We start from the raw sequence: 44617 nt of genomic DNA, 5'->3' as shown, positions 1-44617 counted from the left end.
GCGTAGGAGCGAGCGCAGCTCGCGATGCGCCGCGCGGGCGGCGCTCGATCTAACAGGCGCTAAAGAAATTTCGGCCAGCGCCTAAATCACTTACCCGTCCACTCCTTCACACGGTCAGGGTGCTTGGCAACCCAGTCCTTGGCAGCGGCTTCAGGCTTGGCACCTTCCTGGATAGCCAGCATGACTTCGCCGATCTCATCCTTGGACTGCCAGCTGAACTTCTTCAGGAAGTCGGCCACTTCAGGGGCCTTGGTGGCCAGTTCCTTGCTGCCGATGCTGTTCACGGTTTCAGCAGCACCATAGACGCCTTTCGGGTCTTCGAGGAACTTCAGTTTCCATTTGGCGAACATCCAGTGCGGCACCCAGCCGGTCACTGCGATGGACTGCTGCTTGGCATACGCGCGGCCCAGTTCGGCCGTCATCGCCGCACCGGAACTTGCCTGCAGTTTGTAACCGGTCAGGTCGTAATCCTTGATGGCCTGCTCAGTCTTGATCATCACACCCGAGCCGGCATCGATGCCGACGATTTTCTGCTTGAAGGTGTCATCGGTCTTGAGGTCACCGATGCTGACTGCCTTGACGTACTCAGGCACGATCAGGCCAATCTTGGCATCCTTGAAGTTGGCGCCGTAGTCGACCACGTTGTCCTTGTTTTTGGCCCAGTACTCACCATGGGTGACGGGCAGCCAGGCAGACAACATGGCGTCGAGCTTGCCGGTGGCCACGCCCTGCCACATGATGCCCGTGGCCACGGCCTGCAGCTTCACGTCATAGCCGAGCTTTTGCTTGATTACTTCGGCTGCCACGTTGGTGGTGGCCACGCTGTCAGCCCAACCATCCACGTAGCCAATGCTTACTTCTTTGGCCATGGCCTGTGTACCGCTCATGGCCAGTGCCAAGGCGGCGCCTACACCCAGGACACGTCGCATTTTTGTTAGAGTAGCCATCAAAGCATTCCCTCGTCAGGTCTTGGAGATTCCATCATCTGCCTGCATGGCAGCCGGACCTGATCCACCTGCGACCCCCAGGCGCCCATCCGCGACAGCACTGTGCCATTAGCGGCATGGGTGTGCTGCTGCCTGCGCGATACTTGCATGCCAAAGTGTTGGCGCCGGGCTACTATCCTCCCTTTTGCACCCGACATGGACTGCCCGATGCCCAGTACCGCCCGCTTGCTGATGCCACTTTACCTGCTCGCCTGCCTGCTGGGCCTGGTCGGGCTGGGCGGGCTCTGGTACGGGCTGGGCAAGCCTGTGCAGTTACCTGACGCTGCCGGCCCTGCGCACAAGTTGCAGTGCGCCTCCTATACCCCGTTCGACAAAGACCAGTCGCCTTACGACCAGCCGTTTCGCCTGCGCCCGGCACGCATGGATGCGGACCTGGCGCTGCTGGCTGAGCGTTTTCAGTGCATCCGCACCTATTCCATGAGCGGTCTTGAAGCCATCCCGGCGCTGGCGCGCAAGCATGGGCTGAAGGTGATGCTGGGTGCCTGGGTCAACGCCCACCCCGCCGACACGGACAAGGAGATCGCACTGCTGATCGCCGCCGCCAATGCCAACCCGGATGTGGTGAGCGCGGTGATCGTGGGCAACGAGACCCTGCTGCGCAAGGAGATCACCGGCACACGGCTGGCAGTGTTGATCACCCGGGTAAAAAGCCGGGTGCAGGTGCCTGTTACCTATGCCGATGTCTGGGATTTCTGGTTACAGCACCCTGAAGTGGCACCGGTGGTGGACTTTCTTACCATTCACCTGCTGCCCTATTGGGAAGATAACCCCCGTGGCATTGATGATGCCTTGGCCCATGTGGCCGACGTACGCCGGCAATTTGGCCTGCGCTTCGCGCCCAAGGGCATCCTGATTGGTGAAACCGGCTGGCCCAGCGAGGGGCGCCAGCGCGAAACAGCAGTACCCAGCCGGGTCAACGAGGCCCGTTTCATTCGCGGGTTCGTTGCCATGGCCGAGCAAAACGGCTGGCGCTACAACCTGATCGAAGCGTTCGATCAGCCCTGGAAGCGCGCCAACGAAGGCGCTGTTGGTGGCTACTGGGGGCTGTATGACGCCAACCGCCTGGACAAGGGCGTGCTGGAGGGGCCAGTCAGCAACCTGCCCGATTGGCCCCAATGGTGGGTGGCCAGCGCCGTACTGATGGGGCTGATGTTGCTGCTGGCCGGGCGGCCCAGCGGCACGCAGGCCGCCTTCGCGCTGCCGTTGCTGGCCGCATTTGGCGCGGGTTGCCTGGGGCTGTGGGGTGAGCTGATGCGCACCCATGCGCGGTTCGCTTCGGAATGGGTGTGGGCCGCGCTGCTGGGGGGGCTGAACCTTGTGGTGCTGGCCCACGGGGCCCTGGCACTGGCGCAACGGGCCGGCTGGCGCCAGCGGCTGTTCGCCGGGTTTCAGGCGCAGGCAGGCAGGGTGCTGCTGGCGGCCGGCGTTGCGGCAGCGGTGAGCATGCTGGCGATGGTGTTCGACCCGCGCTACCGCAGCTTCCCCAGCGCCGCACTGGCGCTGCCGGCGCTGGTTTATGTGCTGCGGCCGGTGCCGGTGCGGCGCCGCGAAGTGACGCTGCTGGCGTGCATCGTCGGTGCCGGGGTAGTGCCACAACTGCTTATCGAGGGCACTCACAACCAGCAAGCCTGGGTTTGGGCGGCCGTGAGCGTGCTGATGACGGCGGCCCTGTGGCGCAGCCTGCGTATCGCCCGGTAATAGCCCAGGCTCGCTAACGTACCAACCGCAACCCCGCCATCACCAACGCGAACACCGCAATGCTGGCGGTATACAGCACCAACGCCGGCACCGCGAACACCAGGGCCAAGCCGGCCAGCCAGGCGCCAGCACGCCCGCGCACCATCAGCCCCAGCAGCGCCAACGCCAACCCACCCCAGGCCAGTACCTGATAGTGAATGCCCAACCCCAGCAACGCGCGCACCTCACATTGCCAGTACGCCGCAGGCTGCGTGCACAGGCCCACCCACTGCCCGTCCTCCATCAGCCCGTAGCGCACGCCATAGCTGGCCGCAAGCCACAGCCCGACAAACAACACCGTCAATACAGCCGGCCATGTACGCGTCATCCATCTCTCCAGCAGTGGTCATAGAAAACGCGCATGATGGCGCAGGGCCCATTTCAAGGCAAAATGCCAGGCCTGCAGCTATGTTGCAGATAACAGGTACACCAAAGGCCATCACGCCCGGCAACTTTGCCTGGGGCGCCGTGGTCCTAGCCTGCACACGCGCCACCTTGCGTTCTTTTGGGGGATTACATGCTTCGATTTATGCGCCTCGCTGCCGTTCTCGGCAGCTTGCTCATGGCTGTGGCCGCTTCTGCGCGGGATATCGACGCCGCGAGCTATGGCTACCCCTTGACCAACCCGTTCGAGGCGACCATCGCCACCACGCCGCCAGACCAGCGCCCGATGCTGCCCAGCGACGATGAAATCGACCAGTCGGACTACAGCCTCACCCTGCGCCCAGAGCGCGAATTCACCCTGCCCGACAACTTCTGGGCGGTGAAAAAGCTCAAATACCGCCTGGCTCGCCAGGACCACGCCGCGCCGTTGATTTTCATCATCGCCGGCACCGGGGCATCCTACAGCAGCAGCATCAACGAATACCTCAAGAAGCTGTTCTACCAGGCCGGTTTCCACGTGGTGCAGTTGTCGTCGCCCACCAGCTTCGACTTCATCAGCGCTGCCTCGCGCTTCGCCACCCCCGGCATCAGCCAGGATGATGCCCAGGACATGTACCGCGTGATGCAGGCGGTTCGGGCCCAGCATGCACGGCTGCCGGTCACCGACTTCTACCTCACCGGGTACAGCCTCGGTGCGCTGGATGCCGCGTTCGTCAGCCACCTGGACGAAACCCGCCGCAGCTTCAACTTCAAGCGCGTGCTGCTGCTGAACCCGCCGGTCAACCTGTACACGTCCATCAACAACCTGGACAAACTGGTGCAGACCCAGGTGAAAGGCATTGACCGCAGCACCACCTTCTACGAGCTGATGCTGGAAAAACTTACCCGTTACTTCCAGGAAAAAGGCTATATCGACCTCAACGAGGCCTTGCTGTACGACTTCCAGCAGTCCCGTCAGCACCTGTCCAACGAACAGATGGCCATGTTGATCGGTACTTCGTTCCGCTTCTCGGCGGCCGACATCGCCTTTACCTCCGACCTGATCAACCGCCGCGGCCTGATCATCCCGCCCAAGCAGCCGATCACCGAAGGCACCAGCCTCACGCCCTATTTCAAGCGGGCCCTGCAGTGTGACTTCGACTGCTACATGACCGAGCAGGTCATCCCCATGTGGCGGGCGCGCACCGGTGGCGGCACCATTCTGGAACTGACCAACCAGGTGAGCCTGTACGCGCTCAAGGACTACCTGCAAAACAGCAAGAAGATCGCCGTGATGCACAACGCCGATGACGTCATTCTGGGCCCAGGCGACATCGGCTTCCTGCGCAAGGTGTTCGGCGACCGCCTGACCCTCTACCCCCATGGCGGCCATTGCGGCAACCTCAACTATCGCGTCAACAGTGACGCCATGCTGGAGTTCTTCCGTGGTTAACAAACTCCTCTTTGCCGCGGCGCTGCTGGCCGCAGGCCATACCCTGGCCGCAGAAACCGCCCCACGGGCCAGCGTGGTCGAGGGCGACCCGCAGGTGATCGGCACCGCGCCCCTCGCCCCAGAGGCAGACGGCTTTCTCGACCCGCTGCGCGAGCTGAAATTCAACCCGGGGCTGGACCAGCGCGAGTTCGAGCGCTCCACCCTGGAGGCATTGAACGTGTACGACCCGCTGGAGTCGGTGAACCGGCGCGTGTACCACTTCAACTACCGGCTGGACCAATGGGTGCTGCTGCCGCTGGTCAACGGTTACCAGTACATCACCCCGCGCTTCGTGCGCAGTGGCGTGACCAACTTCTTCAACAACTTGGGCGATGTGCCCAACCTGTTCAACAGCGTGCTGCAGTTGAAGGCCAAGCGCTCGGCAGAAATCACTGCCCGCCTGATGTTCAACACCATCATTGGCGTGGGCGGGCTGTGGGACCCGGCCACCCGCATGGGGCTGCCGCGCCAGAGTGAAGACTTTGGCCAGACGCTGGGCTTCTACGGCGTGCCGGAAGGCCCGTACCTGGTGCTGCCATTGCTGGGCCCGTCCAACCTGCGGGATACCACCGGGCTGGTGGTGGACTATGCCGGCGAACAGGCCGTCAACTACCTGGACGTGGCCGATACCAGCAAGAAGCACCCGGAAATCTTCGCCCTGCGTGTGGTGGACAAGCGCTACACCACCAACTTCCGCTATGGCCAGCTGAACTCGCCGTTCGAATACGAGAAAGTGCGCTACGTGTATACCCAGTCGCGCAAGCTGCAGATCGCCGACTGAAACCGCTGCGCCACTGCCACCCGCTGGGCAGTGGCGCAACACCGGTCAACGGCTTTTCTTGTCGTACAGCCGGGGCGCCCCTTCCGGGCGTGACTTGAACCGGCGGTGTGCCCACAGGTACTGCTCCGGGCACTCGCGCAACACACCCTCCACCCACTGGTTGATGCGCAGGCAGTCGGCCTCTTCGCTTTCACCCGGGAAGCCCGCCAGCGGCGGGTGGATCACCAGGCGGTAACCACTGCCGTCCTCCAGGCGTTTTTGCGTGAACGGAATCACCTGCGCCCGGCCCAGGCGGGCGAACTTGGTGGTGGCGGTCACCGTGGCGGCCGGGATGCCGAACAGCGGCACGAAAACACTTTGCTTGGCGCCATAGTCCTGGTCAGGTGCGTACCAGATGGCGCGGCCTGCCCGCAGCAGTTTGAGCATGCCGCGCACGTCTTCGCGCTCAACGGCCAGCGAATCGAGGTTGTGGCGCTCACGGCCGCTGCGCTGGATGAAGTCGAACAGCGCATTGCCGTGCTCGCGGTACATGCCATCGATGGTGTGCTGCTGGCCCAGCAACGCCGCGCCGATTTCCAGGGTGGTGAAATGCACCGCCATCAGGATGGCGCCCTGCCCGGCCTGTTGCGCCGCCTGCAAGTGCTCAAGGCCCTCGACGTGGGCCAGGCGCGCCAGCCGGGCCTTGGGCCACCACCAGCTCATGGCCATTTCGAAGAAGGCAATGCCGGTGGAGGCGAAGTTGGCCTTGAGCAGGCGCTGCCGTTCGTCAGCCGACAGCTCGGGGAAGCACAGCTCCAGGTTGCGCGCGGCAATGCGGCGGCGCTCGCCGGCAAAGCGATACATGACCGCCCCCAGCGCGGCACCCAGCTTGAGCAGCACCTTGTACGGCAACTGAACCACCAGCCACAACAGGCCCAGGCCCAGCCACAGGCCCCAGAACTTGGGGTGAAGGAAATAGGGGCGAAAACGCGGGCGTTCCATTGAAGCTTCCGGTAAGACAAAGGCCGCGCATTCTACAACGGATCAGCACAAGTTGCGGGCAACCGGTCTTATCGTTATAAGTCAGGGCACTTTTTCCGCAACAAGCCGTCTATGCAGACCATGAGCCAAAACCACACACCCGACACCGCCTCCGTGTTCCAGCTCAAGGGCAGCATGCTCGCCATCACCGTACTGGAACTGGCGCGCAATGACCTTGAAGCCCTTGACCGCCAACTGGCAGCCAAGGTCGCCCAGGCACCCAACTTCTTCAGCAACACGCCGCTGGTGCTGGCGCTGGACAAGCTGCCGGCTGGCGAAGGCGCAATCGACCTGCCCGGCTTGATGCGAATCTGCCGTCATCACGGCCTGCGTACCTTGGCCATCCGCGCCAATCGCATCGAGGACATTGCGGCCGCCATTGCCATCGACCTGCCGGTGCTGCCGCCGTCTGGTGCCCGCGAACGGCCACTGGAGCCTGAGCCGGAAGTGCGCAAGCCAGAGCCTGCGCCCACCCCGCCACCGGTGGTGGAGCCTGAGGTGCGGCCCACCCGCATCATCACCTCGCCGGTGCGCGGCGGCCAGCAGATCTACGCCCAGGGCGGCGACCTGGTGGTGACCACTTCGGTCAGCCCGGGTGCGGAACTTCTGGCCGATGGCAACATCCATGTGTACGGCGCCATGCGCGGCCGGGCCCTGGCCGGTATCAAGGGCAATACCAAGGCGCGTATCTTCTGCCAGCAAATGACCGCCGAGATGGTTTCCATCGCCGGCCAGTACAAAGTCTGCGAAGACTTGCGTCGCGACCCGCTGTGGGGCACCGGCGTGCAAATCAGCCTGTCTGGCGACGTGTTGAACATCACCCGTCTTTAACGGATACTTGCCAGCATTTTTAGCGCAACTTTTTTACCGTTGCCGTTACTTCAGTTATTTGCAGGGACTTGCGTCCCGATCATTTTAGGGGTGAAACACCTTGGCCAAAATTCTCGTGGTTACTTCCGGCAAAGGGGGTGTGGGCAAGACCACCACCAGCGCCGCCATTGGTACCGGCCTCGCACTGCGTGGCCACAAGACCGTCATCGTCGACTTCGACGTGGGGCTGCGTAACCTCGACCTGATCATGGGCTGTGAACGCCGTGTGGTGTACGACTTCGTCAACGTCGTCAACGGCGAAGCCAACCTGCAGCAAGCCCTGATCAAGGACAAGCGCCTGGAGAACCTGTACGTGCTGGCCGCCAGCCAGACGCGTGACAAGGACGCCCTCACCCAGGAAGGCGTTGAAAAGGTACTGATGGAACTGAAAGAACAGTTCGAGTACGTGATCTGCGATTCGCCGGCCGGCATCGAGAAAGGTGCCCACCTGGCCATGTACTTCGCCGATGAAGCCATTGTGGTCACCAACCCTGAGGTGTCCTCGGTACGTGACTCCGACCGCATGCTGGGCATTCTGTCGAGCAAGTCGCGCCGCTCCGAAAAGGGCGAAGAGCCGATCAAGGAACACCTGCTGATCACCCGTTACCACCCAGAACGCGTGGTAAAGGGCGAGATGCTGAGCGTGGCCGACGTCGAAGAAATCCTGTCGATCAAGCTCAAGGGCGTGATCCCGGAATCGCAGGCGGTGCTCAAGGCATCCAACCAAGGTATCCCGGTCATTCTCGACGACCAGAGCGATGCCGGCCAGGCCTACAGCGACGCGGTAGACCGCCTGCTGGGCAAAGAGAAGCCGATGCGCTTCATCGATGTACAGAAGAAGGGATTCTTCGAGCGCATTTTCGGGAGCAAATAAACCATGAACCTTTTTGACTTCTTTCGTGGCAGACAAAAACAGACCAGCGCGTCGGTGGCGAAAGAGCGTCTACAGATCATCGTGGCGCACGAGCGCGGCCAACGCAGCGAACCGGACTACCTGCCGGAGTTGCAAAGAGAACTGCTGGAAGTCATTCGCAAGTACGTGAACATCGGCAACGATGACGTGCACATCGAATTGGAAAACCAGGGAAGTTGCTCGATTCTGGAGCTGAACATCACCCTGCCTGATCGCTGATACTGCGAGCAGGAGTGGGTTATTGGGGCTGCTTTGCAGCCCGTCGCCGGCAAACCGGCCCTTACAGGTGATGCACATGCCTGTGGGGCTCGGTTTGCCGGCGATGGGCAGCAGAGCGGCCCCACTGCTTTTCACCGATTCAACCGAGACCACGCAATGCCGCTGTCCACTATCCAGATCTTGCACGAAGACGCCGCCATCCTGGTGATCAACAAACCCACCTTGCTGCTGTCCGTGCCCGGCCGGGCGGATGACAACAAGGACTGCCTGATTACCCGCCTGCAGGAAAACGGCTACCCCGATGCGCTGATCGTGCACCGCCTGGACTGGGAAACCTCCGGCATCATCCTGCTGGCCCGCGATGCTGACAGCCACCGCGAGCTGTCGCGTCAGTTCCATGACCGGGAAACCGAAAAAGCCTACACCGCACTGTGCTGGGGCCAGCCGACACTGGACAGCGGCAGCATCGACCTGCCGCTGCGCTACGACCCGCCTACCAAGCCCCGCCACGTGGTTGACCATGAGCAGGGCAAGCATGCCCTGACGTTCTGGCGCATCCTCGAACGCTGCGGCGACCACTGCCGTGTGGAACTGACGCCCATCACCGGCCGCTCCCACCAGTTGCGGGTGCATATGTTGTCTATCGGCCACCCGCTGCTGGGCGACCGCCTGTACGCCAACCCCGAAGCCCTGGCAGCCCACCCGCGGCTATGCCTGCACGCCTCGATGCTGAGCTTTACCCACCCGGTATCCGGGCAGCGGTTGAAGTTCGAGTGCCCCGCCCCTTTCTGAACGGCCGGTGAACACACAGGCAGGCCGCCTGGGGCTTGCCCCTGAGCGGGTTTTTATTGAAGCTTGCAGCTTGCTGCCAGCCGCTTGACCCGGAGTAAGCCATGCGCGATGTACTGAACTCAGGCCTTATCGACTTTCTGAAGGCCTCCCCTACCCCATTCCATGCCACTGCCAGCCTGGCCCAGCGCCTCGAGGCGGGCGGCTATCAGCGCCTGGATGAGCGCGACAGCTGGGCGGTGGTACCCGGTGGGCGCTACTACGTCACCCGCAACGACTCGTCGATCATCGCCATCCAGCTGGGTAAACAGCCGCCGCTGCTCAACGGTATCCGCATGGTCGGCGCCCACACCGACAGCCCCTGCCTGCGGGTAAAGCCGCAGCCAGAGCTGCAACGCCAGGGCTTTTTGCAACTGGGCGTGGAGGTGTACGGCGGTGCCCTGCTGGCGCCGTGGTTCGACCGCGACCTGTCGCTGGCCGGGCGCGTTACCTATCGCCGTGACGGCAAGGTCGAAAGCCAGCTGATCGACTTCGCGCTGCCGATTGCGGTGATCCCCAACCTGGCCATTCACCTGAACCGTGGGGCCAACGAAGGCTGGGCCATCAACCCGCAGAACGAGCTGCCACCGATCCTGGCCCAGGTGGCCGGCGATGAGCGCCTCGATTTCCGCGCCGTGCTCACCGAGCAACTGGCCCGCGAACACCAACTGAACGCGGATGTGGTGCTGGACTACGAGCTGAGCTTCTACGACACCCAGGCCGCTGCCCAAGTGGGGTTGCAGGGTGATTTCATTGCCGGCGCACGGCTGGACAACCTGTTGTCGTGCTACGCCGGGCTACAGGCGCTGCTGGCCGCCGACAGCGATGAAACCTGCGTGCTGGTGTGCAACGACCACGAAGAAGTGGGCAGCAGCTCGGCCTGTGGCGCCGACGGCCCGATGCTGGAGCAGACCCTGCAGCGCCTGCTGCCCGATGGCGACGCCTATGTGCGCACCATCCAGCGCTCGCTGATGGTGTCGGCCGACAACGCCCATGGCGTACACCCCAACTACGCCGACAAGCACGACGGCAATCACGGTCCCAAGCTGAACGCCGGGCCGGTGATCAAGGTGAACAACAACCAGCGCTACGCCACCAACAGCGAAACCGCCGGGTTCTTCCGCCACCTGTGCATGGCCGAGGAAGTGCCGGTGCAAAGCTTCGTGGTGCGCAGCGACATGGGCTGCGGCTCCACCATCGGGCCGATTGCAGCCAGCCACCTGGGCGTGCGCACGGTGGACATCGGCCTGCCGACCTTTGCCATGCACTCGATCAGGGAACTGTGCGGCAGCCACGACCTGGCGCACCTGGTGAAAGTACTCACAGCGTTCTACCGCAGCCGCGAACTGCCTTGACCTGCACTGGGCGTGCCCGGGCTTCTGGCTTGGGCATGCCCGGGGTCAACCCGCCTGGGCGGTAACGCGCTATGCTTGCTTCAAGGTTTCACTGCACAAGGATCGTCGCCCATGTCCCCGTTTCTGTCCCTCTTCCTGCCTGTCTGTGTTTTTCTGCTGTTGCTCACCCTCGGCTTCGGCATGCGCGAGCGTAACGTCGGCGTGCTGATGATGTGGCTGGGCACACTGGGCATCTTTGGCCTGACCTGCTGGAAGATCCTGGAGAAACTGCCGACATAAACCTCTACACTCGGTCAACCGTTTGACCTGAGGTAGATTTGCCAGTGCCTGCCCTTCTGCGTTACCTGCTGCTGTTGCTTCTGCTGTCTTTCACCCCGGCGCACGCCGCGGGCCTGCCCGGCCTGCTCGGCGGCAGCGCCCCTGCGCAACCCCAGGCCACGGAGCCTCTGGGCAAGTCGCTGGACGAGGTGATCAAGAGCCTTGAAAACGACCAGCAGCGGGCCAAGCTGCTGGCCGACCTGAAAAAGCTGCGCGACGCCACACGGCAATCCCAGCCCAGTGTCGAGCAAGGGGTGCTCGGCCTGATCGGGGGCGTCCTGCATGATTTCGAGGCGCAGTTCAGCGGCGATGCTAGCCCGCTCCAGCGCTGGGGCCTGGAGATCGAGCAGGCCAAGGCAGAGCTGGCCGAACTGGTGGTGCCGGTGCACCAATGGCCGGCCATTCTGTTCGGCTTCGCTGCGGTGATTGCGGTGTGGAGCGTGCTCGCCTTCGCCTTCAACTGGGTGGGCCACCGGGTTCGCCTGCGCTTTGGGCTGAGCGAGGAACTGCCACAGCACCCACGCACCTGGGACCTGGTGCGCTTTGCCCTGCGCAAGCTTGGCCCGTGGCTGGTGGCACTGGTATTCACCGTGTACCTGAGCTTCGTGCTGCCACCGTCACTGGGCAAGTCGCTGGCCATGGTGCTGGCCTATGCCTTGGTGGTGGGTACCTGCTTCTCGGCGATCTGCGTGATCGCGTTCTCGCTGCTGGATGGCCCACACCGTCACCGTGCCCTGCACATCCTGCGCCACCGCGCCTTCCGCCCCTTGTGGATGATCGGCAGCTTTGCCGCCTTCGGCGAGGCCATGGGCGACCCACGGCTCACGGCAGCACTGGGCACGCACCTGGCCCATGGCGTGGCCACGCTGGCCAACGTGGTGGCAGCGGTATGCACCGGCTTGTTCATCCTGCGTTTCCGCCGGCCTATCGCTCACCTGATCCGCAACCAGCCACTGTCGCGCCGCCTTACCCGGCGCACCCTCAGCGACACCATCGAGATTCTGGGCAGCTTCTGGTTCGTGCCCGCGCTGATTCTGGTGGCCATCTCGCTGTTCGCCACCTTCGTGTCGGCGGGCGACACCAGCACCGCATTGCGCCAGTCGCTGATGTGTACGGTGCTGGTGGTGGTGTGCATGGTGCTCAACGGCCTGGTACGCCGGCATGCCGCCAACCCCAAGCGTGCCAGCAAGCGCCAGGCGGTGTATGCCGAGCGCCTGCGCAACTTTGGTTACCTGCTGTTGCACTTGTTCATCTGGCTGGTGTTCATCGAGCTGGGCCTGCGGGTGTGGGGCCTGTCGATGCTCAGCTTCGCCGAAGGTGACGGCCATGACATCAGCCTGCGCCTGCTGGGCCTGGCGACCACGCTGATCGTGGCCTGGCTGGTGTGGATCCTGGCGGACACGGCCTTGCACCATGCACTGGTGCGCTCGCGCCGTGGCCTGGCAAACGCCCGCGCGCAAACCATGATGCCGCTGATCCGCAACGTGATGTTCGTGTTCATCTTCATCATCGCGGTAATCGTGGCCCTTGCCAACATGGGCATGAACGTGACGCCGCTGCTGGCCGGTGCCGGTGTGATCGGCCTGGCGATCGGTTTTGGCGCCCAGTCGCTGGTCGCGGACCTGATCACAGGGCTGTTCATCATCATCGAGGACTCCCTGGCCATCGACGACTACGTGGATGTAGGCGGCCACCTGGGCACGGTGGAAGGCCTTACCATCCGTACCGTGCGCCTACGGGACATCGATGGCATCGTGCACACCATCCCGTTCAGTGAAATCAAGAGCATCAAGAACTACTCCCGCGAGTTCGGCTACGCCATCTTCCGCGTGGCCATCCCGCACAGCATGAACATCGACCAGGCCATCACGCTGATCCGCGAAGTGGGGCAAAAACTGCGCAGCGACCCGCTGATGCGCCGCAACATCTGGTCACCGCTGGAATTGCAGGGCGTGGAGAGTTTCGAGTCGGGGTCGGCGATCTTGCGAGCGCGCTTCAAGACCGCGCCAATCAAGCAATGGGAAGTGTCCCGGGCCTTCAACCTGGCGCTCAAGCGCCAGCTGGATGAGGCGGGGCTGGACCTGGCAACGCCACGGTTGTCGGTGCAGGTGGTGACGGCCGGTGGCGGTGCCATGGCTGACACGGCGGCGTCCAGCTAGGGTACTGCCGCCGGCAAGCGCATGGGTCAGCCGGCTTGGGCACGGATGCGGATTGCATCGTGCCGCCAGTACTCGAGGTCGCAGTCGATCAAGTGACCGTGCTGGTCGCTGTTGACCCGGGTGATGTGCAAGCCCGGGCTACCCACGGAAACTTTCAACGCACCGGCCGCCTCGGTGGGCAAGGCGGTTGGCAGAATCTCGAAGCACACCTGCCCGTAGCGCAGCCCGTAGACCCGCTCGTAGAGCTCGGTTAGCGAACGCCCCAGGTCCTGCTGCAGCACATCAGGGAAATACTGCGGGTTGAGGTAGTGCTCGGCATACAGTACCGCCCTGCCATCGATCCGCCTTAGCCGGCAAATGCGTACCACACTGGACAACGGCGGCAGCTGCAGGCGCGCACAGATGGTGGCCGAAGCCGGTTGCAGCCGCGCAGACAGCAGCTCGGTGCTGGCCACCCGCCCCTGTTCACGCACCATGGCGTGAAAATGGCTGCGCTCGATCAAGTCGTAGGTCAGGCGTTGGGGGGCGACGAACCAGCCGCGGCGTTCTTCACGGTAGATCAGCCCTCGGGCCTCCAACTGCACCAGGGCCTCGCGCAGGGTGATGCGGGTGGTGGCAAACACCTCACTCAGGCGGCGCTCTGCCGGCAGCTTGCCGCCGGGCATCAGCAGGCCATGCTCGATCTGCTCTTGCAGGGCGTGGCAGATAGCTGTTACCGCCCGTGGTGGCATCGGCTGCATCAAAGGTTACCTATCTGGACTAGGCCAGCCCCACAACGGGGCATCTGGCACGTGCTGCAAGCCTATGCAGGGCGGATGAACATCCTGTGACAGGCTGTGCGCCGACGCTGCCAGAATCGGGCCAGGGCCGCCCGGACGCCGGCAGGAACTGGTCTACGCTGTAGTGCCAGGGGTTCGCCGCAAAACACCCAGCCCGGGCCCTACATCAAATTGTCACGCAAGCGGCCTACCTTGGCTCAAGGTTTGCTGACCTAGACCAAAGGCTGCAGACAACGGCTTCACTCATAACAACGTTCGGTTGCAGGCACCCACCCAAGGAGCTACGGATGAAAAAGTTGTTCATGGCGTCACTGCTCGGTTCGGCCATCGCATTCTGCACCACGGCCATGGCCGCAGAAGACCTCAAGGCACTGGAAGAAGCCGCCCGCAAGGAAGGCACCGTCAACAGCGTGGGCATGCCCGATGCCTGGGCCAACTGGAAAGGCACCTGGCAGGACCTGGCCAGCAAGTACGGGCTCAAGCACAGCGACACCGACATGAGTTCGGCGCAGGAAATTGCCAAGTTTGAAGCCGAGAAGGACAACGCCAGTGCCGATATCGGCGATGTTGGCGCCGCCTTCGGCCCCATCGCCATCGCCAAGGGCGTGAGCCAGCCGTACAAGCCCAGCACCTGGGACCAGATCCCGGAGTGGGCCCGTGACAAGGACGGCCATTGGGCGCTGGCCTATACCGGCACCATCGCCTTCATCATCAACAAGGACCTGGTGAAGGACGGTGATCGCCCCACCACCTGGCATGACCTGGAAAAAGGCAAGTACAAGGTCGCCATCGGGGACGTCGGTACGGCCGCCCAGGCTGCCAACGGCGTGCTGGCGGCCGCTATTGCCTACAAGGGCGACGAAAGCAACGTAGCGCCTGGCCTGCAACTGTTCACCAAGCTGGCCCAGCAGAAGCGCCTGTCGCTGGCCAACCCGACCATCCAGACCCTGGAGAAGGGTGAAGTGGAAGTGGGCGTGGTATGGGACTTCAACGGCCTGAGCTACCGTGACCAGATCGACCCCAAGCGCTTTGAAGTGCTGATCCCTGCGGATGGCTCGATCACCTCGGGCTACACCACCATCATCAACAAGTACGCCAAGCACCCGAATGCGGCCAAGCTGACCCGTGAGTACATCTTCAGCGACGCCGGGCAGATCAACCTGGCCAGCGGCTACGCCCGGCCGATCCGCGCCGAGCACCTGAAGCTGCCGGCTGAGGTGCAGGCCAAGCTGCTGCCTAACGAGCAGTACGGGGCTGCGCAACCGATCAAGAATGCTGATGCCTGGGAGGCCACTTCCAAGAAGCTGCCGCAGCTGTGGCAGGAGCAGGTCATCATCGAGATGGAGTGAGGGGCTGGGCTATCTGGCGCCTGAACGGGCCCTTTCGCGGGTAAACCCGCTCCCACAGGGCCAGCACAAGGCTAATGCCTGTGCTGCTTAGCAGGATCAACGCAGGGCTGGAGGCCGGTGTCGATCCTGTGGGAGCGGGTTCACCCGCGAAGAGGCCAACGCGGTTCACCTTTGGAGTCACCATGCAACGCAACGTCATCCTGGTCCTGCTCGACGGCCTGAACTTCCAGGTCGCCCGCCATGCCATGGGGCACCTGCACGCCTACGTTGAGGCCGACCGTGCGGCGCTCTATCGGGTGGAGTGCGAGCTGCCGTCGCTGTCCCGGCCGCTGTACGAGTGCATCCTTACCGGCGTGCCCCCCATCGACAGCGGCATCGTGCACAACAACGTCAACCGGCTGTCCAACCAGCGCAGCGTGTTCCACTACGCCCGCGAAGCCAACCTGGGCACTGCGGCGGCGGCGTATCACTGGATGAGCGAACTGTACAACCGCTCACCTTTCGATCCCCAGCGCGACCGCCATACCCACGCACCCAAGCTGCCGATCCAGCATGGCCTGTTCTACTGGGACGACCGCTACCCCGATTCGCACCTGCTGGCCGACGGTGAATACCTGCGCCGCCGCCACGCCCCCAACTTTCTGCTGGTACACCCGATGAGCATCGACGATGTCGGCCACCATCACGGCCTGGACAGCAGCCAGTACCGTAACGCAGCCCGCAGCGTCGACATTCTGCTGGCTGACTACTTGCCTGGCTGGCTCGAAGAGGGTTACCAGGTGGTGGTTACCGCCGACCATGGCATGAACAACGACCGCTCGCACAATGGGTTGCTGACCGAAGAGCGCGAGGTCCCGCTGTTCGTGTTCGGTGACGCCTTCAGCCTTGACCCGGCAGCCAAACCGCTGCAGACCGAACTGTGCGGGACCATCTGCGAGCTGCTTGGCGCCGCTCACGACAAACCTGTGTGCCGGGAGCTGCTCAAGTGAACAATGGCACCCGTGGCCGCTACCTCGCCCTGCTCTGCCTGCTGCCCTTCGCCATTGTCTTCGTCATTTTCCAGATTGCCCCGCTGGCCTGGGTGGCGATCGGCAGCCTGCAGTCGGATGCAGGCTGTGGCCTGGACAACTTCAGCAAGGTGTTTGCCTCCAAGTTCTACTTGCAGGCCCTGCAGCGCAGCCTGGAAATCAGCTTCTGGTCGAGCCTGTTCGGCATCGTCATCGCCACTTTGGGCGCTTACTCACTGCGCCAGGTGGACTCCAGGCTGCGGGATTTCGTCAGCGCCTTCGCCAACATGACCAGCAACTTCGCCGGCGTGCCGCTGGCGTTCGCCTTCATCATCCTGCTGGGCTTCAATGGCGCGCTCACCTTGCTGCTGAAACAGGCCGGGCTGCTGGAGGACTTCAGCATCTATTCCAAGGGCGGGTTGATTCTGGTGTACACCTACTTCCAGATCCCCCTCGGTGTACTGCTGCTGTACCCGGCCTTCGACGCGCTGCGTGAAGACTGGCGCGAGTCGGCGGCGCTGCTGGGTGCCAGCCACTGGCAGTACTGGCGGCATATCGGCCTGCCGGTGCTTACCCCGGCACTGCTGGGCACCTTCGTGATCCTGCTGGCCAATGCCCTGGGCGCCTACGCTACCGTCTACGCCCTGACCACCGGCAACTTCAACGTACTGCCCATCCGCATTGCCGGTTTGGTGGCCGGTGACATCAGCCTGGACCCCAACCTGGCCAGCGCCCTGGCGATGGTGCTGGTGGGGCTGATGACCGTGGTCACGGTGGTGCACCAATGGCTGTTGAAACGGAGCTACCATGCGCGCTGAAGCCAACAACGCCGGGTGGTACCACCGCGCGGTGGTCTACCTGCTGTTCCTCATCCTGCTGCTGCCCCTGGCCGGCACCCTGCTCTACTCGCTGGCCACCAGTTGGTCAGCCACGTTGCTGCCCAGCGGCCTCACCTTCAAATGGTACGTGGCATTGTGGAGCGAACCGCGGTTTCTGGCAGCATTCGGCCAGTCGCTGCTGGTGTGCGTGGGCGCGCTGGTGCTCTCGGTGGTGGTCATCCTGCCGCTGCTGTTCGTGGTGCACTACCACTTCCCCCGGCTTGATGCGCTGATGAACGTGCTTATCCTGCTGCCCTTCGCGGTACCGCCCGTGGTGTCATCCGTGGGGCTGCTGAACCTGTACGGCAGCGGGCCGATGGCCATGGTGGGCACGCCGTGGATCCTGATTGGCTGCTACTTCACCATCGCCCTGCCCTTCATGTACCGAGCCATTACCAACAACCTGCAGGCCATCAACCTGCGCGACCTGATGGACGCCGCCCAGTTGCTGGGGGCCAGTACCTGGCAGGCAGCCTTGCTGGTGGTACTGCCCAACTTGCGCAAGGGCCTGATGGTGGCGCTGCTGCTGTCGTTCTCGTTCCTGTTTGGTGAGTTCGTGTTTGCCAACCTGCTGGTGGGTACCCGCTACGAAACCTTGCAGGTGTACCTGAACAACATGCGCAACAGCAGCGGCCATTTCAACAGCGCACTGGTGATCTCGTACTTCGCCTTCGTACTGGTACTCACCTGGGTCGCCAACCGCCTGAACAAGGACAAGACCTGACATGAGCTTCGTCAGCGTACAGAACCTGCAAAAAAGCTATGCCGGCAACCCGGTGTTCAGCAACATCGACTGCCACATCGAGCAGGGTGAGTTCGTCACCCTGCTGGGCCCCTCCGGGTGCGGCAAGTCGACCTTGCTGCGCTGCATCGCCGGCCTGACGCCGGTGGACAGCGGGCAGATTCTGCTCGATGGCACCGATATCGTGCCGTTGAGCCCGCAAAAACGTGGCATCGGCATGGTGTTCCAGAGCTACGCGCTGTTCCCCAACATGACCGTGGAGCAGAACGTGGCATTTGGCTTGCGCATGCAGAAGGTCAAGCCCGATGAGCGCCTGGCGCGGGTGCGTGAGGCGCTGGAGCTGGTAGAGCTGGGCAGTTTTGCCGGGCGCTACCCGCATCAGCTCTCGGGCGGCCAGTGCCAGCGTGTGGCCCTGGCCCGCTCGCTGGTCACCCGCCCGCGCCTGTTGCTCCTGGATGAACCGCTTTCGGCCCTGGATGCGCGCATCCGCAAGCATCTGCGCGAACAGATTCGCGCCATCCAGCGCGAGCTTGGCCTGACCACCATCTTCGTCACCCACGACCAGGAAGAGGCGCTGACCATGTCCGACCGCATCTTCCTGATGAACCAGGGCCGCATCGTCCAGAGCGGCGACGCCGAAACCCTCTACACCGCACCGGTCGACCTGTTTGCCGCAGGCTTTATCGGCAACTACAACCTGCTTGATGCCGACACTGCCAGCCGCCTGCTGCAGCGCCCGGTAGCCAGCCGCCTGGCGATCCGCCCCGAGTCCATCACGCTGGGCCTGCAAGGCGAGCTGGATGCCGAAGTGCGCAGCCATAGCCTGCTGGGCAACGTAATCCGCTATCGTGTGCAGGTGCGCGAGGTGGAACTGGTGGTCGATGTGCTGAACCGCTCACCGGCCGACCTGCACGCGGACGGCCAACGGGTGAGCGTGTCGATCGACCCGACGGCGCTAAGGGAAGTGGCTTAAGGAGATTCATACATGGCATTGGCCATTTTCGATCTGGACGAAACCCTCATCCATGGCGACTGCGCGTCGCTGTGGAGCGAGCAGATGGCCCGCCTGGGCTGGGTGGATGGCGAGGCGTTTCTGCGCCGCGACCAGCAACTGATGGAGGCCTACGGCAAGGGCCACCTGCGGATGGAGGAGTACATGGCATTCAGCCTGGAACCCATCGCCGGGCGCACCCTGGAAGAAGTCGCGCATTTGGTTGAGCCGTGGGTGGAGGACGTCATCGAACCGATCATCTTCGGTGATGCCTGCCGCTGTATTGCCGAGCACCGCCAGCGCGGTGACCGCATATTGATCATTTCGGCCAGCGGCAACCACCTGGTGGGGCCGATTGCGGCGCGCCTGGGAGTGGACGAGTTCCTCGCGATCGACCTGGAGGCGCACAATGGGGTGTACACCGGCAGCACCCACGGTGTGCTGACCTACCGCGAGGGCAAGATCACCCGCCTGATGGCGTGGCTGGACCAGGAGCAGGAAAACCTGGAAGGGGCGAGTTTCTATTCCGATTCGCGCAATGACCTGCCCTTGCTGATGAAGGTGGACCACCCTTATGCCGTAAACCCGGACCCGGCGCTGCGCGAGCATGCCCAGGCCAACGGCTGGCCGGTCCTGGCCTGGAGCTGACCAGCCTCATCGCGGGCAGCCCCGCCCCCGAATGACCGCCCATTTGGGGGGCAGCTCTAATCACCGTGGGGCGGGGGTTTACCCGCGAAGGGCCTGGCCTGCTTAAACCAGGCTCGGGTCTATCACGATCACCAGCTTACCCGACACCTGGTTGCCTTCCAGCTCGGCATACGCCGCCTGGGCGAACTCGACTGCGTAGGTATCCACCAGCAGCGGCGACAAGCGCCCTTCGCTGAACAGTGGCCACACTTGCTGTTGCAGGTCGCGCAGCAGCTCGGCCTTGAACCCGTCATCCCGGTTGCGCAACGTAGACCCGGTAATCTGCGCACGCTTGCCCAGCACCTGCGCCAGGTCCACCTCGAACTTGCGCCCGCCCATGACGCCGATGATCACCCAGCGCCCATCCCGGGCCAGCAGCTTGAGATTGAGCTCGCCGTAGCTGGCGCCCACCGGGTCGAGAATCACGTCGAACGGGCCGAAGCCTTCCAGCTCATCCAGGTTCTGGTTACGCACCACGCCGCCTGCCGCGCCCAGTGCCTGGCAGTGGTTCAAGCGATCCTGCGAGCCAACGCTGACCCACACCGGGTTGCCGAATGCCTTGCACAGCTGGATAGCCGCCGAGCCCACACCACTGGCACCGGCGTGCACCAGCACCTTCTCACCGGCCTTCACGGCCCCCAGCTGGAAGATGTTCAACCAGGCGGTGGCATACACCTCCGGCAGCGCCGCCGCCTCGTGCAGGCTCAGGCCCTCGGGCACCGGCAGCACATGGCGGGCATCCACCACCACTTCTTCGGCCATGGCGCCGCTGGCCAGCAAGGCACACACCCGGTCGCCCACACGCCAGTCGGCGCCAGCGCCCACTTCGGCGACCACGCCAGCGCACTCCAGGCCCATGTAGGGGCTGGCACCCGGCGGTGGCGGGTACAAACCTTTCATTTGCAGCAGATCGGCGCGGTTCAAGCCTGCCGCAGCCACCCAAATGCGTACTTGCCCCGCGTCACAAGCCGGGCGTTCGGCTTCGACCCAGGCCACATGTCCGTCAACGCCTTGCAATGCCTTCACAGTGCCTCCATAGTTGAATCATATGACCGAGCCTGGGCCACCCCGTGCCCAGGCTTTTTGCAGTATGCGCCCGGTTTTTATGGAACCGGCGAACGGAAAAGACGGCCTACTATGCGTGATCAATTGCCCCCACGTCGAATCAGCATGAAGCATTACCTACCTAGCACCGCCCTGGCATTCATGATTGGCCTTGGCAGCCTCGCGCTCGGCGGCAATGCGGCGGCCGCCAACAAATGGGACAGCCTGCAGCCAGACCGCGACGAAATCGTCGCCAGCCTCAACGTGGTCGAGCTGCTCAAGCGCCACCACTACAGCAAGCCGCCGCTGGATGACGCCCGTTCGGTCATCATCTATGACAGTTACATCAAGCTGCTCGACCCGGCACGCAGTTACTTTACGGCCGCAGACATTGCCGAGTTCGACAAGTGGAGGACCCAGTTCGACGACTTCCTGAAAAGCGGCAACCTGGAACCGGGCTTCACCATCTACAAACGTTACCTGGACCGCGTGAAGCAGCGCCTGGACTTCGCCCTGGCCGAGCTGAACAAGGGCGTGGACAAGATCGACTTCACCACCCACGAAACCTTGCTGATCGACCGCAAGGATGCCCCGTGGCTGAAAGACCAGGCCGCGCTCGACGACCTGTGGCGCAAGCGCGTCAAGGACGAAGTGCTGCGCCAGAAGATCGCCGGCAAGGACCCCAAGCAGATTCAGGAAACCCTGATCAAGCGCTACAAGAACCAGCTGGCGCGCCTGGACCAGACCCGTGCCGAGGATATCTTCCAGGCGTACATCAACACCTTCGCCCAGTCCTACGACCCGCACACCAATTACCTGTCGCCGGATAACGCCGAAAACTTCGATATCAACATGAGCCTGTCGCTCGAAGGCATCGGTGCGGTGCTGCAAAGTGACAACGACCAGGTGAAGATCGTGCGCCTGGTGCCCGCAGGCCCCGCCGCCAAGACCAAGCAGGTTGTGCCGGCAGACAAGATCATCGGTGTGGCCCAGGGCAACAAGGAAATGGTCGACGTGGTCGGCTGGCGCCTGGACGAAGTGGTCAAGCTGATCCGTGGCCCCAAAGGGTCGGTGGTGCGGCTGGAAATCATCCCCGCCAGCAATGCGCCCAGCGACCAGACCAGCAAGATCGTGTCGATCACCCGTGAAGCCGTGAAGCTCGAAGAGCAGGCCGCGAAAAAATCGGTGCTCAAGCTGAAGCAGGATGGGCGCGACTACAAGCTTGGCATCATCGAGATCCCGGCGTTCTACCTGGACTTCAAGGCCTACCGTGCCGGGGACCCGGAGTACAAGAGCACCACCCGTGACGTGAAAAAGCTGCTGACCGAGCTGCAGAAGGAAAAGGTCGACGGCGTGGTGATCGATTTGCGCAACAACGGTGGCGGCTCGCTGCAAGAGGCCACCGAACTGACCAGCCTGTTCATCGAGAAAGGCCCGACCGTGCTGGTACGCAACAGCGACGGGCGTGTGGATGTGCTTGAAGACGAAAACCCAGGTGCCTTCTACAAAGGCCCGCTGGCGTTGCTGGTCAACCGTTTGTCCGCCTCGGCATCGGAGATTTTCGCCGGCGCCATGCAGGACTACCACCGCGCCCTGATCATCGGCGGCCAGACCTTCGGCAAAGGCACAGTGCAGACCATCCAGCCGCTCAACCATGGCGAGCTGAAACTGACCCTGGCGAAGTTCTACCGGGTTTCCGGGCAGAGCACCCAGCACCAGGGCGTGCTGCCGGACATCGACTACCCGTCGATCATCGACACCAAGGAAATCGGCGAAAGTGCACTGCCCGAGGCCATGCCGTGGGACACCATTCGCCCGGTGATCAAGCCAGCCGTCGACCCGTTCAAACCTTACCTGGCCCAGCTCAAGGCGCAGCATGAGGCGCGCAGCGACAAGGACGCAGAGTTCACCTACATCCGCGACCGCCTGGCCTTGACTCAACAGCTGATGAACGAAAAAACCGTCAGCCTGAACGAGCAGGAGCGCCGCGCACGCCACGATGAAGTGGAAGCCAAGCAACTGGCGCTGGAAAACATCCGCCGCAAGGCCAAGGGTGAAGAGCCGCTGAAGGAACTGAAAAAGGTGGACGAGGATGCCTTGCCCGCCGAGGACGAAGACACCAAGCCGGAAGATGATGCCTACCTCTCCGAGACCGGTCGTATTCTGATCGACTACCTGAGTGCCAGCACCAACATGGCCAAAAAATAGGGCAAGCCTGAATGATGGCTAAATAAAATCAGCTGTCATCAAACAGTCATCGCGCTGTCGTGAAATATGGGCCGGGCATGTGAATGCCCGGCCCTTCCATTTTCAAGGACACCTCATGACCGTTGCCGAACAGCTCAGTGCCTTGGGTGCCATCCTGGCACACGGCAGTATTCACAGCCTGTTCCAGCCCATCATCTGCTTGAGCGAAGCGCGGGTGTTCGGCCACGAAGCCTTGAGCCGCGGCCCCTCCAACAGCCCGCTGCATGCCCCCCTGAACCTGTTTGCCATTGCCCGCCAGGGCGGCCGGCTGACAGAACTGGAAGCCGCCTGCCGCGAAAGCGCTTGCCGGTGCTTCAGCCAGCAGCAACTGCAGGGCAAGTTGTTCCTCAACGTGTCACCGGAGTCGTTGCTGGAGCCGCACTACCCTTCTGGCCTGACCCTGAAGCTGCTCGAACAGGCCGGCCTGCCGCCAAGCCGGGTGGTGATCGAATTGACCGAACACACCCCCACGGACGACTTCCAGCTGCTGTCCAACGCGCTGCACCACTACCGGGACATGGGTTTTTCCATTGCCCTGGATGACCTGGGCGCGGGCTATTCCAGTTTGCGGCTGTGGTCGGAGCTACGCCCGGAGTACGTGAAGATCGATCGCCACTTTATCGATGGCATCCACCTGGACCCGCTCAAGCGCGAGTTCGTGGGCTCCATCCTGCAGATTGCGCGGGCGTCCAAGGCACAGGTGATTGCCGAAGGGATCGAGCTGATGGAAGAACTGCAGGTGCTGATGGAGATGGGCGTAGACCTGGTACAAGGCTACCTGCTTGGGCGGCCGCAGGCGTTGGGCATACCTGGCGGTTACGCCCTGCCTGTACTGGCCGACGCCCTGTCGGCCGGCCAGCCTACGGTGCGGTTGAATGCCACGGTAGCCCACCTGCTGCAGATGTTTGACCGCCATCAGCACCTGGATGCGATGCAAGTGGTGGATGCCGAGGGCCGCCCCTGCGGGCTGATCCCCCGGCATGCCCTGCCACCGCACCCTGTAGCTTGCCAGGGGCTGCAGGGCAGCCCCCAACTCCTAACTTAACGGTAACGCTCAAGCCAGTGCGCATAAGGCGCCGGTAGCGTCCAGGACGCCTTGTCCACCCCCAGCTCCTTGGCTGCGAAGTACGCCCAGTGTGGGTCTGCCAGGTGCGCGCGACCGACCGAAACCAGGTCCAGATGGTTGGCCTGCAGGGCGCCTTCAGCCAGTTGCGGCGTACCAAAGCCCCAGGCCGACGTCACTGGCAACTGGGCCTCACGGCGCACGCGCTCGGCGATCGGCCCCATGAACGCCGGGCCCCACGGAATGTTGGTGTCAGGGATGGTGAACCCGACACTGACGCTGAGCAGGTCAAGCCCACCGGCCTTGAAGCGGCGCGCCAGTTCGATCGACTCGGCCAGGGTTTGCTCGTCGCGACCGTCATATTCCAACACCCCGAAACGCGCGGTGAGCGGCAGGTGCTCAGGCCACACCTCGCGCACGGCTGCCAGGGTTTCCAGCAGGAAGCGGCTGCGGTTGTCGAAGCTGCCACCGTAGGCGTCGGTGCGCTGGTTGGAATGCTCTGAAAAGAAGCTCTGGCCCAGGTAACCATGGGCGAAATGCAGTTCGATCCACTCAAAACCGGCCTCGCGGGCACGGCGCGCGGCGTCGACGAAGTCCTGTTTGACCCGGGCGATGTCGCCCAGGGTCATGGCCTGGGGCACTTTCGGCAAGTTGGCACCAAAGGCGATGGCCGACGGCGCGATGGTTTGCCAACCCCGGGGGTCGCCTTCGGCGATATGGTCGTCACCCTCCCACGGGCGATTGGCGCTGGCCTTGCGACCGGCGTGGGCAATCTGGATGCCGGGCACCGCGCCTGCGGCCTTGATCGCCTGCACCACCGGGACGAATGCCTGGGCATGGGCGTCGCTCCAGATGCCCGCGCAGCCCGGGGTGATGCGGCCTTCTGGCGATACGGCAGTGGCTTCTACGACCAGCAGGCCAGCACCACCGCGAGCCATGCCCGCCAGGTGCACGTGGTGCCAGTCATTGATGATGCCGTCTTCGGCCATGTATTGGCACATCGGCGGAATGGCAATGCGGTTGCGCAGGGTGATGTCTTTGAGGGTGAAGGGTTCGAACAGCGCGGCCATGGAAAACTCCAGGTTCGTTGAATACGGTAGTTCGATCATAATCGAACTATGGCAATAATGGAAAGCCCCGGTATCATGCAGACCATGCGAGCCTACAAACATCCCACCGCTGATGACCTTATTCTTGAACGCGTGCTGTACGCCTTGAGCGACCCCGTGCGCCTGGGGATCGTGCGCCATCTGGCAGGCGTGGCGGAAGCCAGCTGTGGCGAGCTGGACGGCGGGCGGCCGAAGTCGAGCATGTCCCACCATTTTCGCGTGCTGCGTGACGCAGGGCTGGTGCATACCCGCAATGTGGGTACCACCCACATGAACTCGCTGCGCAGCGAGATGCTGGCCGAGCGCTTCCCTGGTTTGCTGGCCTGCATCCTGCGCCAGCATTGAGCCGCACTCAAAAAAAAAGCCACAGGGTTAACCCCGTGGCTTCTGATCCCAACACCGCGGCTGCTTACAGCGCCATGTCGTTCTCTGGCTTGCTTTCAACCGGCTTGGCTGGCGCCGCAACGCTGGTACCGACGCTTTCGTCGATCACCGGCGGTTTTTCAAGCTGCAGCACTTCGGCGGTGTAGTTCCACTCTTTCTGGGTGGCCGCTGCCGAATCGTTCAGCTTGGTGCCGTAGCTAGGCACGATTTCCTTGATCTTGGCCTGCCACTCTGGTGTAGCGACCTTTTCCTTGAACACGGTTTCCAGCACGTTCAGCATGATTGGCGCTGCAGTGGAAGCACCTGGCGAGGCGCCCAGCAGGCCGGCGATGGTGCGGTCCTGAGAGGCCACCACTTCGGTACCCAGCTTCAGCACGCCGCCTTTTTCTTCATCGCGCTTGATGATCTGCACGCGCTGGCCGGCTTGCCACAGTTTCCAGTCTTCCTTCTTGGCATGCGGGAAGTAGGTCTGCAGGGCAGCGAAGCGGTCATCGTCAGACAGCATCAGCTGGCCAGCGAGGTACTCGACCAGCGGGTACTGATCGATGCCCACGCGGGTCATTGGCCACAGGTTGTGCGTCGTGGTGCTGCTCAGCAGGTCCAGGTACGAACCGTTCTTCAGGAACTTGGTGGAGAACGTGGCAAATGGGCCAAACAGGATCACGCGCTTGCCGTCCAGCACGCGGGTGTCCAGGTGCGGTACCGACATGGGTGGCGCGCCGGTGGAGGCAATGCCGTAGGCCTTGGCCATGTGCTGCATGGCAACGGTGGGGTTCTCGGTCACCAGGAACGAGCCGCCTACCGGGAAGCCTGCGTATTCCTTGGCTTCAGGAATGCCCGACTTCTGCAGCAGCTTGAGCGCGCCGCCGCCGGCACCGATGAACAGGAACTTGGCGTCGGTGGCGGACTTGGTACCGTCCTTCAGGTTCTTGTACTCGACGTGCCAGGAGCCGTCCTTGTTGCGGCTGATGTCCTGCACTTCGCTGGACAGCTTCAAGTCGAAGCCCTTCTGGGTTTGCAGGTGCGCGGCGAACTGGCGGGTGATCTCGCCGAAGTTCACGTCGGTACCGATCGGGGTCCAGGTCACGGCCAGCTTCTGGTTCGGGTCACGCCCTTCCATCATCAGCGGTACCCACTTGGCGATCTGCGCGTGGTCTTCGGAGTACTGCATCGGGCGGAACAGTGGGCTTGCCTGCAGCGCTTCGTAGCGCTTCTTCAGGAACTTGATGTTGTCATCGCCCCAGACGAAGCTCATGTGCGGGGTGGTGTTGATGAACGAATGCGGGTTCTTCAACACACCCTGGCGTACCTGCCAGGACCAGAACTGACGGGAAATCTGGAAGGCCTCGTTGATTTCGATGGCCTTGGAGATGTTGATGTTGCCGTCTTTGTCTTCTGGGGTGTAGTTCAGCTCAGCCAGTGCGGAGTGGCCGGTGCCGGCGTTGTTCCAGCCGTTGGAGCTTTCTTCGGCGACGCCGTCCAGGCGCTCGACCATTTCCATCGACCAGCTTGGCTCCAGCTCGTGCAGCCACACCGCCAGGGTGGAGCTCATGATGCCGCCGCCGACCAGCAGCACGTCGACTTTCTTGGTTTCTGCGGCGTGCGCTTGCATGACAGTTGCAGCGACAGCCAGACCCAACAGGGTCTTGCCAGCTTTCTTGAACATTGATCAATTCCAGTCAGGAGAACGGAGTAGGGCCTGTGGCTGGCCCAGATAAAGCGTGTTCTTCAGCGCGTGCTTGTTATTGATCATTGTCGGGCTGCCAGAGAACCAGAAAACGATTCTGGCTTTTGTCGTATTGACCGACGTCACTGAATCGTTTTTCTGATTGTAACTGAAATGCCAGCACAAACAAATTGGCCGCCTGGGTGCAAGGCGACAGGTTGTCTCAGGCCCGTGGGTTACGCGCTGATGGCATCGAAGCCGCAAACGGGCGAAGGCACCGGGCAAAACTGCGGGAATTCCTCTTCGACGATCCACGGCTCCTTCATCACCAGGTACACGTCGAGGAACTCCGAATAGCCCGGCCAAACGTACAACCCGTTGGTTTCGGCCACTGCACGCGACAGCACGCCCATGCCGCCAAAGCTTTTGATCATCGACACGCTGACAATTTCACTGCCGGAATGGAACACCGTGGCCCCGTCCAGGCCACCGCTCTGGCGGTCGGCGAAACGTGCAAAAATCGACGAGTAGGGGCATTCGGGTAACGGCTTGATCACGACGGACGGCGCTGTACCCTCGCTGACGGAACAGGCCACCACTTCGATGCGCAGGCCCTTGAGCGACACTGAATAGAAACCGTCGGGCACGCTGTCCCCCAGGATGACCACCATATCAGCCTCGCCCTTGGCCAGCTTGGTGAGGTTGTCGGGGGACTCCGAGCAGCTGAAGATGGGGCTGCAGCCGGACAGGTTGCTGGCCACGCCAGCCATTACCTGCTGGTTGATTTCCATCGACAGGGTGCTGTTCAGGGCGACGCGCAGCGGCTGGCTCTGGCGCTCACGCAACTGCTTGATCTTGAGTTGCATACGCTCTGAAGACCGGACAATTTCGAGCATGTGGGGCAGTATGCCAACCCCTTCCTGGGTCAACGACACGCCTTTGTTGGTGCGGTCGAACAGCTTGAAGCCGCAATGGTCCTCCAGCTTCTTCAACTGCGCTGCCAGCGCCTGGACGGTGACGTGTACCTGCTCGGCCGCATCGGTGATCGACCCGGTACGGGCGACATTGGCGATGTTCTTAAGCACCTTGATATCCATTCGACTCCCCTCCACCACTCGCGCGAACCCGCGTGCAACAAGGCCTGAGAGCATACCGCAGAACCCCTGCCCTGTCTGCTCGGCCGGTCGCCCGCCAGCAAGCGACGGTTGAGGCACCTCAAAAAAAAGTGAAGTTTCTGCCATCATTTTGCCTGCTAGATTGGCGCCCAGTTTTTCAACTGGAAGAGATGCCAATGCTTACACTCAAACGGAACATTGATGACGCCCTGCGCCAGAACAAGACGGTGAACGTGCTGGGCAGCGACTTTGCCCTGAACGGCGGGTTTGGCCACTTCGTGTCGTTTTCCAAGAGCTGGGAAACCATGGGTGTCGACCGCTACTACGGCCAGGCCGAAAAAGGCACCCGCTACCGCCGCTACAGCGACTTCGACTTCAACCCGGTCACCGGCGAGCTGCAACAGCTGGAACACCGCGCCTACGAGCAGTCTGAGCAGCACAACCAGTATGTAGGCGGCATGCGGCGCCACTTCGAGGACGTGTCCAGCGACGTGTTCAATTCGCCGGTGCTGCGCGCCCTGATCAAACTGGACTTCGACGTGTACAAGGCGGTGCTGCCCGAAGAACTGCACGATGTGACCTGGCAGTGCCAGGTGCACCAGATTCGCATCGAGATCAAACCCGGCGCGCAAATCGAAATCACCCCCGAAGGTATTCACTGCGACGGCTACCCCTTCAGCGGCGTGCATTTCTGGGGCCGCCACAACGTTGAAGGCGCCACCAGCAAGGTCTACGACAAACAGTCCAACGTGATCGACTCGGGCACCTACCAGGAAATTCTCGACACCACGTACTTCCTCGACCGCGAACTGCAGCACTACGTAACCCCGGCCATCAACCCCAGCGAATCGGAAATGGGCTACCGGCAAATCATCGCCATCTCCTTCTCCCGCCCGGGTAGCGAACATGACATTGTCAAATAGCCTGGAGCTGGCAGCACGCAAGGTTGCCCCGCCCGACCATATCAACGGCCTGACCATCAAGAAGGCTACGCCGTTCTATGCCACGCGGCTGGTCAGCTTCCTCAAGCGCTTCAACGAAGTGTCGTTCTGCGACTGGCAGAACGAAGACTTGCTGAAGGGGTTGCTGGGCTCTGACAGCACCTTCTGCTACGTAGCCGAGAACCACAGCGGGGCGATCATCGGCGCAGTGGCCGGTGGGGCGATGGGTACGCGCGGCACCATCAACCACTTGGCCGTGTCACCGGATTACCGGCACAGCCGCATCGGCACATCGCTGACCACGTCGATTCTCAACGACTTCCGCCAGCATGGCATCCGCCGGGTGTTCCTGTTCATCGACGAGGCCAACCCCTCGGCGATGCACTTCTGGAACAAACAGGGCTTCAGCCAGACACGCGGTGAAATCACCTGCGAGGTCGACCTATGACCGACCTCGCATTGCAACCGGTATGGCGCAAGGAAAGCTTCTTCGACGCATTGCCGGTGATCACCGGCTATTTCGTAGTGAGCTTCGTGTTCGGCGTGATGTGCATCAACGCCGGGCTGCCCTTGTGGCTGCCGGTGGCCATGTGCGTGTTCGTGTATGCCGGGGCGGCGCAGTTTGCCGCACTGGCCTTGATCACCTCGGGCGCACCGCTGCTTTCGATCGCGGTATCGACGCTGCTGATCAACTCGCGGCACATGCTGATGGCCATGTACATGGCCAAGCAGAGCGAGGGGCTGGGCATCAGCAAAACCCAGAAGCTGCTGTATGCATTCGGCCTGACCGACGAATCGTTCGCTCTGCACAGCCAGCGCCTGCAAAGCCGCAAATACACCCCGCCCGGCTACCTGCTGCAGTTCAATACCTGGTGCCATGCCAGCTGGATTGCTGGCGCGCTGCTGGGCGCAGTGGCGTCCGACGCCCTGCACCGGTTCTCGCAGTTCAAGCTGGACTACGCCCTGACCGCCATGATGATCTACGTGCTGGTTTCACTGTGCAACAGCCGCCCCAAGCTGGTGGTTGCCCTGGTAGTGATTGCCACCACGTGCCTGCTCAACGCGTTCTTCCCTTCCCCCCTCAATGTATTCGTGGCAACTGCCGTGGGTTGTGGAGTTGGCTTATGCCTGAAGAAAAGTACCTGATCGCTGCGGTGGCGCTGATGATGGCGATCACCTACCTGACCCGCGCCACGCCGCTGCTGTTCAGGATGCAGCGCACGCCCAAGGTGTTCAACGACGTCATCGAATACCTGCCCGTGGCGATCATCGCCAGCATCACCGTGCCGGCCTTGCTGATGGCCAAGGACGGCACGCTGATGGCAGTGAACGCCGACATGCTGGCCGCCATACCGGTGGCGCTGGTTGCCTATTTTACCCGCAGCCTGATTTTCAGCGTGGCGGCCGGGATCGGCGCACACATCGCGATCACGCTGTGGTCGTGACGTGAACCCGCCCAACGCAGCACCCCGCCCGCAGCACCCCGCCACTCACAAGGAAACCGGCATGAGCCAAGCACGCAAACAGGTGACACTTGCAAATCTAAGCGAGTTTGCGCGCCTCATGCCCAAGGGCCTGCCCCACGACCAGGTGATAGCGGCCATGAGCAGCCTGTCACTGAAGTGCTCGCTGAACTACGAGTTGAGCAAGACGTTTCTGGTCGACGGCTGGATCGTCGAATACCGCCACCTGCGCACGGCTGCGCAACTGGCGCCGGTCAATGACCTGCTGCTGTTTACGACCTCGGGTGGGTTGCAGATCAAACGGGCTGATGGCACGCAACTGCTGCTTGAAAGCGGCGATCAGGTGGTGTTGCCGGCGGACAGTGAGGCTACCGTTTACCCGGTGGGTAGGGATGACAAGGTGAGTTTTATCGCCTTGTCGATGGAGCTTGATCTGGGGCAGGTGTTGCAGGAGATTGTGGATTAGCCGGCTGTGCGGCACGTCCAGCGGCGGTTATAGCAATAGATAGCGATGTATAGCTGTTTTTGCTAGCTTTCAGTAGCTTTTGATCGATTTGAAAGTCTATGGTGTTCCCGCATCTCGTCCTACAGCTTCAACGCTCAGAATTATCCCCTTTCTTGTAGGCCATTTCCCAAACATACTGCCGAACTGCTCAAACTGTTGCGACGGATTGGGTCGCGCTCTAGTCTCGGTTGGTCGTTGCAAAATCAACGACCGGCTTTGACAGGCCGATCACTCAAGTTTCCGTTTCAGCGCTTTATGGCAGCTGTGCATGGGGCACATTCGTGTGCGCCGGGTTCTTGGGTAACCGGTCTGTCAACCTGTGTATAGCTGCCTCCATTCGTTTGACAGCGTTGCCAGGCGGCTCCACTTACCCAAGGAGCTTTCATGCGCAAGATAGTCCCCGATCCTCCCTATCGGCTGGCCACACAGCCCCTCCAGGACACCCTCGTACATTCCTCGGAATATATACGCTGCGCCCTGTGCGTTGCCCGCCAATCCGTGCAGCTGCAACCCACCGCACACAGCTCGGTGGTGATGCAGGCGGTCATCCATGAAATGGAGGCAGTGCAGGACCTGGTCGAGTCGGCACTGATGCAACTGCAGATGCGCTCGCCGATAACCGCCGAACCGCACAGCTTGCACTAGCAGGCCTGGCCACATCGCAGGCACACCCCGCCCCCCCAGTGGGAGCGGGTTTACCCGCGAAGGGGCCAGCAGAGCCACCGCAAATTCCAGGGAAATATCACAATGCCAACCGACGCCCCAAAAGACCCCACCACCGTCGGCAAGACCTGTTTCTACCAAGGCGAAAACAACACCCACCCCCTGTTCCGCATAGAGCCCGGCATCCCCTGCCAGGACGCCCGCGAACAAGCCTCCGAACTGATGGGCTACGTCCGCGACCTGATCATCACCGGGCTGATGGAGGGCGACCAGAAACTGATCTGGGCCTCGCACTACCTCAGCGCCATGGCCAAGGCGCTGCTGGATGATGCTGAGCTGGGGATGATGAAAAAATAGCCAAAAACGAAAAAGCCACTGAAAGCTTTCGCTAACAGGGGCTTCATCTTGGTAAGCGCTCCTTGAACCCCACATTCAAAGCGCTTACCTGATCCCTGATGCTGTGCTCCCGACTTCTTTCTGGAGTTCGCCGAGCATGATGCGACCCGATGCCAAAGTCGAAAAAGTGTATCTCTACCCCAAGCCCGTCGACTTCCGAAAGTCCATCGATGGCCTGGCGGCTTTGGTCGAGCTAGACATCAAGGTAGCCGTCTTTGACCCTGTGGTTTTCGTCTTCCTCAACGAGCCTCGCAACCGCGTGAAGATCTTGTACTGGGAGCGCAACGGCTTCTGCTTCAGCCATCAAGAGCGCAGTGGTCTCCTTCAATATTTTCTTCTCAAGCTCCAGCCGGTTGATACGGGTCTGAAGCTCGTGAATGGTCTGCTGCTCCGGCGTGAGCCCCTTGGCAGTGGGCGTAATGCCCCCGCGCTCCAGCTACAACTGGCTAACCCAGCGGTGCAATAAGCTCTCACCTACATCTAGAGATATGGCGGCCTCGGGACAACTGTAGCCTTGGTCGAGCACCAGGCTGGCAGCTCCACGCTTGAAAGTAGGGGTGAAGATACGTCGTTGTCTGCTCATCGAACACCTCAGTGTGGCGAGCATTCTCGCCTAAAAAGGTGTCCGGGGAGTGCGATCCATAAACCCCACCTTCTAAAAGATGGGGCCTCAGTTTACCGTGGTATCTCTGGCGAGCAGTTTCATGGCAGCAGGGCTTCGTAGTCCGAAACCGACGACGCATACGGCAGGCGCTCAAGTACGTGGCGCAGCCACGTGTAGGGCTCCTGGCCTTTGACCTTGGCGGTGTCGACCAAGCTGTATATCTGCGCACTTGCCGTGGCGCCCTTGGGCGTGTCACTGAACAGCCAAGCCTTGCGCCCAGTCACAAACGGCTTTATCGAACGCTCTGCCAGGTTGTTGTCGATTGGCAAATGGCCCGCTTCGACATACCGTTCCAGGCGGCTCCAGTTGTTTGCCAGGTAATGCGGGCTGGCTCCAGAAGGAAATCGGGAGCGCAGCATCGGGCATCAGGTAAACGCTTTGAATGTGGGGTTCATGGAGCACTTACGATGGACTGATGAATTTCGCCGTGGTCATGAGTTCATTAGCTGTCCTAATGCTTTGAATAGTAGCGCACATGTATACATCATGTTTAAAGCGTCAAAAATATGCCCTACCCTTCTCACGAATCAGATCACACGCATCCTACATATTTAAAAAAATCCACCTGATACATTCCTTGTAAGCTATCGCGACGAAGCCAACCTGCTCAAATTTAGCGCCATCAAATGAGTGAAGGCTTCCAGCCACAAGGAGAAACTGCAATGAAAGTAGTGATCGTGGGTTTCGGTGCAATGGCCGCCGCGCTGTTACCCATAATGAAATCTGAATTTGCAACCCTAATCAAAAGCATACACATATATGACCCCAGCATTGAGCCTGAAACCGAGTACAGCCCCGGCTTTAGCACGCACCGCGTCCGAAAAAAACTCACAAAAGAAAACCTAGCGGAAACCCTGAAAAATTTAGACGCTGAGAGTTTTCTGATCAATTTATCCGTTGACGTATCGAGCAAGGATCTCGTAAAACTCGCTAACGCAAAGGGGTCCCTTTACATCGACACGTGTATCGAGCCCTGGCTCGGGCACTATAACAACCCTACGCTCCCCCTTGCAGATAGAACCAACTATTATCTTCGTGAACAAATATTAGCACTAAGAAAAGAGCTGGGGCAGGGCCCTACAGCAGTCATCGCCCACGGCGCTAACCCTGGCCTAGTATCCCACTTCGTGAAGCGGGCGATGCTGCACCTGTATCGTGACATTGCGAGAACTCCTCTCACGACGCCCCAGTCGAAGTGTGATTGGGCAAAGCTGTCCAATACGTTGGGAATAAAAGTTATTCACATCGCAGAGCACGACACGCAAATTGCAAAGATACCTAAGCACGCCAATGAATTCGTTAATACTTGGTCAGTTGATGGCTTTATTTCTGAGGGACAACAGCCTGCAGAGCTAGGATGGGGTACTCACGAGTATTCAATACCTGATACAGCCGCCCATCATCTGATAGGCTCCAAATGTGCAATTTATTTTGATCGGCCTGGCGCTATGATCAGGGTCAGAACCTGGACGCCCGCCCAGGGCGCCTGCCTAGGATACCTAATTACACATAACGAGACTATTTCATTAGCTGAGTACCTTAGCCTTTATCAAGATGGTGCACTGACCTACAGGCCTACTGTTAACTATGCCTATCACCCTTGCAATGATGCTGTCTTATCACTGCATGAGTTAAGTGGCCGATCATGGACGCCCCAGACGACCAAGCGAGTCCTTCGTGGAGAAGATATTTCGGAGGGGGCCGATTTTCTAGGCGTCCTCTTAATGGGCCATGAGAAAAATGCATATTGGTACGGCTCTACGCTCAGCAATACCGCCGCCCAAGTATTGGGGTATGAATGCTCGGCCACTTCCATGCAAGTCGTGGCGGGCTTAGTTTCAGGAATGAAATGGGCACTTGCGAACCCTGATCGCGGGATCACTGAACCTGAAGACATGGATTTTGAGTTTGTACTGAGGGCGGCCGAGCCCTACTTGGGGCACTTAACTGGCGTATACACAAACTGGCTACCAGGAAACGATCTGTATCCTAAAAAAAATCAGGACAAATGGCAGTTTGAAAATTTCTTAGAATAATAAGGAGCGTATCCAATGGGCTACACAAAATCCCCGATAGGTCTGAAAAGCTATGACTGGTCCTCTATGACCCTACTTGCCGACTTGAACACAAAGGCTATAACAGGCTGCAAGAAGACTATTGAGGCGCGTCGCGAACACTTTTGGCACGACATGAATTCAGAATTCGACTCCAAGCATTTCCTGCTCTATCTCATGCGACGTTCAGATTTGACATTGAGCGACGACTTCTTAGAGTTCGCATGCCTCTGGCACCTTGATGAGCAAAATCATTATCGCGGCCTACGTAAAATAAATAGTGTCCTGTATGGAATCCCTGAGAGTAAAATAGACGAATTCGTAGCATCGCGGCAACCGGACTTCACAAGCATTGACCAATTCTTGATTGACGAGTTCAGCATCCTCCTATCAATTGCCTTCGACGAAGTAACCAGTACCCGGGCGTATAGACAGGATTTCCCACTTTTTGACAGTTTGGGACCGAGGTGTCTGTCGGTTTGGGTGAGAAATGCAGCCAAGGATGAGGCTGCGCATTATGGAAATGCCATTAGGCTCCTCAAGCTCAGTCACCGGCGTCGTTTCAATGAACTTCCCGCGCTTCTTGACAGGATTGTTAATTTTGAGACGGCTAAGGATTTCGCCTATCACAGTACATTCCTATTCGACCATGACACTGACGACTTCTCGCAAGCGCTTCTGGCTTCGAGCAGATGCGCAATCCTGGATACATTGAGGAGTGATTTATGACATGGCTCTATCTTTCCCTACTCGCCCCCTTTATGTGGAGCCTGTCCAACCTGATCGACAAGTATGCTATTACACACATCACCTCTCACTTTATATCGTTCATCTTCCTTTTGAGCGTGGGCAACATTGTCATTACTGTATTTATTTACAGTACTTTTCCGCTTAAGCCTGTAGACCTGACGACCGCAACGTTGAACCTAGCATCAGGATTATTTATATTTTTGCAATATTTTGCTTACAGCTATTGTCTTGAGGATATGGACGTAGCAATCGTCATACCCATTCATCAATCCGAACCCCTTTTTGTGTTGATAATTTCTGTGTTGTTTTTTCATGCGATCCCGACATTTTGGCAACTTATCGGCTTTACCTTGATCATGGCAGGCATACTAGTTCTGTGCGTATCACGCAAGACGATGCAAGGTTTAGGCAACGTCAAATATGTGGCGGTACTTTTGATTTCAGCCTTGTTTGGCGCGTTGTCGACTTTGATATCGGACGACCTGCTACACACTAATCAACTGGCGTCTGTTCTGGCTCTAAATTTTGCAGGCTATGCCCTAGGAGGCGTTTTGCTTTTGCTTGTCCCTACCTGGCGACGCATCATCATTGATGACCTGAAAATCCTGACCCCACGGCAGTATGGTGTTTTCGGCTTTACGAATCTTTTTGACGTCGCAGGTTATATATTCTTTACAGCAGCTTTGGCCGTAGGAGGCGGCGCCGCACTGGTGTCGGTAGTCGTCAGCGCACACCCGATATTCGTGGTTGCGCTGGGCTTTATAGCCGCGCGCTTATTTCCAACCCTCTACAGTCAGGACACAGCGCCGCAGGGTGTGACGAGGAAAATCACAGCAATCGTGGTAATTTCAAGTGGCGTAGCAATGCTTTCATTTCAATAGCAAGGTACGTGCGGTAACGGGATTGCTCCGCGAGATGCTGTGGTGCCGATCATCGCTGGCGGCGCATAAACTGCGCAAAAAGGGGCACTGTGAAGTCCAAAACCCCATGGTCGGTACTGTAAGCCATGCCTTTAGCGATGACCTTGGCTCTGATTGGGCCCAGTGAAGACTGAGTGCGGCCCATCCTTCTGGCGATGTCACCCACCGCGTATGGGCCATCACCCAGCTCCGACATGGCGCGCACGAACAGCACTTCACTGGGCGTGAGCTGGTCAATTCTTACCCTGAAGAAACCGGCATCGAGCAGTGCCAAGGTTTCGGAATAAGAATGAACGACATCGTCCAGCGTTATCTCCGGGCCCTCGGCGTAGTTCCATGCCGTGGATGCCCACTCTTGGAGAAAGAACGGATAGCCCCCGGTTTGCACCACAATTTCATTCAAGGCTGCGGGGGCAATCGATGCCTCCTCCTCCAGAATCGGCTTGAGTACCGCCTGCGCAGCAGCATCGGCATCCAGTGCATTGATTTCCGGGTACAGAAACAGGCGCTCGGCGTAAGACTTTGCTTCACCTGCAAGCCGTGCGACCTGTGGCAGGCCGGCACCTACAAGCAATATAGGCAAGCCTTCCTGAGCCATTCGGTGCATGGCCACGATCAGCGCCCGCAGGTCGGCCTCACCCAAGTACTGCACTTCGTCAATCAGAAGAATCCAGCCCTTCCCGGCAGTCTTGGCTGCCCGGCCGATGACGTTGAACAGATCTGGCAGGTCGTATTGCAGGTTGCCGCTGTCTGCCAAGCCAGGCTCCGGCTCGACACCCACCTCGACACCTGCGATATCGATCTTGAAGATGGAGGCAAAGCCACGCAGCCCCTTTAGACCACGGTTGGCAATCTGCTTGGCCGCTTCAATGGTAGACAACGAGCGCATCACTTTGCGCATTTCAGGGTAGAGCAGGCGCGCCAGGCTTTCCTCTTCCGGGGATTCAACTTTGGAGACCAGCATGCCTTGCTGCTCGGCAATTTTTCCGACTTCGTTCAACAGCACCGTCTTGCCTGTGCCTCGCAACCCCAACAGCATCATGGAGCGAGCACTACGACCATTGATTGCGCGCCCACAGGCAATACGAGCATGCTCGAGCACCGCATCACGCCCCGCCAGCTCGGGCGGCCTGCTGCCGGCGCCGGGTGCGAAGGGGTTGCGGTACGGGTCCATGGAGTGCCTCCAACAGCAGTTATAGCAATAGATAGCAAAGTCTAGCTGTTTTCGCTAGCTTTCAGTAGATTTTGATAGTTTTGAAAATTTGGGACCTTTTTTCTGTCTGTCCTACAACCTTAAACTCAGAATTATTCCCTTTCGTGTAGGCCATTTCCCAAACATACTGCCGAACCACTCAAACCGTTGCGACGGATTCAGTCGCGCTCTAGTCTCGGTTCGTCGTTGATACGCAACGACCGGCTTTGACAGGCCGACAAGTCTCCGTGCACGTGCAACCGTTATGGCGGCAGTACGTGGGGCACCTCGTGTGCGCCGAGTCTCCGGAGTCCTCGGTCTGTCAACCCGCGTACCGCTGCCACCTTCTTGTTTGACAGCAATTCCGTGGTAGCTCGACTGACTCTGGAGCTATATATGCGCAAGATAGTCCCCGACCCTCCCTATCCACTGGCCACACAGCCTCTTCAAGACACCCTCGCCCATTCCTCGGAATATATACGCTGCGCCCTGTGCGTTGCCCGCCAATCCGTGCAACTGCAACCCACCGCACACAGCTCGGTGGTGATGCAGGCGGTCATCCATGAAATGAAGGCAGTGCAGGACCTGGTCGAGTCGGCACTGATGCAACTGCAGATGCGCTCGCCGATAACCGCCGAACCGCACAGCTTGCACTAGCAGGCCTGGCCCCATCGCAGGCACACCCCGCCCCAGTGGGAGCGGGTTTACCCGCGAAGGGGCCAGCAGAGCCACCGCAAATTCCAGGGAAATACCACAATGCCAACCGACGCCCCAAAAGACCCCACCACCGTCGGCAAGACCTGCTTCTACCAGGGCAAAAACAACACCCACCCCCTGTTCCGCATAGAGCCTGGCATCCCCTGCCAGGACGCTCGCGAACAAGCCTCCGAACTGATGGGCTACGTCCGCGACCTGATCATCACCGGGCTGATGGAAGGCGACCAGAAACTGATCTGGGCCTCGCACTACCTCAGCGCCATGGCCAAGGCGCTGCTGGATGATGCTGAGTTGGGGATGATGAAAAAGTAAGTCAGTTGGGTGATGCCTCTGGGGGTATCCCATCGAGAGGCATCATTCATACCAAGCCACCGCGAGCCGACGAAATGATGCTCTACGGTAGCAACAAGACGGATCAGCACAGAGCCATCACGCGAGCTAAAGAAATTCTTTGTATGGTACGAGGAAAAAAACGATGAGCGCTATTCTCGACCCCGAAGACATGCCCATCCTTGATCTCGATTTGAGCGATACCAAGCCCTTCGAGGCTTCCAGATTTCTCGACAGCCCTGAAACCATTGCGGCTTTTTTAGCCCAGGCAATGAAGGCTAACGATGCTCAGACCTTGATGCATGCATTGCGTGAAGTCGCGAAAGCCAAAGGCGTGAATCAGTTTGCACAGGAGGCGGGGGTGAATCGTGAATCGCTTTATAAAACGCTCAAGGGTGCGGATAAGACAAGGTTCTCCACAGTGCAGAAGCTGCTGCTGGCCCTAGGAGTTGAGCTGACAGTCAGGCCGCTCGAAAAGCTCTCAGCCTCGTCGTAGGCCCATTGCTGCCTATGAAGTAAATGGCTATGAACACCTTTGCACTAAGCGATACAAGGGTCTAAACGACAAATGCCCGATGGATTAGCTCGGAAAAAGAAAAACCCCTGAAACTTATCAAGTTCCAGGGGTTTTCAGATATGGCGGAGAGATAGGGATTTGAACCCTAGGTACTGTTGCCAGTACAACGGATTTCGAATCCGTCCCGTTCGACCACTCCGGCATCTCTCCAATGCCGCGTATCATACCAGCGAATTTTGAAAACGCAAACCTTTATTTTCTAAAAAACCACGTGGTATCAGGCGCTTGCGTGAATTGGCGCGTTACAGCGGCACGCCCAGGCGCTTGGCAACTTCTTCGTACGCTTCGATTACATCGCCCAGGCCCTGACGGAAGCGGTCCTTGTCCATCTTCTTGCGGGTTTCCTTGTCCCACAGTCGGCAGCCGTCGGGGCTGAACTCGTCGCCCAGCACAATCTGGCCGTGGAATACGCCGAATTCCAGTTTGAAGTCGACCAGCAGCAGGCCGGCGTCATCGAACAGCTTGCTCAGCACTTCGTTGACCTTGAGCGACAGCTTTTTCATATCGACCAGCTGCTCGGCGGTGCCCCAGCCGAAAGCCACAACGTGGGATTCGTTGATGAAGGGGTCGCCCTTCTCGTCGTTTTTCAGGAACAGCTCGAAGGTGGACGGCTCCAGCTTGATGCCCTCCTCCACGCCCAGGCGCTTGACCAGGCTGCCGGCAGCATAGTTACGCACTACGCATTCCACAGGGATCATGTCCAGCTTCTTCACCAGGCATTCGTTGTCGCCCAGCAGCTTGTCGAACTGGGTGGGCACACCGGCTTCTTCCAGTTTCTGCATGATGAAGGCGTTGAACTTGTTGTTCACCATGCCTTTGCGGTCGAGCTGCTCGATGCGCTTGCCGTCGAACGCCGACGTGTCGTTGCGGAACAGCAGGATCAAGCGGTCGGCGTCGTCGGTCTTGTAAACCGATTTGGCCTTGCCGCGGTAGAGTTCGTCGCGTTTTTCCATGATTGGGCTCCGCTTGCTTGAGGTGTTGGGCTAGGCGATTTCGCGCCAGTCGAGCCCGTGTTCCTGGTTTGCCACCTGGAGCCAGCCAGGGTCGCACCCAAGGGTGTCGACGAAGCACTGGCGGGCCAGGTGTGGCAGGTTGTTCTTGCTGCTGAGGTGGGCCAGCACCAGGTGCTGCAGGTTGCTCCAGCCCAACTCCTGCACCAGGCTTGCGGCCTGGTGATTGTTCAAATGCCCTTGCATGCCCCCGACCCGCTGCTTGAGAAAGTACGGGTAGTGGCCGCGCGCCAACATGTCACGGCAGTGGTTGGCCTCGATCAGCAACGCATCCAGGCCATGGTAACGCTCCAGCAACCGCGCATCGTACGAGCCAAGGTCGGTCAGTATGCCAAACCGGCGCTTGCCGTCGCTGGCCACGTACTGCAACGGCTCATAGGCATCATGCTCGACCCGCGCGGCGGTAACCTCGAGGCTACCGATTTGCAGGCGTTGCCCACACGCGAGAAAACCGGCCACCTCCACCGGCTTGCGCAAACCGCGCAAGGTGCCCTGGCTGAGGTAGACCGGTACATTGTAGCGCCGTGACAGCAGGCCCACCCCATGCACGTGGTCGGCATGCTCGTGGGTAACCAGCACCGCACTGAGCTGTGCTGCCGAAACCCCGAGCAGCGCCAGGCGCCGCTCGGTTTCACGCAGGGAAAACCCGCAGTCGACCAGGATGACGGTGTCACCACTGGCGATCAGCGTGCCGTTCCCTTGGCTGCCGCTTCCGAGTACCGCGAAGCGCACTTAGCCCAGGTGGTCCTGAATGGCGCTCAGCACGCGGCGGGCGACATCGGCCGGGGCCACGGTGTTGATGTTTTTCTCGACAGTAACCTGCACGCTCTCACCCACCTTGCTCAGGCGGACCTGGTAGCGCTCGGCACGGGCTTCGCGCTCTTCCTTGGTGGGCTCGCTGCCGAACATGCGGCCAAAGAAGCCAGGCTGGTTCTGCTTGTCTTCAGGCTTTTCGGACAGGTTGATGTAGTACAGGCCCAGGCTGCGGTTGATGTCTTCGACACGCCACTCGCCGCCTTGCTCCAGGGCACGGCCCACGCTGGACCAGGCACGGTCCAGGTCGGCACCCAGGAACAGTACCGGGTTGCCGCTGCCGTCTTCGCTGAGGCTGACGCGGCTTGGCACATCGAAGTCGCGCTCTGCCAGCAGCGACACCGAACCGCCTTTCTCGGCGCTGCGGTTCATGCTGGCCAGCAGCTCGTCGACCAGCAGCGCATCGGCGCCGGTGTTGGTGGAGGTGGACGGGAAATCGGGCTCGGCGCTGCTGCCGGCCGGGCGCTCGACGCTGACCACGTACACCTCGGAGGTGTTGCGCTGCACGCCGGGCTCGATACGCACCCGCACGCGCACGTCGCTGTTGGCGCTGCTGGCAGTGCTGGCCAGGCGTTGGCCCATGGACGCCGACAGCTCGTCGAAGCGCTGCCAGGTGGTGTTGAATTCGCCGGTTTGCGGGCGTTCTTCAGCGATGCGGAAGCCGTTGTCCTCGAAGAACTGGCGGGCCACCGGCCACACTTCGGCTGGCGCATGCTGGGCCAGCACCCAACGGCTGGTGCCGCTGCGCTGCAGGCTGTAGTCAGTGGCCTGGCCGGCACCGCCGGTCAAGGGTTGCGGGCGCGGCACCACGAACTCGCCGGCGACGCTGTCGTCGGCAACGTTGCGTGGAATCGGCAGCAGGGGGTCGAGGCGCTTGACGCCGCTCACGTCCGAAGGCAGCTGCATGGGCGCAGTGGGGTGCGCCTGCAGGTAATCGCTGCCGCGGTCGCGGAAATAGCCATCTTCGCCCCACAGCCAGCCACACCCACTGGTGCTGGAGATGATCAGGGCAAGGGCGGAAAGACCAGCCAGTCGCTTCATGCGGGGTACTTCCTCTTAAACCAGTACGCCGGACTGGCGCAGGGCAGTACGGACTTTGTCGTGGCAGCCTTCGCTCAGCCAGGTCAGTGGCAGGCGAATGCCTTTTTTCATCAGGCCCATTTCAACCAGCGCCCATTTGACCGGGATCGGGTTGGACTCGCAGAACAGGTCTTTGTGCAGGGGCATGAGCGTGTCGTTGATTGCGCGGGCCTTCTCGGCATTGCCCGCAAGGGCGGCCTCGCACAGGTCGGCCATTTCGCGCGGGGCGACGTTGGCCGTGACGGAAATATTACCTTTGCCACCCATCAGGATCAGCTCGACGGCAGTCGGGTCGTCACCGGACAGCACGATGAAGTCGCTGTCGACGCCTTCCAGGATGGCCTTGGCGCGGGCCATGTCGCCGGTCGCTTCCTTGATGCCGATGATGTTCTTGACCTTCGACAGGCGGATGACGGTGTCAGCCTGCATGTCGCAGGAGGTGCGGCCAGGTACGTTATACAGGATCTGCGGGATGTCGACGGCTTCGGCAACGTGCTTGAAGTGCTGGTACAGGCCTTCTTGCGTCGGCTTGTTGTAGTACGGCACCACCAGCAGGCAGGCATCGGCACCGGCATTCTTGGCGTTCTGGGTCAGGTGCACCGCTTCGGCAGTGGAGTTGGCACCGGTGCCGGCGATGACCGGCACGTGGTGGTTGCTGCGCTTGACGCGCTCGACCACGTGCTTGATGACCAGGATGTGCTCTTCGACATCGAGCGTGGCGGACTCGCCGGTGGTACCGACGGCGACGATGGCGTGGGTGCCGTTTTCCAGGTGGAAGTCTACAAGCTTGTCGAGGCTTTCCCAGTCAAGACGCCCTTGTGCATCCATGGGAGTGACCAATGCCACCATACTGCCCGCAATCATGTAACTGCTCCTGCCGGAAAAAGAGAGCGGTAATGGTACTGGGGGCATCGGCCTTGTACAAGCGAAGCAGGCGGGCGGAGCATTCCCCTCAGCGGCTTATTTCGCTACCCTTGATGCTTTGATCGGTGCAGCGCGGCCCGTCGGGCCGTCGACCTTGCTCCCCGCCAGCGTTCATGGCCTCGCATGCGAGCCCCGGGCCCTGCCGGCAGGAGGCTTTCGCCCGTCCTGCGCCGACCGCTCATCGCTTTAGGAATGCTGCATGTCCACCCCCACTGTCCGCGAACAATTCCTCGTCATCAGCGCCTTGGGGCCCAACCCCATGGAGCTGGCCAACGTGCTCAGCCGCGCCGCCTTCGAAAACCGCTGCGCGGTGGTCACCTCGCGCCTGAGCCGCCACGGCGAGACCAGCGCCCTGGTCTTGCAGGTAGGCGGCAGCTGGGATGCCCTGGCGCGCCTCGAAGCCATGCTGCCCAGCCTTGGCAAGAAGCACGGCCTGACCCTGGACGTGGTGCGCAGCGCCGACCAGGAAGTGCGCCCGCAGGCGCTGCCGTACGTGGCCTACGTGAGCGCCGCGTACCGCCCGGACATCATCAACGAGCTGTGCCAGTTCTTCCTCGACCACCGCGTCGAGCTCGAAGCCATGACGTGCGACACCTACCTGGCGCCGCAAACTGGCAGCAGCATGCTCAATGCCCAGTTCACCGTGATCCTGCCAGCCGGCACCCAAATCAGCTGGTTGCGTGACCAGTTCCTGGACTTTGCCGATGCGCTGAACCTGGATGCCCTGATCGAACCCTGGCGCCCCCAGAACCCTATGTAAGGAGCCCCCATGGCCGTAGCACTCGACCAACCCGTTGCCGACTTCCAGGCCCAGGCCACCGGCGGCCACACCGTGAGCCTGGCTGGGCTCAAGGGCCAGCAGGTGGTGGTGTACTTCTACCCGAAGGACAGCACTCCGGGCTGCACCACTGAAGGCCAGGGGTTCCGCGACCAGCACCCGGCGTTCGCCGCTGCCAACACCGTGGTGTTCGGCGTGTCGCGCGATGGCATCAAGTCGCATGAGAACTTCAAGGCCAAGCAGGGCTTTCCGTTCGAGCTGATCAGCGATAAGGACGAGGCCCTTTGCCAGCTGTTCGACGTGATCAAGCTGAAGAAGCTGTATGGCAAGGAATACCTGGGCGTGGACCGCAGTACCTTCCTGATCGACAAAAACGGTGTGCTGCGCCAGGAATGGCGCGGGGTGAAGGTGCCGGGGCACGTGGATGCCGTTTTGGCGGCAGCCCAGGCGCTGAACGAGGGTTGAAAGTGATCAGGGCTGCCTGGCAGCCCTGATCCTGTTCAAAGCAACGGCGAAACACTGGGCTCCTGCCGGGGCCAGGCGTCCAGCACGGCCTTGATCAGGGTCGCCAGCGGGATGGCGAAGAAAATCCCCCAGAACCCCCACAACCCGCCAAACAGCAACACCGCGCAAATGATCGCCACCGGGTGCAGGCTTACCGCCTCGGAGAACAGCAGCGGCACAAGCACGTTGCCGTCCAGCGCCTGAATGATGGCG

Annotated in this window: 48 protein-coding genes, 1 tRNA gene and 3 pseudogenes (1 of these 52 cut by a window edge); 35 read left to right on the top strand and 17 right to left on the bottom strand. The window is 60.8% G+C overall.

Translation table 11 applies throughout. The features are described from left to right. Positions 1-86: 86 nt before the first annotated feature. Positions 87-947 (bottom strand): glycine betaine ABC transporter substrate-binding protein, encoded by an 861-nt coding sequence (locus tag IAE33_RS12495; RefSeq protein ID WP_028634675.1) that lies wholly within the window; start codon positions 945-947, stop codon positions 87-89. A gap of 195 nt (positions 948-1142) precedes the next feature. On the opposite strand from IAE33_RS12495, the gene IAE33_RS12490 reads away from it, so the two are divergent. After that, positions 1143-2705 carry a glycoside hydrolase family 17 protein gene (locus tag IAE33_RS12490; RefSeq protein ID WP_201163724.1) on the top strand — a complete coding sequence of 521 codons (1563 nt, stop codon included), beginning with the start codon at positions 1143-1145 and terminating at the stop codon, positions 2703-2705. Positions 2706-2718: 13 nt separating this feature from the next. Here the strand turns inward: IAE33_RS12490 and IAE33_RS12485 are convergent, their stop codons facing one another. Continuing rightward, the gene (locus IAE33_RS12485; protein WP_201163723.1) at positions 2719-3072 is read right to left on the bottom strand and encodes a hypothetical protein; all 354 of its coding nucleotides are present in this window, start codon (positions 3070-3072) and stop codon (positions 2719-2721) included. Positions 3073-3261: 189 nt separating this feature from the next. Here IAE33_RS12485 and IAE33_RS12480 point away from each other — a divergent pair, with 189 nt between their 5' ends. Next, on the top strand, positions 3262-4560 hold the full coding sequence (locus IAE33_RS12480) for a serine/threonine protein kinase (RefSeq protein WP_028634671.1): 1299 nt from the start codon (positions 3262-3264) through the stop codon (positions 4558-4560). Further along, positions 4553-5380, top strand: coding sequence for an MlaA family lipoprotein (locus IAE33_RS12475; protein WP_028634670.1), 828 nt, complete (start codon positions 4553-4555; stop codon positions 5378-5380). Before IAE33_RS12480 ends, IAE33_RS12475 begins: the two co-directional genes overlap by 8 nt. A 45-nt stretch (positions 5381-5425) precedes the next feature. Here IAE33_RS12475 and IAE33_RS12470 read toward each other — a convergent pair whose 3' ends face one another. Continuing rightward, positions 5426-6361, bottom strand: coding sequence for a lipid A biosynthesis lauroyl acyltransferase (locus IAE33_RS12470; protein ID WP_028634669.1), 936 nt, complete (start codon positions 6359-6361; stop codon positions 5426-5428). A 111-nt stretch (positions 6362-6472) separates the two neighbouring features. Between IAE33_RS12470 and minC the strand changes: the two genes are divergently transcribed. The 7 genes from minC to IAE33_RS12435 all read left to right on the top strand — a co-directional run bounded on the left by minC (position 6473) and on the right by IAE33_RS12435 (position 13062). Beyond that, the gene (minC, locus tag IAE33_RS12465; RefSeq protein ID WP_028634668.1) at positions 6473-7231 is read left to right on the top strand and encodes a septum site-determining protein MinC; all 759 of its coding nucleotides are present in this window, start codon (positions 6473-6475) and stop codon (positions 7229-7231) included. Positions 7232-7331: 100 nt separating this feature from the next. After that, on the top strand, positions 7332-8144 hold the full coding sequence (gene minD, locus IAE33_RS12460; protein ID WP_201163722.1) for a septum site-determining protein MinD: 813 nt from the start codon (positions 7332-7334) through the stop codon (positions 8142-8144). A gap of 3 nt (positions 8145-8147) precedes the next feature. After that, entirely contained in the window at positions 8148-8402 is a 255-nt protein-coding gene (gene minE, locus IAE33_RS12455) for a cell division topological specificity factor MinE (RefSeq protein ID WP_028634666.1), read from the top strand. A 156-nt stretch (positions 8403-8558) separates the two neighbouring features. Continuing rightward, positions 8559-9194, top strand: a complete 636-nt coding sequence (locus IAE33_RS12450; protein WP_060482541.1) for an RluA family pseudouridine synthase — start codon at positions 8559-8561, stop codon at positions 9192-9194. Between the two features lie 101 nt (positions 9195-9295). Continuing rightward, on the top strand, positions 9296-10585 hold the full coding sequence (locus IAE33_RS12445; RefSeq protein WP_201163721.1) for a M18 family aminopeptidase: 1290 nt from the start codon (positions 9296-9298) through the stop codon (positions 10583-10585). Between the two features lie 111 nt (positions 10586-10696). Beyond that, a complete protein-coding gene (locus IAE33_RS12440; protein ID WP_169338822.1) occupies positions 10697-10864 on the top strand; it encodes a hypothetical protein in 168 nt (55 codons plus the stop codon). Between the two features lie 44 nt (positions 10865-10908). Beyond that, on the top strand, positions 10909-13062 hold the full coding sequence (locus IAE33_RS12435) for a mechanosensitive ion channel domain-containing protein (protein ID WP_201163720.1): 2154 nt from the start codon (positions 10909-10911) through the stop codon (positions 13060-13062). 26 nt (positions 13063-13088) lie between these two features. Here the strand turns inward: IAE33_RS12435 and IAE33_RS12430 are convergent, their stop codons facing one another. Further along, entirely contained in the window at positions 13089-13802 is a 714-nt protein-coding gene (locus IAE33_RS12430) for a UTRA domain-containing protein (protein WP_201163719.1), read from the bottom strand. Between the two features lie 326 nt (positions 13803-14128). Between IAE33_RS12430 and IAE33_RS12425 the strand changes: the two genes are divergently transcribed. The 6 genes from IAE33_RS12425 to IAE33_RS12400 all read left to right on the top strand — a co-directional run bounded on the left by IAE33_RS12425 (position 14129) and on the right by IAE33_RS12400 (position 19456). Continuing rightward, a complete protein-coding gene (locus IAE33_RS12425; RefSeq protein WP_201163718.1) occupies positions 14129-15190 on the top strand; it encodes an ABC transporter substrate-binding protein in 1062 nt (353 codons plus the stop codon). Between the two features lie 182 nt (positions 15191-15372). Beyond that, on the top strand, positions 15373-16179 hold the full coding sequence (locus tag IAE33_RS12420; protein ID WP_201163717.1) for an alkaline phosphatase family protein: 807 nt from the start codon (positions 15373-15375) through the stop codon (positions 16177-16179). Beyond that, positions 16176-17015 carry an ABC transporter permease gene (locus IAE33_RS12415; protein ID WP_201163716.1) on the top strand — a complete coding sequence of 280 codons (840 nt, stop codon included), beginning with the start codon at positions 16176-16178 and terminating at the stop codon, positions 17013-17015. The genes IAE33_RS12420 and IAE33_RS12415 overlap by 4 nt, the downstream gene beginning before the upstream one ends. Further along, a complete protein-coding gene (locus tag IAE33_RS12410; RefSeq protein ID WP_177331189.1) occupies positions 17005-17799 on the top strand; it encodes an ABC transporter permease in 795 nt (264 codons plus the stop codon). Before IAE33_RS12415 ends, IAE33_RS12410 begins: the two co-directional genes overlap by 11 nt. 1 nt (position 17800) lies before the next feature. Further along, positions 17801-18790 (top strand): ABC transporter ATP-binding protein, encoded by a 990-nt coding sequence (locus tag IAE33_RS12405; protein ID WP_201163715.1) that lies wholly within the window; start codon positions 17801-17803, stop codon positions 18788-18790. Positions 18791-18802: 12 nt separating this feature from the next. Next, positions 18803-19456, top strand: a complete 654-nt coding sequence (locus tag IAE33_RS12400; RefSeq protein ID WP_201163714.1) for an HAD family hydrolase — start codon at positions 18803-18805, stop codon at positions 19454-19456. 102 nt (positions 19457-19558) lie between these two features. Here IAE33_RS12400 and IAE33_RS12395 read toward each other — a convergent pair whose 3' ends face one another. Further along, positions 19559-20521: an NAD(P)H-quinone oxidoreductase gene (locus IAE33_RS12395; RefSeq protein WP_201163713.1), complete on the bottom strand. Its 963-nt coding sequence runs from the start codon at positions 20519-20521 to the stop codon at positions 19559-19561. Between the two features lie 144 nt (positions 20522-20665). Between IAE33_RS12395 and IAE33_RS12390 the strand changes: the two genes are divergently transcribed. After that, a complete protein-coding gene (locus tag IAE33_RS12390) occupies positions 20666-22747 on the top strand; it encodes a carboxy terminal-processing peptidase (protein WP_201163712.1) in 2082 nt (693 codons plus the stop codon). A 115-nt stretch (positions 22748-22862) separates the two neighbouring features. Next, entirely contained in the window at positions 22863-23831 is a 969-nt protein-coding gene (locus IAE33_RS12385) for an EAL domain-containing protein (protein WP_201163711.1), read from the top strand. Here the strand turns inward: IAE33_RS12385 and IAE33_RS12380 are convergent. Continuing rightward, positions 23828-24919 (bottom strand): NADH:flavin oxidoreductase/NADH oxidase, encoded by a 1092-nt coding sequence (locus IAE33_RS12380; RefSeq protein WP_201163710.1) that lies wholly within the window; start codon positions 24917-24919, stop codon positions 23828-23830. The two genes, IAE33_RS12385 and IAE33_RS12380, sit on opposite strands and share 4 nt — an antisense overlap. 48 nt (positions 24920-24967) lie before the next feature. Here IAE33_RS12380 and IAE33_RS12375 point away from each other — a divergent pair, with 48 nt between their 5' ends. Further along, positions 24968-25303, top strand: coding sequence for an ArsR/SmtB family transcription factor (locus tag IAE33_RS12375; RefSeq protein ID WP_201163709.1), 336 nt, complete (start codon positions 24968-24970; stop codon positions 25301-25303). Positions 25304-25367: 64 nt separating this feature from the next. Here the strand turns inward: IAE33_RS12375 and mqo are convergent, their stop codons facing one another. Together mqo and IAE33_RS12365 are read right to left on the bottom strand one after the other, a co-directional pair. Then, the gene (gene mqo, locus IAE33_RS12370) at positions 25368-27008 is read right to left on the bottom strand and encodes a malate dehydrogenase (quinone) (protein WP_028634651.1); all 1641 of its coding nucleotides are present in this window, start codon (positions 27006-27008) and stop codon (positions 25368-25370) included. A 236-nt stretch (positions 27009-27244) separates the two neighbouring features. Further along, the gene (locus IAE33_RS12365) at positions 27245-28105 is read right to left on the bottom strand and encodes a LysR family transcriptional regulator (protein ID WP_042141636.1); all 861 of its coding nucleotides are present in this window, start codon (positions 28103-28105) and stop codon (positions 27245-27247) included. Positions 28106-28299: 194 nt separating this feature from the next. On the opposite strand from IAE33_RS12365, the gene IAE33_RS12360 reads away from it, so the two are divergent. From IAE33_RS12360 to tnpB, 8 genes and pseudogenes are all read left to right on the top strand, one after another. Further along, positions 28300-29046 carry a 2OG-Fe dioxygenase family protein gene (locus tag IAE33_RS12360; protein ID WP_028634650.1) on the top strand — a complete coding sequence of 249 codons (747 nt, stop codon included), beginning with the start codon at positions 28300-28302 and terminating at the stop codon, positions 29044-29046. Beyond that, positions 29030-29512: a GNAT family N-acetyltransferase gene (locus IAE33_RS12355; protein ID WP_201163708.1), complete on the top strand. Its 483-nt coding sequence runs from the start codon at positions 29030-29032 to the stop codon at positions 29510-29512. Before IAE33_RS12360 ends, IAE33_RS12355 begins: the two co-directional genes overlap by 17 nt. Beyond that, positions 29509-30210, top strand: a complete 702-nt coding sequence (locus IAE33_RS12350) for an AzlC family ABC transporter permease (RefSeq protein ID WP_060482553.1) — start codon at positions 29509-29511, stop codon at positions 30208-30210. The genes IAE33_RS12355 and IAE33_RS12350 overlap by 4 nt, the downstream gene beginning before the upstream one ends. After that, positions 30189-30509 carry an AzlD domain-containing protein gene (locus IAE33_RS12345; protein ID WP_028634647.1) on the top strand — a complete coding sequence of 107 codons (321 nt, stop codon included), beginning with the start codon at positions 30189-30191 and terminating at the stop codon, positions 30507-30509. Before IAE33_RS12350 ends, IAE33_RS12345 begins: the two co-directional genes overlap by 22 nt. Positions 30510-30570: 61 nt before the next feature. Next, complete coding sequence (locus tag IAE33_RS12340; protein ID WP_201163707.1) at positions 30571-30993, top strand: hypothetical protein; 423 nt, start codon at positions 30571-30573, stop codon at positions 30991-30993. A gap of 423 nt (positions 30994-31416) precedes the next feature. Further along, positions 31417-31677 (top strand): hypothetical protein, encoded by a 261-nt coding sequence (locus IAE33_RS12335; RefSeq protein ID WP_201163706.1) that lies wholly within the window; start codon positions 31417-31419, stop codon positions 31675-31677. Between the two features lie 102 nt (positions 31678-31779). Then, on the top strand, positions 31780-32052 hold the full coding sequence (locus IAE33_RS12330; protein WP_060482557.1) for a DUF3077 domain-containing protein: 273 nt from the start codon (positions 31780-31782) through the stop codon (positions 32050-32052). Between the two features lie 136 nt (positions 32053-32188). Continuing rightward, positions 32189-32335 (top strand): annotated as a pseudogene (gene tnpB, locus IAE33_RS12325) (IS66 family insertion sequence element accessory protein TnpB); the annotation flags it as partial. Between the two features lie 55 nt (positions 32336-32390). Here tnpB and IAE33_RS24580 read toward each other — a convergent pair. Together IAE33_RS24580 and IAE33_RS12315 are read right to left on the bottom strand one after the other, a co-directional pair. Beyond that, a pseudogene (locus IAE33_RS24580) lies at positions 32391-32674 on the bottom strand (transposase); the annotation flags it as partial. A 119-nt stretch (positions 32675-32793) separates the two neighbouring features. Then, positions 32794-33090 (bottom strand): annotated as a pseudogene (locus IAE33_RS12315) (IS66 family transposase); the annotation flags it as partial. Between the two features lie 327 nt (positions 33091-33417). On the opposite strand from IAE33_RS12315, the gene IAE33_RS12310 reads away from it, so the two are divergent. From IAE33_RS12310 to IAE33_RS12300, 3 genes are read left to right on the top strand one after another with little or no spacing between them, the layout of a single operon-like run. Continuing rightward, positions 33418-34791 carry a saccharopine dehydrogenase C-terminal domain-containing protein gene (locus IAE33_RS12310; protein WP_201163704.1) on the top strand — a complete coding sequence of 458 codons (1374 nt, stop codon included), beginning with the start codon at positions 33418-33420 and terminating at the stop codon, positions 34789-34791. Positions 34792-34806: 15 nt separating this feature from the next. Further along, entirely contained in the window at positions 34807-35538 is a 732-nt protein-coding gene (locus IAE33_RS12305; RefSeq protein WP_201163702.1) for a hypothetical protein, read from the top strand. Beyond that, positions 35535-36440: an EamA family transporter gene (locus IAE33_RS12300; RefSeq protein WP_201163701.1), complete on the top strand. Its 906-nt coding sequence runs from the start codon at positions 35535-35537 to the stop codon at positions 36438-36440. Before IAE33_RS12305 ends, IAE33_RS12300 begins: the two co-directional genes overlap by 4 nt. 49 nt (positions 36441-36489) lie before the next feature. Here the strand turns inward: IAE33_RS12300 and IAE33_RS12295 are convergent, their stop codons facing one another. Continuing rightward, positions 36490-37653, bottom strand: a complete 1164-nt coding sequence (locus tag IAE33_RS12295) for an ATP-binding protein (protein ID WP_201163700.1) — start codon at positions 37651-37653, stop codon at positions 36490-36492. A 414-nt stretch (positions 37654-38067) separates the two neighbouring features. Here IAE33_RS12295 and IAE33_RS12290 point away from each other — a divergent pair, with 414 nt between their 5' ends. The 3 genes from IAE33_RS12290 (at position 38068) to IAE33_RS12280 (ending at position 39214) form a co-directional block, all read left to right on the top strand. Beyond that, positions 38068-38328, top strand: a complete 261-nt coding sequence (locus tag IAE33_RS12290; RefSeq protein WP_201163699.1) for a hypothetical protein — start codon at positions 38068-38070, stop codon at positions 38326-38328. Between the two features lie 99 nt (positions 38329-38427). After that, entirely contained in the window at positions 38428-38700 is a 273-nt protein-coding gene (locus IAE33_RS12285; protein WP_201163698.1) for a DUF3077 domain-containing protein, read from the top strand. 163 nt (positions 38701-38863) lie between these two features. Next, positions 38864-39214: an addiction module antidote protein gene (locus IAE33_RS12280; RefSeq protein ID WP_201163696.1), complete on the top strand. Its 351-nt coding sequence runs from the start codon at positions 38864-38866 to the stop codon at positions 39212-39214. Between the two features lie 141 nt (positions 39215-39355). On the opposite strand, the gene IAE33_RS12275 is transcribed toward IAE33_RS12280, so the two are convergent. From IAE33_RS12275 to dapA, 5 genes are all read right to left on the bottom strand, one after another. Beyond that, positions 39356-39445 (bottom strand) — tRNA-Ser (locus IAE33_RS12275). Positions 39446-39537: 92 nt separating this feature from the next. Beyond that, positions 39538-40248, bottom strand: a complete 711-nt coding sequence (gene purC, locus IAE33_RS12270) for a phosphoribosylaminoimidazolesuccinocarboxamide synthase (protein ID WP_201163695.1) — start codon at positions 40246-40248, stop codon at positions 39538-39540. A 30-nt stretch (positions 40249-40278) separates the two neighbouring features. Continuing rightward, on the bottom strand, positions 40279-41037 hold the full coding sequence (locus tag IAE33_RS12265) for an MBL fold metallo-hydrolase (protein WP_201163694.1): 759 nt from the start codon (positions 41035-41037) through the stop codon (positions 40279-40281). After that, the gene (gene bamC, locus IAE33_RS12260) at positions 41038-42159 is read right to left on the bottom strand and encodes an outer membrane protein assembly factor BamC (RefSeq protein WP_028634641.1); all 1122 of its coding nucleotides are present in this window, start codon (positions 42157-42159) and stop codon (positions 41038-41040) included. Positions 42160-42174: 15 nt separating this feature from the next. Next, the gene (gene dapA / locus IAE33_RS12255; RefSeq protein WP_028634640.1) at positions 42175-43062 is read right to left on the bottom strand and encodes a 4-hydroxy-tetrahydrodipicolinate synthase; all 888 of its coding nucleotides are present in this window, start codon (positions 43060-43062) and stop codon (positions 42175-42177) included. A 259-nt stretch (positions 43063-43321) separates the two neighbouring features. On the opposite strand from dapA, the gene IAE33_RS12250 reads away from it, so the two are divergent. Both IAE33_RS12250 and IAE33_RS12245 read left to right on the top strand, forming a co-directional pair. Further along, positions 43322-43882 carry a glycine cleavage system protein R gene (locus IAE33_RS12250; RefSeq protein ID WP_009682012.1) on the top strand — a complete coding sequence of 187 codons (561 nt, stop codon included), beginning with the start codon at positions 43322-43324 and terminating at the stop codon, positions 43880-43882. Between the two features lie 9 nt (positions 43883-43891). Beyond that, on the top strand, positions 43892-44365 hold the full coding sequence (locus tag IAE33_RS12245) for a peroxiredoxin (RefSeq protein WP_201163690.1): 474 nt from the start codon (positions 43892-43894) through the stop codon (positions 44363-44365). 35 nt (positions 44366-44400) lie between these two features. Here the strand turns inward: IAE33_RS12245 and IAE33_RS12240 are convergent, their stop codons facing one another. After that, positions 44401-44617 carry the 3' portion of an AI-2E family transporter gene (locus tag IAE33_RS12240; RefSeq protein WP_201163689.1) on the bottom strand. Its footprint extends 854 nt past the window's final position, so 217 of the gene's 1071 nt are visible here — the last part of the coding sequence; the start codon falls outside the window, past its right edge; it ends in the stop codon at positions 44401-44403.

The organism is Pseudomonas sp. S60 (assembly GCF_016647865.1).
GTDB classification, from domain to species: domain Bacteria; phylum Pseudomonadota; class Gammaproteobacteria; order Pseudomonadales; family Pseudomonadaceae; genus Aquipseudomonas; species Aquipseudomonas parafulva.
This window is presented reverse-complemented; position numbering and strand designations above follow the sequence as displayed.

What these genes read in the sequence shown, in the direction of transcription:
- IAE33_RS12495 (WP_028634675.1), bottom strand. Translation starts at nt 947, where the DNA reads ATGGCTACTCTAACAAAAATGCGACGTGTCCTGGGTGTAGGCGCCGCC.
- IAE33_RS12340 (WP_201163707.1), top strand. Translation starts at nt 30,571, where the DNA reads ATGAGCCAAGCACGCAAACAGGTGACACTTGCAAATCTAAGCGAGTTT.
- IAE33_RS12425 (WP_201163718.1), top strand. Translation starts at nt 14,129, where the DNA reads ATGAAAAAGTTGTTCATGGCGTCACTGCTCGGTTCGGCCATCGCATTC.
- IAE33_RS12365 (WP_042141636.1), bottom strand. Translation starts at nt 28,105, where the DNA reads ATGGATATCAAGGTGCTTAAGAACATCGCCAATGTCGCCCGTACCGGG.
- IAE33_RS12400 (WP_201163714.1), top strand. Translation starts at nt 18,803, where the DNA reads ATGGCATTGGCCATTTTCGATCTGGACGAAACCCTCATCCATGGCGAC.
- IAE33_RS12280 (WP_201163696.1), top strand. Translation starts at nt 38,864, where the DNA reads ATGAGCGCTATTCTCGACCCCGAAGACATGCCCATCCTTGATCTCGAT.
- IAE33_RS12290 (WP_201163699.1), top strand. Translation starts at nt 38,068, where the DNA reads ATGCGCAAGATAGTCCCCGACCCTCCCTATCCACTGGCCACACAGCCT.
- IAE33_RS12405 (WP_201163715.1), top strand. Translation starts at nt 17,801, where the DNA reads ATGAGCTTCGTCAGCGTACAGAACCTGCAAAAAAGCTATGCCGGCAAC.
- IAE33_RS12480 (WP_028634671.1), top strand. Translation starts at nt 3,262, where the DNA reads ATGCTTCGATTTATGCGCCTCGCTGCCGTTCTCGGCAGCTTGCTCATG.
- mqo (WP_028634651.1), bottom strand. Translation starts at nt 27,008, where the DNA reads ATGTTCAAGAAAGCTGGCAAGACCCTGTTGGGTCTGGCTGTCGCTGCA.
- IAE33_RS12490 (WP_201163724.1), top strand. Translation starts at nt 1,143, where the DNA reads ATGGACTGCCCGATGCCCAGTACCGCCCGCTTGCTGATGCCACTTTAC.
- IAE33_RS12420 (WP_201163717.1), top strand. Translation starts at nt 15,373, where the DNA reads ATGCAACGCAACGTCATCCTGGTCCTGCTCGACGGCCTGAACTTCCAG.
- minC (WP_028634668.1), top strand. Translation starts at nt 6,473, where the DNA reads ATGCAGACCATGAGCCAAAACCACACACCCGACACCGCCTCCGTGTTC.
- IAE33_RS12390 (WP_201163712.1), top strand. Translation starts at nt 20,666, where the DNA reads ATGAAGCATTACCTACCTAGCACCGCCCTGGCATTCATGATTGGCCTT.
- IAE33_RS12360 (WP_028634650.1), top strand. Translation starts at nt 28,300, where the DNA reads ATGCTTACACTCAAACGGAACATTGATGACGCCCTGCGCCAGAACAAG.
- IAE33_RS12345 (WP_028634647.1), top strand. Translation starts at nt 30,189, where the DNA reads ATGCCTGAAGAAAAGTACCTGATCGCTGCGGTGGCGCTGATGATGGCG.
- bamC (WP_028634641.1), bottom strand. Translation starts at nt 42,159, where the DNA reads ATGAAGCGACTGGCTGGTCTTTCCGCCCTTGCCCTGATCATCTCCAGC.
- IAE33_RS12440 (WP_169338822.1), top strand. Translation starts at nt 10,697, where the DNA reads ATGTCCCCGTTTCTGTCCCTCTTCCTGCCTGTCTGTGTTTTTCTGCTG.
- IAE33_RS12355 (WP_201163708.1), top strand. Translation starts at nt 29,030, where the DNA reads ATGACATTGTCAAATAGCCTGGAGCTGGCAGCACGCAAGGTTGCCCCG.
- IAE33_RS12285 (WP_201163698.1), top strand. Translation starts at nt 38,428, where the DNA reads ATGCCAACCGACGCCCCAAAAGACCCCACCACCGTCGGCAAGACCTGC.
- IAE33_RS12250 (WP_009682012.1), top strand. Translation starts at nt 43,322, where the DNA reads ATGTCCACCCCCACTGTCCGCGAACAATTCCTCGTCATCAGCGCCTTG.
- IAE33_RS12430 (WP_201163719.1), bottom strand. Translation starts at nt 13,802, where the DNA reads ATGCAGCCGATGCCACCACGGGCGGTAACAGCTATCTGCCACGCCCTG.
- minE (WP_028634666.1), top strand. Translation starts at nt 8,148, where the DNA reads ATGAACCTTTTTGACTTCTTTCGTGGCAGACAAAAACAGACCAGCGCG.
- IAE33_RS12305 (WP_201163702.1), top strand. Translation starts at nt 34,807, where the DNA reads ATGGGCTACACAAAATCCCCGATAGGTCTGAAAAGCTATGACTGGTCC.
- IAE33_RS12470 (WP_028634669.1), bottom strand. Translation starts at nt 6,361, where the DNA reads ATGGAACGCCCGCGTTTTCGCCCCTATTTCCTTCACCCCAAGTTCTGG.
- purC (WP_201163695.1), bottom strand. Translation starts at nt 40,248, where the DNA reads ATGGAAAAACGCGACGAACTCTACCGCGGCAAGGCCAAATCGGTTTAC.
- IAE33_RS12330 (WP_060482557.1), top strand. Translation starts at nt 31,780, where the DNA reads ATGCCAACCGACGCCCCAAAAGACCCCACCACCGTCGGCAAGACCTGT.
- IAE33_RS12485 (WP_201163723.1), bottom strand. Translation starts at nt 3,072, where the DNA reads ATGACGCGTACATGGCCGGCTGTATTGACGGTGTTGTTTGTCGGGCTG.
- IAE33_RS12300 (WP_201163701.1), top strand. Translation starts at nt 35,535, where the DNA reads ATGACATGGCTCTATCTTTCCCTACTCGCCCCCTTTATGTGGAGCCTG.
- IAE33_RS12450 (WP_060482541.1), top strand. Translation starts at nt 8,559, where the DNA reads ATGCCGCTGTCCACTATCCAGATCTTGCACGAAGACGCCGCCATCCTG.
- IAE33_RS12445 (WP_201163721.1), top strand. Translation starts at nt 9,296, where the DNA reads ATGCGCGATGTACTGAACTCAGGCCTTATCGACTTTCTGAAGGCCTCC.
- IAE33_RS12375 (WP_201163709.1), top strand. Translation starts at nt 24,968, where the DNA reads ATGGCAATAATGGAAAGCCCCGGTATCATGCAGACCATGCGAGCCTAC.
- IAE33_RS12310 (WP_201163704.1), top strand. Translation starts at nt 33,418, where the DNA reads ATGAAAGTAGTGATCGTGGGTTTCGGTGCAATGGCCGCCGCGCTGTTA.
- IAE33_RS12335 (WP_201163706.1), top strand. Translation starts at nt 31,417, where the DNA reads ATGCGCAAGATAGTCCCCGATCCTCCCTATCGGCTGGCCACACAGCCC.
- dapA (WP_028634640.1), bottom strand. Translation starts at nt 43,062, where the DNA reads ATGATTGCGGGCAGTATGGTGGCATTGGTCACTCCCATGGATGCACAA.
- IAE33_RS12295 (WP_201163700.1), bottom strand. Translation starts at nt 37,653, where the DNA reads ATGGACCCGTACCGCAACCCCTTCGCACCCGGCGCCGGCAGCAGGCCG.
- IAE33_RS12380 (WP_201163710.1), bottom strand. Translation starts at nt 24,919, where the DNA reads ATGGCCGCGCTGTTCGAACCCTTCACCCTCAAAGACATCACCCTGCGC.
- IAE33_RS12410 (WP_177331189.1), top strand. Translation starts at nt 17,005, where the DNA reads ATGCGCGCTGAAGCCAACAACGCCGGGTGGTACCACCGCGCGGTGGTC.
- IAE33_RS12385 (WP_201163711.1), top strand. Translation starts at nt 22,863, where the DNA reads ATGACCGTTGCCGAACAGCTCAGTGCCTTGGGTGCCATCCTGGCACAC.
- IAE33_RS12350 (WP_060482553.1), top strand. Translation starts at nt 29,509, where the DNA reads ATGACCGACCTCGCATTGCAACCGGTATGGCGCAAGGAAAGCTTCTTC.
- IAE33_RS12245 (WP_201163690.1), top strand. Translation starts at nt 43,892, where the DNA reads ATGGCCGTAGCACTCGACCAACCCGTTGCCGACTTCCAGGCCCAGGCC.